The 55,953-nt window shown below is 64.0% G+C and carries 52 protein-coding genes and 1 pseudogene (1 of these 53 running past the window's edge); 21 read left to right on the top strand and 32 right to left on the bottom strand.

Annotated elements, in window-relative coordinates; genetic code table 11:
• Positions 1-954, top strand: partial view of a CaiB/BaiF CoA transferase family protein gene (locus tag SLT36_RS05730; protein ID WP_432286265.1) — the 3' portion only. 138 nt of this gene lie to the left of the window's left edge; 954 of the gene's 1,092 nt are visible here — the last part of the coding sequence; the start codon falls outside the window, past its left edge; the stop codon is at positions 952-954.
• A gap of 114 nt (positions 955-1,068) precedes the next feature.
• Here the strand turns inward: SLT36_RS05730 and SLT36_RS05725 are convergent, their stop codons facing one another.
• The 6 genes from SLT36_RS05725 to SLT36_RS05700 all read right to left on the bottom strand — a co-directional run bounded on the left by SLT36_RS05725 (position 1,069) and on the right by SLT36_RS05700 (position 6,810).
• Positions 1,069-1,467, bottom strand: a complete 399-nt coding sequence (locus SLT36_RS05725) for a F0F1 ATP synthase subunit epsilon (RefSeq protein ID WP_115730343.1) — start codon at positions 1,465-1,467, stop codon at positions 1,069-1,071.
• A gap of 106 nt (positions 1,468-1,573) precedes the next feature.
• Positions 1,574-3,121 (bottom strand): F0F1 ATP synthase subunit beta, encoded by a 1,548-nt coding sequence (gene atpD, locus SLT36_RS05720; RefSeq protein ID WP_432286264.1) that lies wholly within the window; start codon positions 3,119-3,121, stop codon positions 1,574-1,576.
• 64 nt (positions 3,122-3,185) lie between these two features.
• A complete protein-coding gene (locus SLT36_RS05715) occupies positions 3,186-4,070 on the bottom strand; it encodes a F0F1 ATP synthase subunit gamma (RefSeq protein WP_432286263.1) in 885 nt (294 codons plus the stop codon).
• A 16-nt stretch (positions 4,071-4,086) separates the two neighbouring features.
• Positions 4,087-5,616, bottom strand: coding sequence for a F0F1 ATP synthase subunit alpha (gene atpA / locus SLT36_RS05710; protein ID WP_067956554.1), 1,530 nt, complete (start codon positions 5,614-5,616; stop codon positions 4,087-4,089).
• A complete protein-coding gene (locus SLT36_RS05705; protein WP_067956552.1) occupies positions 5,616-6,176 on the bottom strand; it encodes a F0F1 ATP synthase subunit delta in 561 nt (186 codons plus the stop codon). Before SLT36_RS05705 ends, atpA begins: the two co-directional genes overlap by 1 nt.
• Positions 6,177-6,414: 238 nt before the next feature.
• Positions 6,415-6,810 (bottom strand): DUF4345 family protein, encoded by a 396-nt coding sequence (locus SLT36_RS05700; protein WP_432286262.1) that lies wholly within the window; start codon positions 6,808-6,810, stop codon positions 6,415-6,417.
• 128 nt (positions 6,811-6,938) lie between these two features.
• Between SLT36_RS05700 and SLT36_RS05695 the strand changes: the two genes are divergently transcribed.
• Positions 6,939-7,457, top strand: coding sequence for an SAM-dependent methyltransferase (locus tag SLT36_RS05695; protein ID WP_432286261.1), 519 nt, complete (start codon positions 6,939-6,941; stop codon positions 7,455-7,457).
• On the opposite strand, the gene SLT36_RS05690 is transcribed toward SLT36_RS05695, so the two are convergent.
• A complete protein-coding gene (locus tag SLT36_RS05690; RefSeq protein ID WP_432286260.1) occupies positions 7,458-9,641 on the bottom strand; it encodes a primosomal protein N' in 2,184 nt (727 codons plus the stop codon).
• Positions 9,642-9,731: 90 nt separating this feature from the next.
• Here SLT36_RS05690 and fsa point away from each other — a divergent pair, with 90 nt between their 5' ends.
• Entirely contained in the window at positions 9,732-10,385 is a 654-nt protein-coding gene (gene fsa, locus SLT36_RS05685; RefSeq protein ID WP_067956544.1) for a fructose-6-phosphate aldolase, read from the top strand.
• 60 nt (positions 10,386-10,445) lie between these two features.
• Here fsa and SLT36_RS05680 read toward each other — a convergent pair whose 3' ends face one another.
• Positions 10,446-10,883: an Lrp/AsnC family transcriptional regulator gene (locus SLT36_RS05680; protein WP_067956542.1), complete on the bottom strand. Its 438-nt coding sequence runs from the start codon at positions 10,881-10,883 to the stop codon at positions 10,446-10,448.
• 132 nt (positions 10,884-11,015) lie between these two features.
• On the opposite strand from SLT36_RS05680, the gene SLT36_RS05675 reads away from it, so the two are divergent.
• Positions 11,016-11,906: a DMT family transporter gene (locus SLT36_RS05675; protein WP_432286259.1), complete on the top strand. Its 891-nt coding sequence runs from the start codon at positions 11,016-11,018 to the stop codon at positions 11,904-11,906.
• 7 nt (positions 11,907-11,913) lie between these two features.
• On the opposite strand, the gene SLT36_RS05670 is transcribed toward SLT36_RS05675, so the two are convergent.
• From SLT36_RS05670 to leuS, 3 genes are read right to left on the bottom strand one after another with little or no spacing between them, the layout of a single operon-like run.
• On the bottom strand, positions 11,914-13,044 hold the full coding sequence (locus tag SLT36_RS05670; protein WP_432286258.1) for an AAA family ATPase: 1,131 nt from the start codon (positions 13,042-13,044) through the stop codon (positions 11,914-11,916).
• Between the two features lie 24 nt (positions 13,045-13,068).
• Positions 13,069-13,632 carry an LPS assembly lipoprotein LptE gene (gene lptE / locus SLT36_RS05665; RefSeq protein WP_432286257.1) on the bottom strand — a complete coding sequence of 188 codons (564 nt, stop codon included), beginning with the start codon at positions 13,630-13,632 and terminating at the stop codon, positions 13,069-13,071.
• A complete protein-coding gene (gene leuS / locus SLT36_RS05660) occupies positions 13,619-16,249 on the bottom strand; it encodes a leucine--tRNA ligase (RefSeq protein ID WP_432286256.1) in 2,631 nt (876 codons plus the stop codon). Before leuS ends, lptE begins: the two co-directional genes overlap by 14 nt.
• Before the next feature lie 142 nt (positions 16,250-16,391).
• Here leuS and SLT36_RS05655 point away from each other — a divergent pair, with 142 nt between their 5' ends.
• Complete coding sequence (locus tag SLT36_RS05655; RefSeq protein ID WP_432286255.1) at positions 16,392-17,054, top strand: YggS family pyridoxal phosphate-dependent enzyme; 663 nt, start codon at positions 16,392-16,394, stop codon at positions 17,052-17,054.
• 243 nt (positions 17,055-17,297) lie between these two features.
• Here SLT36_RS05655 and SLT36_RS05650 read toward each other — a convergent pair.
• The 3 genes and pseudogenes from SLT36_RS05650 to SLT36_RS05640 form a co-directional block, all read right to left on the bottom strand.
• Positions 17,298-18,684, bottom strand: a pseudogene (locus SLT36_RS05650) (IS1182 family transposase).
• Between the two features lie 97 nt (positions 18,685-18,781).
• On the bottom strand, positions 18,782-19,882 hold the full coding sequence (locus SLT36_RS05645; RefSeq protein ID WP_432288261.1) for a branched-chain amino acid ABC transporter substrate-binding protein: 1,101 nt from the start codon (positions 19,880-19,882) through the stop codon (positions 18,782-18,784).
• Positions 19,883-20,087: 205 nt separating this feature from the next.
• Positions 20,088-20,363 (bottom strand): usg protein, encoded by a 276-nt coding sequence (locus tag SLT36_RS05640; protein ID WP_432286254.1) that lies wholly within the window; start codon positions 20,361-20,363, stop codon positions 20,088-20,090.
• 308 nt (positions 20,364-20,671) lie between these two features.
• On the opposite strand from SLT36_RS05640, the gene acs reads away from it, so the two are divergent.
• The 4 genes from acs to SLT36_RS05620 all read left to right on the top strand — a co-directional run bounded on the left by acs (position 20,672) and on the right by SLT36_RS05620 (position 24,468).
• Positions 20,672-22,627 carry an acetate--CoA ligase gene (gene acs / locus SLT36_RS05635; protein ID WP_432286253.1) on the top strand — a complete coding sequence of 652 codons (1,956 nt, stop codon included), beginning with the start codon at positions 20,672-20,674 and terminating at the stop codon, positions 22,625-22,627.
• A gap of 153 nt (positions 22,628-22,780) precedes the next feature.
• On the top strand, positions 22,781-23,605 hold the full coding sequence (locus SLT36_RS05630; protein WP_432286252.1) for a creatininase family protein: 825 nt from the start codon (positions 22,781-22,783) through the stop codon (positions 23,603-23,605).
• Between the two features lie 103 nt (positions 23,606-23,708).
• Positions 23,709-24,125, top strand: coding sequence for a MerR family transcriptional regulator (locus SLT36_RS05625; protein WP_432288259.1), 417 nt, complete (start codon positions 23,709-23,711; stop codon positions 24,123-24,125).
• The gene (locus SLT36_RS05620) at positions 24,073-24,468 is read left to right on the top strand and encodes a carboxymuconolactone decarboxylase family protein (RefSeq protein ID WP_432286251.1); all 396 of its coding nucleotides are present in this window, start codon (positions 24,073-24,075) and stop codon (positions 24,466-24,468) included. The genes SLT36_RS05625 and SLT36_RS05620 overlap by 53 nt, the downstream gene beginning before the upstream one ends.
• A gap of 276 nt (positions 24,469-24,744) precedes the next feature.
• On the opposite strand, the gene SLT36_RS05615 is transcribed toward SLT36_RS05620, so the two are convergent.
• From SLT36_RS05615 to SLT36_RS05600, 4 genes are all read right to left on the bottom strand, one after another.
• Positions 24,745-26,109, bottom strand: coding sequence for a hypothetical protein (locus SLT36_RS05615; RefSeq protein ID WP_432286250.1), 1,365 nt, complete (start codon positions 26,107-26,109; stop codon positions 24,745-24,747).
• A 251-nt stretch (positions 26,110-26,360) separates the two neighbouring features.
• A complete protein-coding gene (locus tag SLT36_RS05610; protein ID WP_432286249.1) occupies positions 26,361-26,807 on the bottom strand; it encodes a thermonuclease family protein in 447 nt (148 codons plus the stop codon).
• A gap of 61 nt (positions 26,808-26,868) precedes the next feature.
• Entirely contained in the window at positions 26,869-27,135 is a 267-nt protein-coding gene (locus SLT36_RS05605; RefSeq protein ID WP_432286248.1) for a PepSY domain-containing protein, read from the bottom strand.
• A gap of 89 nt (positions 27,136-27,224) precedes the next feature.
• Complete coding sequence (locus SLT36_RS05600) at positions 27,225-27,437, bottom strand: DUF1674 domain-containing protein (RefSeq protein WP_263005762.1); 213 nt, start codon at positions 27,435-27,437, stop codon at positions 27,225-27,227.
• A gap of 106 nt (positions 27,438-27,543) precedes the next feature.
• Between SLT36_RS05600 and htpX the strand changes: the two genes are divergently transcribed.
• From htpX to purH, 4 genes are all read left to right on the top strand, one after another.
• Positions 27,544-28,560 (top strand): zinc metalloprotease HtpX, encoded by a 1,017-nt coding sequence (gene htpX, locus SLT36_RS05595; RefSeq protein ID WP_432286247.1) that lies wholly within the window; start codon positions 27,544-27,546, stop codon positions 28,558-28,560.
• Positions 28,557-29,960, top strand: a complete 1,404-nt coding sequence (locus tag SLT36_RS05590) for an RsmB/NOP family class I SAM-dependent RNA methyltransferase (protein ID WP_432286246.1) — start codon at positions 28,557-28,559, stop codon at positions 29,958-29,960. Before htpX ends, SLT36_RS05590 begins: the two co-directional genes overlap by 4 nt.
• 91 nt (positions 29,961-30,051) lie before the next feature.
• Positions 30,052-31,773, top strand: a complete 1,722-nt coding sequence (locus SLT36_RS05585) for a heparinase II/III family protein (protein ID WP_432286245.1) — start codon at positions 30,052-30,054, stop codon at positions 31,771-31,773.
• A 156-nt stretch (positions 31,774-31,929) separates the two neighbouring features.
• Complete coding sequence (gene purH, locus SLT36_RS05580) at positions 31,930-33,546, top strand: bifunctional phosphoribosylaminoimidazolecarboxamide formyltransferase/IMP cyclohydrolase (protein ID WP_432286244.1); 1,617 nt, start codon at positions 31,930-31,932, stop codon at positions 33,544-33,546.
• Between the two features lie 190 nt (positions 33,547-33,736).
• Here the strand turns inward: purH and SLT36_RS05575 are convergent, their stop codons facing one another.
• The 3 genes from SLT36_RS05575 to SLT36_RS05565 all read right to left on the bottom strand — a co-directional run bounded on the left by SLT36_RS05575 (position 33,737) and on the right by SLT36_RS05565 (position 40,822).
• Complete coding sequence (locus SLT36_RS05575) at positions 33,737-35,113, bottom strand: MFS transporter (RefSeq protein WP_376769282.1); 1,377 nt, start codon at positions 35,111-35,113, stop codon at positions 33,737-33,739.
• Positions 35,114-35,229: 116 nt separating this feature from the next.
• Complete coding sequence (locus tag SLT36_RS05570; protein ID WP_432286243.1) at positions 35,230-40,020, bottom strand: NAD-glutamate dehydrogenase; 4,791 nt, start codon at positions 40,018-40,020, stop codon at positions 35,230-35,232.
• A gap of 190 nt (positions 40,021-40,210) precedes the next feature.
• Complete coding sequence (locus SLT36_RS05565; RefSeq protein ID WP_067966014.1) at positions 40,211-40,822, bottom strand: LysE family translocator; 612 nt, start codon at positions 40,820-40,822, stop codon at positions 40,211-40,213.
• A 205-nt stretch (positions 40,823-41,027) separates the two neighbouring features.
• On the opposite strand from SLT36_RS05565, the gene SLT36_RS05560 reads away from it, so the two are divergent.
• Positions 41,028-41,342 (top strand): YciI family protein, encoded by a 315-nt coding sequence (locus SLT36_RS05560; protein ID WP_432286242.1) that lies wholly within the window; start codon positions 41,028-41,030, stop codon positions 41,340-41,342.
• Between the two features lie 75 nt (positions 41,343-41,417).
• On the opposite strand, the gene typA is transcribed toward SLT36_RS05560, so the two are convergent.
• The 3 genes from typA to SLT36_RS05545 all read right to left on the bottom strand — a co-directional run bounded on the left by typA (position 41,418) and on the right by SLT36_RS05545 (position 46,413).
• Positions 41,418-43,247: a translational GTPase TypA gene (gene typA, locus SLT36_RS05555; RefSeq protein ID WP_067956499.1), complete on the bottom strand. Its 1,830-nt coding sequence runs from the start codon at positions 43,245-43,247 to the stop codon at positions 41,418-41,420.
• 132 nt (positions 43,248-43,379) lie between these two features.
• Complete coding sequence (locus tag SLT36_RS05550; protein ID WP_432286241.1) at positions 43,380-44,339, bottom strand: small ribosomal subunit Rsm22 family protein; 960 nt, start codon at positions 44,337-44,339, stop codon at positions 43,380-43,382.
• A gap of 19 nt (positions 44,340-44,358) precedes the next feature.
• Complete coding sequence (locus SLT36_RS05545) at positions 44,359-46,413, bottom strand: M3 family metallopeptidase (protein ID WP_432286240.1); 2,055 nt, start codon at positions 46,411-46,413, stop codon at positions 44,359-44,361.
• Between the two features lie 130 nt (positions 46,414-46,543).
• Here SLT36_RS05545 and SLT36_RS05540 point away from each other — a divergent pair, with 130 nt between their 5' ends.
• Both SLT36_RS05540 and SLT36_RS05535 read left to right on the top strand, forming a co-directional pair.
• On the top strand, positions 46,544-47,020 hold the full coding sequence (locus tag SLT36_RS05540; protein WP_432286239.1) for a MarR family winged helix-turn-helix transcriptional regulator: 477 nt from the start codon (positions 46,544-46,546) through the stop codon (positions 47,018-47,020).
• On the top strand, positions 47,017-48,273 hold the full coding sequence (locus SLT36_RS05535) for a multidrug effflux MFS transporter (protein WP_432286238.1): 1,257 nt from the start codon (positions 47,017-47,019) through the stop codon (positions 48,271-48,273). Before SLT36_RS05540 ends, SLT36_RS05535 begins: the two co-directional genes overlap by 4 nt.
• On the opposite strand, the gene SLT36_RS05530 is transcribed toward SLT36_RS05535, so the two are convergent.
• The 5 genes from SLT36_RS05530 to SLT36_RS05510 are packed head-to-tail and all read right to left on the bottom strand — an operon-like array spanning position 48,270 to position 50,850.
• The gene (locus SLT36_RS05530; protein ID WP_432286237.1) at positions 48,270-48,674 is read right to left on the bottom strand and encodes a DUF4440 domain-containing protein; all 405 of its coding nucleotides are present in this window, start codon (positions 48,672-48,674) and stop codon (positions 48,270-48,272) included. The two genes, SLT36_RS05535 and SLT36_RS05530, sit on opposite strands and share 4 nt — an antisense overlap.
• Positions 48,675-48,717: 43 nt before the next feature.
• Positions 48,718-49,470, bottom strand: coding sequence for a DUF429 domain-containing protein (locus tag SLT36_RS05525; RefSeq protein WP_432286236.1), 753 nt, complete (start codon positions 49,468-49,470; stop codon positions 48,718-48,720).
• Complete coding sequence (gene pdxY / locus SLT36_RS05520; RefSeq protein ID WP_432286235.1) at positions 49,467-50,369, bottom strand: pyridoxal kinase PdxY; 903 nt, start codon at positions 50,367-50,369, stop codon at positions 49,467-49,469. Before pdxY ends, SLT36_RS05525 begins: the two co-directional genes overlap by 4 nt.
• The gene (locus SLT36_RS05515) at positions 50,369-50,590 is read right to left on the bottom strand and encodes a hypothetical protein (protein WP_432286234.1); all 222 of its coding nucleotides are present in this window, start codon (positions 50,588-50,590) and stop codon (positions 50,369-50,371) included. Before SLT36_RS05515 ends, pdxY begins: the two co-directional genes overlap by 1 nt.
• A 2-nt stretch (positions 50,591-50,592) precedes the next feature.
• Positions 50,593-50,850: a hypothetical protein gene (locus SLT36_RS05510; RefSeq protein WP_067956482.1), complete on the bottom strand. Its 258-nt coding sequence runs from the start codon at positions 50,848-50,850 to the stop codon at positions 50,593-50,595.
• Positions 50,851-50,951: 101 nt separating this feature from the next.
• Here SLT36_RS05510 and SLT36_RS05505 point away from each other — a divergent pair, with 101 nt between their 5' ends.
• The 5 genes from SLT36_RS05505 to ppa all read left to right on the top strand — a co-directional run bounded on the left by SLT36_RS05505 (position 50,952) and on the right by ppa (position 54,549).
• The gene (locus SLT36_RS05505; protein WP_432286233.1) at positions 50,952-51,587 is read left to right on the top strand and encodes a LemA family protein; all 636 of its coding nucleotides are present in this window, start codon (positions 50,952-50,954) and stop codon (positions 51,585-51,587) included.
• A gap of 180 nt (positions 51,588-51,767) precedes the next feature.
• A complete protein-coding gene (locus SLT36_RS05500) occupies positions 51,768-52,637 on the top strand; it encodes a TPM domain-containing protein (protein WP_432286232.1) in 870 nt (289 codons plus the stop codon).
• Positions 52,634-53,272 (top strand): TPM domain-containing protein, encoded by a 639-nt coding sequence (locus SLT36_RS05495; RefSeq protein ID WP_432286231.1) that lies wholly within the window; start codon positions 52,634-52,636, stop codon positions 53,270-53,272. The genes SLT36_RS05500 and SLT36_RS05495 overlap by 4 nt, the downstream gene beginning before the upstream one ends.
• Before the next feature lie 129 nt (positions 53,273-53,401).
• Entirely contained in the window at positions 53,402-53,908 is a 507-nt protein-coding gene (locus SLT36_RS05490) for a GNAT family N-acetyltransferase (protein WP_432286230.1), read from the top strand.
• 104 nt (positions 53,909-54,012) lie between these two features.
• Positions 54,013-54,549 (top strand): inorganic diphosphatase, encoded by a 537-nt coding sequence (ppa, locus tag SLT36_RS05485; RefSeq protein WP_067956472.1) that lies wholly within the window; start codon positions 54,013-54,015, stop codon positions 54,547-54,549.
• 57 nt (positions 54,550-54,606) lie between these two features.
• On the opposite strand, the gene SLT36_RS05480 is transcribed toward ppa, so the two are convergent.
• From SLT36_RS05480 to SLT36_RS05470, 3 genes are all read right to left on the bottom strand, one after another.
• On the bottom strand, positions 54,607-55,215 hold the full coding sequence (locus SLT36_RS05480; RefSeq protein WP_432286229.1) for a hypothetical protein: 609 nt from the start codon (positions 55,213-55,215) through the stop codon (positions 54,607-54,609).
• A 96-nt stretch (positions 55,216-55,311) separates the two neighbouring features.
• Entirely contained in the window at positions 55,312-55,623 is a 312-nt protein-coding gene (locus tag SLT36_RS05475) for a DUF167 family protein (protein WP_432286228.1), read from the bottom strand.
• A 9-nt stretch (positions 55,624-55,632) separates the two neighbouring features.
• The gene (locus SLT36_RS05470; RefSeq protein ID WP_067966013.1) at positions 55,633-55,923 is read right to left on the bottom strand and encodes a YggT family protein; all 291 of its coding nucleotides are present in this window, start codon (positions 55,921-55,923) and stop codon (positions 55,633-55,635) included.
• Positions 55,924-55,953 lie beyond the last annotated feature (30 nt).

The following is a 55,953-nucleotide window of genomic DNA, read 5'->3' as shown; positions in this document are numbered from 1 at the left end:
CCTAAAATTCCCGATCCGATTTCGGGACGCGGGCGTCCAACCGTGGAGGCCGATCTCAAGGATCCCGTCCAGGCCGAGATGGTCCGCACACTCTGCGACAGTGCCGACGCCCTTATCGAAGGGTTCCGGCCGGCTGTCATGGAACGGCTTGGGTTGGGACCTGATGTCCTGCTGGAACGCAACCCGCGTCTCGTCTATGGCCGCATGACGGGGTGGGGGCAGACAGGTCCGCTGGCAACCCATGCGGGCCACGACATCAACTATATTGCCATATCAGGCGCGCTCGCGGCGATAGGCCCCGCCGGCCATCCCGTGCCGCCGCTCAACCTCGTCGGCGACTTCGGCGGCGGCGCCATGTTCCTCGTCTCCGGCATGCTCGCGGCCCTGCTGTCGGCGCAGCGTACAGGCACCGGGCAAGTCGTCGATGCTGCCATTTGCGACGGCACCGTCCAACTGATGACCATGGCTCACGACCTTGCCTCCGCCGGCCAGTGGCAGCCCCAGCGCGCAGCCAATCTGCTCGACGGCGGCGCGCCCTACTACAGCACCTATGAATGCGCAGACGGCAGGCATATCGCCATCGGTCCGATCGAACCGCAGTTCTTCGAACTGTTCCGCCAGGCCATCGGACTGGACGACACGGCCAACGCCCTGCGCGCCGTCCGGCACAATTGGCCAGCACTGAAAGACGAGATCGCAGCGCTGATCATCAGACGCCCAAGCTCCGAATGGCTGGCTCTGCTGGAACACTCCGACGCCTGCGTTTCACCGGTGCTCGACCTTCACGAGGCGGCGCAACATCCTCATCTCATCGCCCGGAAAAGCTTTGTTCAACTGAACGGGCTGACACAACCAGCTCCGACCCCGCGCTTTTCCGGCACGCCGACCGAGGCGCGCGCCCGACCTCAAGATGTGCTGCCGCTGGCCGAGGCGGTCAGGGCGTGGAGCGGCTAACTCCAGCTCGCGAGCTCTCCACCCCAGCCGACAGACCCCAAAATGCAAAAAGCCGCCGGTGGAGCCGACGGCTTGAGCAATTTTGTCGAACGTGCCTGACCCGGCGAGAAAGCCTCAGATAGCGGCTTCCAGGGTCGACAGGTGGTTGAGATAGGCTTCCGCCTTGGTGCGGGCCTGATCTTCCTTGGCGTCGGCGACGTCTTCGCGCGCCTCCTGGATACGACGCAGCAGTTCGGCGCGGTCGATGTCCTTCACCGGCGTCGCCGATTCGGCGAGAAGTGTGCAGCCGGCCGGAACGATGTCGGCGAAACCGCCAAACACGACGTAGCGCTCTTCCTTGCCGCCGACGGCCTTAACCGTCACGACGCCCGGCTTGATGGTGGTCATGACGGGTGCATGGTTGGCCATGACAGTCATTTCACCTTCCGCGCCGGGAATGACGACGGACTCGACCTGCTCCGAAACGAGCAGACGCTCGGGCGAGACCAGTTCGAATTTGAATGCTTCAGCCATGGTGTCTCACAAATGCTTGGACGGAGTTCCGAGCAGACCTGCCCGCAACCGGACAGTCACCGGTGCAACAGCGCGGACCGAGGGGCCCGCGCTGCGGCTTTTATGATTATGCCGCTTCCGCAGCCAGGCGCTGGGCCTTCTCGATCGCCATGTCGATGCCGCCGACCATGTAGAAGGCAGCTTCCGGCAGGTGATCGTACTCGCCGTCAACCAGCCCCTTGAAGCTCTTGATGGTGTCTTCGAGCGGAACCAGCTGGCCGGGCGAACCGGTGAACACTTCGGCGACGAAGAACGGCTGCGACAGGAAGCGCTCGATCTTGCGGGCGCGGGCGACCGTGATCTTGTCCTCTTCCGACAGCTCGTCCATGCCCAGGATGGCGATGATGTCCTGCAGCGACTTGTAGCGCTGGAGGATTTCCTGGACGCGACGGGCGACCGAGTAGTGCTCTTCGCCGACGATCAGCGGGTCGAGCATGCGCGAGGTCGAGTCGAGCGGATCCACGGCCGGGTAGATGCCCTTTTCCGAGATCGCGCGGTTGAGAACCGTCGTCGCGTCAAGATGCGCGAACGAGGTTGCCGGCGCCGGATCGGTCAAGTCGTCGGCGGGCACGTAGATGGCCTGCACCGAGGTGATCGAACCCTTGTTGGTCGTGGTGATGCGCTCCTGCATCTGGCCCATGTCGGTCGACAGCGTCGGCTGATAGCCCACGGCCGACGGGATACGGCCGAGCAGAGCCGACACTTCCGAACCCGCCTGGGTGAAGCGGAAGATGTTGTCGACGAAGAACAGCACGTCCTGGCCCTGGTCGCGGAAATGCTCGGCGATGGTCAGGCCCGACAGGGCGACGCGGGCGCGCGCACCGGGCGGCTCGTTCATCTGGCCGAACACCAGCGCGCACTTCGAACCTTCGGTCGAGCCGTTGTTCTCGTGCGGGTCCTTGTTGACGCCCGACTCGATCATTTCGTGATAGAGATCGTTGCCTTCGCGGGTGCGCTCGCCGACGCCGGCGAACACCGAGTAACCGCCGTGCGCCTTGGCGACGTTGTTGATCAGTTCCTGGATCAGAACGGTCTTGCCGACGCCGGCGCCGCCGAACAGGCCGATCTTGCCGCCGCGGGCGTAAGGAGCCAGCAGATCGACGACCTTGATGCCGGTGACCAGGATCTGTGCTTCGGTCGACTGGTCGACATAGGCAGGCGCTTCCTGGTGGATGGCGCGCTTCGACTTGGTCTTGACCGGGCCGGCTTCGTCGACCGGCTCGCCGATGACATTCATGATGCGGCCGAGGGTCTCGTCGCCAACCGGAACCATAATCGGCGAACCGGTATCACGGACGGCCTGGCCACGAACGAGGCCTTCCGAAATGTCCATGGCGATGCAGCGGACGGTGTTTTCGCCGAGATGCTGTGCCACTTCGAGGATGAGGCGGTTGTCGCCGTTCATCGTCTCGAGCGCGTTCAGGATCGGCGGCAGTTCGCCGTCGAACTGCACGTCGACGACAGCGCCGATGACCTGCGAGACGCGGCCAGCGCCCGTGGCGACGACCGCGGACTTTTCGACCTTGGCAGCGGCCGCCTTGGCAGGCGCCGCCTTCTTTGCTGCGGGGGCCTTTTCCGCCGCCGGAGCGGCTTTCGGAGTAGCTGCTTTAGCCATCGTTTAACCTCTGTGTCCGTTCGTTGTTTCACGCGGACCCGCCTTGCGGCGAGCCATCACGTGGCTAGAGCGCTTCGGCGCCCGAAATAATCTCGATCAGTTCCTTGGTGATCTGGGCCTGACGCTGGCGGTTGTACGTGATCGTCAGCTTGTTGATCATGTCGCCTGCGTTGCGCGTGGCATTGTCCATCGCGCTCATCTTGGCACCCATCTCGCCGGCGGCGTTTTCCAGCAGCGCCCGGAAAATCTGCACCGAGATGTTGCGCGGAATGAGATCGCCGAGGATTTCGCCCGGCTCCGGTTCGTATTCGTAGACCGCACCGCCGCTGGTCGCGGCGTCAGTGCCGGCCGAAGGAGCGGCGGCAGGAATGACCTGCTGCGCGGTCGGAACCTGGCTGATCACCGACTTGAACTCGGAGTAGAACAGCGTGCAGACATCGAAGCCGCCCTGGTTGAACAGGGTGATCACCTTCTTGGCGATCATGTCGGCATGGACGAAGCCAACCTGCTTGGCGTCGCGCAGTTCGACGCGGTCGATGATCAGCGAGGCGAAGTCGCGACGCAGGACATCGTAGCCCTTCTTGCCGACGGTGATGATCTTGACCGTCTTGCCCTGGCCCTGGAGCTTGCGGACATGGTCGCGAGCCAGACGCGAAATCTGGCTGTTGAAGCCGCCGCACAGGCCGCGCTCGGCGGTGCAGACGACGAGCAGATGCACGTCGTCCTTGCCGGTGCCGGTCATCAGCGCCGGAGCATCGCCACCGCCGCCGACAGCCTGGGCGATGTTCGCGAGAACCGCACCCATGCGCTGCGAGTAGGGACGCGCGGCTTCCGCAGCTTCCTGGGCGCGACGCAGCTTCGCCGCGGCGACCATCTGCATCGCCTTGGTGATCTTCTGCGTCGCCTTGACCGAGGCGATACGGTTGCGGAGGTCTTTTAGCGAGGCCATGCCTTATCCGTCAGTGTCAGGCGAAGTTTTTCGCGAAAGCGTCGATGTGACCCTTGAGCTTGCCGCGGAGATCGTCGCTGAGCGCCTTCTCCGTACGGATGCCGTCGAGAACGTCTTTGCCTTCCGAGCGCATGTAAGCCAGCAGGCCCTGCTCGAACTTGCCGACCTGGTTGAGGGCCAGCTTGTCGAGGTAGCCGTTGACGCCGGCGAAGATCACCGCGACCTGCTCTTCGGTCTTGAGCGGCGAGAACTGCGGCTGCTTGAGCAGCTCGGTCAGGCGCGCACCGCGGTTGAGCAGACGCTGGGTGGCCGCGTCGAGGTCGGAACCGAACTGCGCGAAAGCAGCCATTTCGCGGTACTGCGCGAGCTCGCCCTTGATCGAGCCTGCAACCTGCTTCATCGCCTTGATCTGGGCCGACGAGCCGACGCGCGACACCGACAGACCGACGTTCACGGCAGGACGGATGCCCTGGAAGAACAGATTGGTCTCGAGGAAGATCTGGCCGTCGGTGATCGAGATCACGTTGGTCGGGATGTAGGCCGAGACGTCGTTGGCCTGCGTTTCGATGACCGGCAGAGCGGTCAGCGAGCCGGCGCCGTTTTCGTCGTTCAGCTTGGCCGAACGCTCGAGCAGGCGCGAGTGCAGGTAGAAGACGTCGCCCGGGTAAGCTTCACGGCCCGGCGGGCGGCGCAGCAGCAGCGACATCTGGCGATAGGCGACGGCCTGCTTGGACAAATCGTCATAAGCAATCAGGGCATGCTTGCCGTTGTCGCGGAAGTATTCGCCCATGGCGCAGCCGGCGAACGGAGCCAGGAACTGCATCGGGGCCGGATCGGACGCGGTCGCCGCGATGATGATCGAATATTCGAGCGCGCCGCGCTCTTCGAGCACCTTCACGAACTGCGCGACGGTCGAGCGCTTCTGGCCGACGGCGACGTAGACGCAGTAGAGCTTTTCCTTCTCCGGACCAGCGACGTGGATCGCCTTCTGGTTCAGGATGGTGTCGAGAATGATGGCGGTCTTGCCGGTCTGACGGTCACCGATGACCAGCTCGCGCTGACCGCGGCCGACGGGGATCAGGGCGTCGATGGCCTTGAGGCCGGTCGACATCGGCTCATGCACCGACTTGCGGGGGATGATGCCGGGCGCCTTGACGTCGACGCGGCGACGCTCCTTCGCCTTGATCGGGCCCTTGCCGTCGATCGGGTTGCCGAGCGCGTCGACGACGCGGCCGAGCAGTTCCGGACCGACCGGGACGTCGACGATCGCGCCGGTACGCTTGACGGTGTCGCCTTCCTTGATGTCGCGGTCGGCACCGAAGATGACGACGCCGACGTTGTCGCTTTCAAGGTTCAACGCCATGCCGCGGATGCCGCCCGGGAACTCGACCATTTCGCCCGCCTGGACGTTGTCGAGACCGTAGACGCGGGCGATACCGTCACCCACCGACAGAACCTGACCGACTTCGGTAACTTCGGCTTCCTTGCCGAAATTCTTGATCTGGTCTTTCAGAATTGCGGAAATTTCCGCGGCGCGGATGTCCATCAGCCGACCTCTTTCAGTGCAAGCTTGAGCGAATTGAGTTTGGTTTTGAGCGACGTATCGATCTGGCGCGAGCCCATCTTCACGATCAGGCCGCCGAGCAGCGAAGGATCGACCGCGACCGAGATCGCCACGTCCTTGCCGGCGACGCTCTTCAGCGCCGACTTGAGTTCCGTTTCCTGCGCCGCGGTCAGCGCATGCGCCGAAGTCACCTCTGCCGAGGTCTCGCCACGATGCTCGGCGGCGATCTGGCGGAACGCCTTGATCATGCCGGGCAGTGCGAACAGGCGGCGATTGCGCGCCACGAGGCGGAGGAAATTGCCGGTCAGGCCGGTGATCTTGGCCTTGTCGGCGATCGCCGAGATGGCCCTTTCCTGATCTTCGCCGGAGAACACCGGGCTCTTGATCAGGCGATCCAGATCAGCACTGCCGTCAAGCAGCACAGCGAAACGACCGAGGTCGGCTTCTACCTTTGCAACAGCGCCTGCTTCGAGCGCGAGATCGAACAACGATCCCGCATAGCGCTCAGCAACACCGGAGATTGGCGAGGAAGATTGGGTCACGGACCGTCTTTTCTCTTGTCTGACAGGCCGCAAGATTGTTGGCGCGAGTGTGAGACTCTAGCTAAATCTTTGACCTTACTGCGTTTTTTGACCCCGGAGCTCGCGACAGCCGCATCCCCCCGGCCGAAAGTCGATTGCCGTCTAGCACAGGCTTTTGAGGACCGCAACACGTCCTCTAACAGGCTTTTGAGGCACTATTGTCGCATCTTGCGCATCGAAGCTGTGGCTTGACGGCGATTCACGGCCAGAAGCCGAAAACAAACCCAAGGGGTAGGGCCGCCAGCGCCAGTTCGATAACGATCGCCACCCAATTGTATGGTGTGTTGGCACCGTCCGACATCATGGCGACGATCCGGCCGAAGGCAGTGAACAGCCACGACACGCCGAGCGCCATGTAAAGCAATGGCTGGGCTAGCAGAATCGCGCACAGCCCAACCCCGAGGAAGAAGCCGGCCATAGTGGCGCGACCCTGGGCGACGGCTTCCGGATTGTCCGGCCTTGCCTGCAGCCTGAGCAGGCGGAAGGCGATTCTCGGGGCAAAGAACAGGATGACGCCGAACAGCAGCGTGACCGCCGCCGAGCTCCACGCCAGCCACTCGCCCTGGCTCGCCGGCCACGGAAATGCGAACTCCATATTTCCCCCTCCGGTCAGGCCGCGAATCCACAGGGATCATATCCGACCGCGTGTCGAGCGCCAGAGCGCAACTGGTGTGAACGGCCGGAACAAGTATGCTGCGGCCGGCGGGCCTGATGGAGGGGACCATGGCCATACCGGCGCGAATAGTCTGGGCGATCAGTCACCTCGGCATTCAGCCAAGTGACAGGCTGCTGGAAATCGGCTGCGGGCGGGGCATCGCCATGGCTGAAATCACGCCCCTGCTGACCGATGGTCACATTATCGGGCTCGATCGCTCGGACAGCGCCGTAAGCTCCGCCGACGAGAGAAACCGCGCGGCGATATCGGCCGGCAAGGCAGCGTTGGCGCAGGGGGCACTCGCGGATTGGAGCGGTGGCGGGCGGCACTTCGACAAGGTCTTCGCCATCAACGTCAACCTGTTCTGGCTGGAGGCGGCGCGCGAACTCAAGCTGATCCGCTCGCTGCTCGCCCCGGAGGGCAAACTGTACCTGTTCTTCGAGCCGCCAAGCGCCGGCCAGATCTCTGCTATCGCGCACGCCATCGAGGTGCGCCTCAAGGCGGGCGGCTATGTGCTGGAAAAAACCATGTTCGGCCCTGCAGCGACGCCGCCGCTGCTCGGCATGGTCACCCGGCCCGTGGCCTGATCACAGGAAACTCTGCGGATCGATGTCGACCTGCACGCGCACCGATCCGCGCAGCTTGGGCCCGGCGGCAAGCAGCGCGCGGATGTAGCCCTGTATGTCGGCCTTCCTGTCGGCCTGGACCAGCAAACGGAAGCGATGGCGGCCGCCGATGAGCGCCAGCGGCGCCTCCGCTGGCCCGAGCACATGGACATCCTGCGCCACCTGGGCTGCGCGGCGCAGACCACGCGCATGGCTCTCGGCCTCGGGCCGCGTTGCCGCGCTGACGATGATGCCGGCGAGCCGGCCGTAGGGAGGCAGGGCGGAACGCTCGCGCTCGGCGATCTCACGATCGTAGAAGGCTTCCGAATCGCCCGAGACAATCGCCCGCATGACCGGATGGTCCGGCTGGAAGGTCTGCAGCAGGCCAAGGCTCTTCTTGCCAGTGCGCCCTGCCCGGCCGGTCACCTGCGACAACAGCTGATAGGTCCTCTCGGCGGCACGCGGGTCGCCATTCGCGAGGCCAAGATCGGCGTCGACCACACCGACAAGCGTCATGTTCGGAAAGTTGTGCCCCTTGGCGACGAGCTGGGTACCGATGACGATATCGGCTTCGCCATTGGCGATCGCCTCCAGTTCCAGCCTGAGCCGTTTCACGCCGCCCAGCATGTCCGAGGACAGCACGATGGTGCGTGCGTCGGGGAAATGCGAAACCACTTCCTCGGCAATGCGTTCGACGCCCGGCCCGCAGGCGACGAGATGATCGAAGGTGCCGCATTCCGGGCAGGCCTCGGGCCGCTTCTCGTTGTGGCCGCAATGGTGGCAGACCAACTGGCCACGAAAGCGATGCTCGACCAGCCAGGCCGAACAGACCGGGCAGCCGAAGCGGTGACCGCAGACCCGGCAGAGCGTCAGCGGCGCATAACCGCGCCGGTTGAGGAACAGCAGCGACTGCTCCTGCCGGCCAAGGGTTTCGCGCATCTTGCCGAGCAGCACCGGCGACAGGAAGCCGCCGCGCGCCGGTGGCGAGCGCCGCATGTCGACCGTCGCCAGCTGTGGCAGCGCCGCCTCGGCGAAACGGGCTGAAAGCACCGAACGCGCATACTTGCCCTGCTCGGCGTTGACCCGGCTCTCGACCGACGGCGTGGCTGACGCCAGCACGATGGGAAAGCCGCCGATATGGCCCCGCACCACGGCCATGTCGCGGGCATTGTAGAAGACGCGGTCCTCCTGCTTGTAGGCAGGGTCATGTTCTTCGTCGACCACGATCAGCCCGAGATTGTTGAACGGCAGGAACAGGGCCGAGCGGGCGCCAGCCACCACCCGCACGCCGCCTTCGGCGACCTGGCGCCAGACGCGCTCGCGCATCCGCGGCGGCAGGTCCGAATGCCACTCGGCGGGCTTGGCGCCAAATCGGTTCTGGAAGCGCTCGAGGAAGGCCTGCGTCAGCGCGATTTCAGGCAGCAGGATCAGCACCTGCTTGCCTTTGTCGAGTGCCGCCGCCACCGCTTCGAAATAGACTTCCGTCTTGCCCGAGCCGGTAACGCCGTCGATCAGCGTGACAGCGAACTTGTCGGCCTCGACCTGGGCGCGCAAGCTTGCCGCGGTCGCCTCCTGGTCGTTGGTGAGCTCTGCGCTGGCGTAGGACGTATCGGGCGGCGCCACCACCGGGCGCGGCGGGATCATCACCGTCTCGAATACGCCTTGCGCCCTCAGCCCGTCGATGACGGTGGAGGAAACGCCGGCGGCATGCGCCAGGCCCGAGCGCGTCCAGGCTATGCCGTCATTGGCCATTTCGAGCACACGGGCGCGCGCCGCAGTCATTCGGTCGGGCTCGCCGTCGCTGCGCTTGAGCCCTTCCGTCCAGGGCTCCGGATCGAAGGCCTCGGGCGCGCGCAGGATCATTCGCGCCACCATGCCGGGCGGCGACAGGGTGTAGTGGGCGATCCAGTCGACCAGCCGGCGCATCTCGTCATTGACGGGGGGACAATCGAAGACATGCGCAATCGGCCTGAGCTTCTTCGGATCGACCGCTTCGACCGGTCCGTCCCAGACGATGCCTGCCACCTCGCGCGGGCCGAGCGGCACGCGCACGATCGAGCCGGGCACCACCTGCATGCCGTCGGGAACGGCATAGGAGTAGGCGCGCTCGGCAGGCATCGGCACCAGCACGGGGGCGGCCCTGGTTCTTGGCGAATCGGCGGTCATGACGCGTGACCTTGCCCCGAACTTGGTTTAGAGCAAAGGCCGACATATCCGGTGCCCCAGGGGCACCCTTCCATTGCCAAGGAGACAGTTATGAAGTTTTTCGTCGACACCGCCGACGTGAAGGACATCCGTGAGCTCAACGAGCTCGGCCTTCTCGACGGCGTCACCACCAATCCGTCGCTGATCCTCAAGTCCGGCCGCAACATCGCCGAAGTGACCAAGGAAATCTGCGACATCGTCGAAGGCCCTGTTTCGGCTGAAGTCGCCGCCACCGAATATGCCGAGATGATGAAGGAAGCGGCGGTGCTGTCGAAGATCGCCGACAACATCTGCATCAAGGTGCCGCTGACGCTCGACGGCCTCAAGGCCTGCCGCGCGCTGACCTCGGAAGGCCGCATGGTCAACGTCACGCTGTGCTTCTCCGCCAACCAGGCCCTGCTCGCCGCCAAGGCCGGTGCCACCTTCATTTCGCCCTTCATCGGCCGTCTCGACGACATGGCCGTCGACGGCATGGAGCTGATCGCCGAGATCCGCCACATCTATGACAATTACGGCTTCGACACCGAGATCCTGGCCGCTTCGATCCGCTCGACGGAGCACGTCAAGCGCGCCGCCCTGATCGGCGCCGACGTCGCCACCATCCCGCCGGCAACGCTGAAGGCGCTGGTCAAGCACCCGCTGACCGACAAGGGCCTCGAGATGTTCCTGGCCGACTGGGCCAAGACCGGCCAGAAGATCGGCTGATCTTCCAGCCAGAACGACGAAAGCCGGCGCCATCAGCGCCGGCTTTTTTGTGTCTGCTGCTTAGAGAAGCGGCGGCAGCCTGCGCTTGACCGGCTGCGCCTTGACGATCGAGCTGCTGGTTTCCGCCTTGTCGGCGATGCGGTCAAGGATCGTGTCGAGCTCGTCGATGGAGCGGATGTGCAGCCGCCCGACGAAGCAGTCGTCGCCAGTCACCTTGTCGCATTCGGAGAATTGCGGGATCTGCTGGATCAGGTCCTGCACCACATGCAGCTTGCCCGGCAGCGGCCGGATGCGGACGATGGCCTGCAGCGTGTAGCCAAGCGCCGCCGGATCGACATCGACAGTGAAGCCGCGGATGACGCCACGCTCCTCCAGCCGCTTCAGCCGTTCCGATGCGCTCGGAGACGACAGCCCGACCCTCTGGGCCAGTTCCTTCAGGGAAATCCTGGCGTCCTCGACCAGGGTTTCGACCATGCGCCGGTCGATGTCATCAAGCATTTTTCACCTCAAAGGCAAAATCATTTATCAACCTTACATTATCAGGGAAATCCGAGAAAGCATCTCTTCAAAGCCATGTTTTTCCGCCCTGCTACCGCGCAGAATGTGCCCAGCCTAACAAGGAGCAGGGACATGTCGGACAAGATGCGCGGAACCGTCGAAATGACCGCCGCCATGGTGATTTCGGGAACGATCGGGCTGTTCGTCGTCCTGTCCGGCCAGCCGGTGATGGATGTGGTGTTCTGGCGCTGCGCCTTCGGCGCCATCACCCTGCTGATCGTCTGCGCCGCACTCGGCCTGTTCCGGCCCGAGGTGATGACGCGCCGCCAGATTGCCTGGGCCGCGGCCGGCGGTGTCGCTATAGTCTCCAACTGGATCCTGCTGTTCGCGGCCTTCCCACGCGCCTCGATCTCGATCGCGACCGCCGTCTACAACACCCAGCCCTTCATGCTGGTGGCGCTCGGGGCAACGTTGTTCGGCGAGCGGCTGACGCTGACCAAGCTGAGCTGGCTCGGCATCGCCTTTGGCGGCATGCTTTTGATCGTCCAGTCCAAGCCGGACGCCGGCGCCGTCGGCACCGACTATCTCTCCGGCATCCTGCTGGCGCTGGGTGCTGCCTTCTTCTACGCCATCGCCGCGATCATCACCAAGAAGCTCAAGGGTGTGCCGCCGCATCTGATCGCGTTGATCCAAGTGACCGTCGGTATCCTCATGCTCGCGCCCTTCGCCAACTTCGCCGCGCTTCCGGTCGACGCGAAGACCTGGACGCTGCTTGTCGCGGTCGGCGTCGTCCATACGGGCGTGATGTACATCCTGCTCTACGGCGCGATCCAGAAGCTGCCGACGAACCTCGTGGGGGCGCTGTCCTTCATCTATCCAGTCGTTGCGATCCTGGCCGACTTCCTGGCCTTTGGCCATCGTCTGCAGCCGCTGCAGCTGCTCGGCGCCGCAGCAATCCTGATCGCCGCCGCCGGGATGACGCTTGGCTGGACTTTGTTGAAGCGGCGCGTCGCGCGCGCCTGAGCCGGCATCAATCGTCATCGGGCATCAGCCCTGTCGCGCGCATGCCTTCGATCGTCGTCGCACCTTCATTGCGCACCACCGTCAGCGCTCGCGACCCGGTGCGGTCTCGGATCAGGTCGGCAAGCTCGCGCGAATGTGTCACCACCCACACCTGCGTACGCTCGGCGGCCCGCGCGACCATGTCGGCGAGTGCCGGCATCATGCGCGGATGCAGGCTCGACTCGGGCTCGTTGAGCGCAATGAGTTTCGGTAGCCTGTAGGACAAAAGCGCACCCGCCAGCGCCAGGAAGCGGGTCTGGCCGTCCGAGAGTTCCTGCGGCCTGAACACACGCTGCGGGAATTCGGGCAACACCAGCCCGAATGTCGCGGTTTCTCCCGGCACGGGCACGTCGAGTTGTGCACCGCCAAGCGCATCGGCGATACAGCGGTCGAGATCGACGGTGTCCTCGCGGATATGCCTCAGCGTTGCAAAGACGGCCGCCAGATTTGCGCCGTCCTCGTCGAGCATGGGCGACGTCGTTGCAAGTGCTGCCCGCCGCACCGGCGAATCTGCGTCCGTTCGGAAGCCGTGATAGAACCGCCAGCCGGCAACGGCGGCGCGCATGTCGCCAACCTCGGGATAGCGGCCAGCGCCGCCGAGCAGAGCCAGCGCGGTTTCTGAGTTCAGGACACGTTCGGGGTGCTCGACCCGGCGACCATCTCCGTCGCGGGCAAAAATGGCCTGCCCCTTGCGCGACATCATCTCGACCGGTCGACGTCCTGCCTCGATGGTCAGGCTCTCTTCCTTGACGTGCGGTTCAAAGGCGAAACCCGCCGACAGCGGCGGCGGCAGACCGATCTCGACCTTGTAGGCATAGCATACGGCCGTCTCGTCATCGACGAATTGAGCGTCGATGATCACGCGGGCCGGCTGCCCGATGCGGCGAGTGCCCGACCACAGGGCTGAGTTCATGCCGCCCTCGCCGGCGATCTCGCGCGCCAGTGTTCCCTCGGCGGACGCCTTGATGAGCTGCAGCGCCCGATAGAGATTGGACTTGCCGACACCGTTCTCGCCGACGAAAATCGAGACTTGGCCGATGTCGAGCCGGATCGATCGCAACGATCGATAGCCTGCGGCCGAAAAGGATGTCAGCCGCATCGACCCATCCCATTGAAGAGGGCGTCAGCCCTTGGACATGTCCTGGGCGATGGCCAGCCTGAGCAGTTCGGCCAGTTCGCGCGCCGCACGGTTTTCGGCATCACGCTGCGCCCGCAGCGTGGCGAACTCCTGGCGCGGCCGGTCGAACGACGCCGAGACGTTGCGCTTGCCCGAAGCGATGCGTTTGCCGGTCTTGATATCGGTGATGATATAGGTGCCGGTCAGGGTCATCGTGCCGGTGGTGGGCTCGTCGTCCTTGGTGGTCACGGCGGCGAGCAGCGCCGATTCGCTCAACGCTGTCACCGCCAGATCCATCGTGTATGGCGCCGCTGCCTGCTGGCCGGCACCGCCATTGAACATGAAGATCAGATGGTTGCGGACTTCCTGGCCGTAGCGGGTGTTGACCGGCTTGATGTTGATCGAGGCCAGTTGTGTCGCCGTGCCGGCCTCGACACCCGCCTGTGCCGGACCGTCCGAATAAAGCGGACGCACGGTGCAGGCAGATGCCAGTGCAAGCGTGGCAAGCAAAGCCAGACGCGCAGCAACACGCAACGAACGGGCAGAATTCCGCGCCTCAGGCAACGACATTGACGATCCTCTGCGGCACAACAATCACCTTGCGCGGCGACTTCCCATCCAGCGCCTTCTGCACTGCTTCGAGTGCCAGCGCCGCTTTTTCGACGGTCAATTGATCTGCGTCGCGGGCGATTGTCAAATCAGCTCTTTTCTTGCCGTTGATCTGGACCGGATAGGTGATTTCGTTGTCGACGACGAGTGCCGCATCGAACTTCGGCCACGGACGATCGGCAACCAGGCCCTCGCCCTGCAGCGCTGCCCAGCACTCTTCGGCCAGATGCGGCATCATCGGCGCGATCATCACGATCAGGATGTCGACAGCCTCGCGCAGTGCCGAGATCATCTCGGCCGAAGCCTTGCCGGTGGCAGCGTCGGCAAGCGGTCCCTGCAGCGTGTTGGTCAGCTCGTAGATGCGCGCAACCGCCTTGTTGAAGGCGAGCTTGCCGATGTCCTCGCCGACCGACTTCAGCGCTTTGTGCGCCGCCTTCGAGACGGCCGCCGCATCGCCTTCGCCGGCTGCCCTGGCTTCCGCCTTGGCCAACGCCTCGGCCGATTCGGACACCAGGCGCCAGACGCGTTGCACGAAACGATGCGCGCCCTCGACGCCGGCCTCGGTCCACACCACGTCACGTTCGGGCGGCGAATCGCTGAGCACGAACCAGCGCGCAGTGTCGGCGCCGTAGCTGGCGATGATATCGTCGGGGTCGACAACGTTCTTCTTCGACTTCGACATCTTCTCGATCGAACCGATCTCCACCGGCTCGCCGGTCGCAATCAGCGTCGCCCGCCGCTTGCCGTCGTTCTCCTCGATCCTGACGTCGCTCGGCGAAACCCACTCGCCGTTCGGGCCACTGCCGAGACGGTAGGTCTCGTGCACGACCATGCCTTGCGTGAACAGGCCCTTGAACGGTTCGGACAGGTCGAGGTGGCCGGCCTTGCTCATCGCGCGGGTGAAGAAGCGCGAATAGAGCAGGTGCAGGATCGCATGCTCGATGCCACCGATATACTGATCGACCGGCAGCCACTCATTGGCGGCCTTCGGATCGGTCGGTTCGTTTTCCCAAGGTGCGGTGAAGCGCGCGAAATACCATGACGAATCGACAAACGTGTCCATCGTGTCGGTCTCGCGGCGTGCCGCCTTGCCGCATTGCGGGCAGTTGACGTGGCGCCAGGTCGGGTGACGGTCGAGCGGATTGCCCGGACGGTCGAACTCGACGTCGTCGGGCAGCCTGACCGGCAGATCGGCCTTCGGCACCGGCACGACACCGCAATCCTCGCAGTGGATCATCGGGATCGGGCAGCCCCAGTAGCGCTGGCGCGAAATGCCCCAGTCGCGCAGGCGGAACTGCACCTTGCGCTCGCCCATCGGGCGATTGCCGATCGAGATCTGTTCGAGACGGGTGGCGACGTCGTTGAATGCCGCCTCCGGCTTCATGCCGTCGAGGAAGCGCGAATTGATCATCACGCCGTCGTCGGTATAGGCTTCCTCGGTGATCTGGAAGGTCGCGGCATCGCCGCCCTCCGGCATCACGACAGGAACCACCGGCAGGCCATACTTGTTGGCAAAATCGAGGTCGCGCTGGTCTCCCGACGGGCAGCCGAAGATGGCGCCCGTACCGTAGTCCATCAGCACGAAGTTGGCGACATAGACCGGCAGCGTCCAGCTCGGGTCGAACGGATGGACGACGCGGATGCCGGTGTCCATGCCCTTCTTCTCGGCCGTTTCCAGCGCTGCCACCGACGTGCCCATGCGGCGCACGTCGTCCATGAAGGCGGCGAGCTCGGGCTTGCTTTCTGCAGCCTTCCTGGCCAGCGGATGGTCGGCCGAGATCGCCATGAAGGAGGCGCCGAAGATCGTGTCCGGACGGGTCGTGTAGACCTCGAGTTCGCTCTCGCCGGAAGGTGCTGTGCCGGCCGCCAGCGGCCAGCGGATCAGCAGGCCTTCCGAACGGCCGATCCAGTTGCGCTGCATCAGCTTGACCTTCTCGGGCCACTCGTCGAGGCCATCGAGCGCGTCCGACAGGTCCTGTGCGAAATCGGTGATCTTGAAGAACCACTGCGTCAGCTCGCGCTGTTCGACCAGCGCACCGGAGCGCCAGCCGCGGCCGTCGATGACCTGCTCGTTGGCGAGCACCGTCATGTCCTCGGGATCCCAGTTGACCTTGGACGACTTGCGCGTCACCAGGCCCTTCTCGACGAAGTCGATGAACAGCATCTGCTGGCGATGGTAGTAGTCGACGTCGCAGGTGGCGAACTCACGGCTCCAGTCGAGCGACAGGCCCATCGACTTCAGCTGCGTGCGCATCGTTGCGATGTTCTGGTAGGTCCAGTCCTTGGGATGGACCTTGTTCTTCATCGCGGCGTTTTCCGCCGGCATGCCGAAGGCATCCCAGCCCATCGGATGCAGCACGTTGTAGCCCATGGCGCGGCGAAAACGCGCGACCACGTCGCCCATCGCATAGTTGCGGACGTGACCGACATGGATACGCCCCGACGGGTAGGGGAACATCTCCAGCACGTAATATTTCGGCCGGGGATCGTCGTTCTCGGTCTCGAACAGCTTTGCCTCGCCCCAGGCCTTCTGCCATTTGGGTTCGGACGCGCGCGGATTGTATCGTTCGGTTGCCATCGGATGTTTTTCACTTAAAAGCGTGCATGACCGGGGCGAAAACCCGCGGTCCAGGAAATCGTTGCCGGGTGTTCATCATGGATTCCCGGACCCGTCAACACCGGCAGGCTGGAGGCGGGCAAAAAGCAGCAGGGCCAGCGGCATGGAAAAGTCGGTCGAACAGCTCACTCTGGTGAAGCATAAGATAGGTGGGGCCGAGCGCGAGGCCAACAGGCCCGAGGGTTCGACGGTGCTCGTGGCGGTCTCCAAGACCTTCGAGGCCGAACACATCCGCCCGGTCATCGAGGCCGGCCAGCGCGTCTTCGGCGAAAACCGCGTCCAGGAAGCGCAAGGCAAATGGCCCCAGCTGAAGACGGAGTTTTCCGACATCGAGCTCCACCTGATCGGCCCGCTGCAATCCAACAAGGCGAAGGAAGCGGTCGCCCTGTTCGACGTCATCGAGACTGTCGACCGGGAGAAGATCGCCGCCGAGCTCGCCCGGGAAATCGAGAAGCAGGGCCGGTCGCCGAAACTCTACGTCCAGGTCAACACCGGCTCCGAGCCGCAAAAGGCTGGTATCGAGCCGCGCGAAGCGGTCGCCTTCGTCAAGCGCTGCCGCGCGGTCCACAACCTCGCCATCGAAGGCCTGATGTGCATCCCGCCGGCAGAAGAAAACCCCGGCCCCCATTTCGCCCTGCTGGAAAAACTGGCGCGCGAAGCCAGCTTGGAGAAGCTGTCGATGGGCATGTCGGGCGACTACGAACTGGCGGTTGCATTCGGCGCCACCAGCGTGCGCGTCGGCTCGGCGATCTTCGGTACCCGCTGAGTAGCCACCAAGCAGTCGTTGCCGATAGGCCGCAGCTCGCCACCGTCGCGCTCGGCCCGAAGTACAGGAAACTGCTGGTGGCCAAAGCAAAAGCAGCCGAACAAAAAAAGCCGGGATGCATCCCGGCCCAGACTGCTGACGAACCCCGTCGAATTTCGGCGGGGTTTTGTTTTGCGGGTTGATTGAGCTTTTGGATTGATTTCGGGGAGCAGATGCCAGGGCCGTTGCGAGCCCGCTTTGGCCTCATGCGAGGCTTGGTTTTGGCTTTGGCCAGAGGCTGATTGCGATCTTTTTCATGTTTTGGGCGGCGGCTGCGATCAGGCACTGGCAGGCGACGCGTGTTCGCCCTCGGAAGCGTGCATAGCGATGGCCGAAGAGCTGCTTGGCATCGGCGAAGGATCGCTCGACCGTCTCCTTGCGGCGTCGATAGATCGCCTTGCCCCATGCGGTTAAGCGGTTGGCATCGACCCGCTCGCGGACATCCTGCCAGACATGGCGCGTGATGGTGCGCTCGGCCTTGGCGTTTGATGTGCAAGACGCCAGCAGCGGACAGTTGCGGCAGATCGTCGGGTCGCTCCTGTAGTGGCGATAACCGCCGCGATCTGTGGTGGCGTAAGTGAGCAACTGGCCCTGCGGGCAACGATAGCCGTCAAGGTCCGGCTCATGGACGAAAGCGCCCTTCCTCATCTTGCCAGGCTTTGGCCGGGGCGGGTTGCGATAGCCGACGACACCCTGGATGTTCCTGTCCTCCAGGCCCTTGGCGATGCCTGGCGTGGCATAGCCGGCATCCAGCCCCGCCGCCGTGACGTCGAAGCCGAAACGCTCCACCTGGCGGTCGAGCCGGTCGAGATAGACGATCGAGTCATGCACGTTGGCCGGCGTGGCAAACGTGTCGGTGATGATGCCGAAGCCGCCATCCACCGTGCGGTGATCGAGATAAAAGAAGCCCTTCGGCTTGCCCTCGCGCACCATATAGCCTGCCTCAGGATCGGTGCGCGAGACCTTCGTCTCTTTCACCGCAGGCTGCCGCTCCTGCTCCTTCAGCGCCTTCTGGCCGTGCAGCGCCCGTTCGGCATCGATCGCCCGGTCGAGTTCGCCCCAGTAGTCGGCACGCGACTTGGCGACCATGGCAAGGTCGTACTTGCCCTTGTTGGCATTGGCCTTCAGGTGCGTGCTGTCGGTGTAGAGCACCGTGCCGTCGACCAAGCCTGCCCCGATCGCCTGCTCGACAATGCGGTCGAAGATCGCCTGCGCGATCGTCTCGTCCTGGTAGCGCCGGCGGCGGTTCTGCGACAATGTCGAGGCGTCGAACACCTTGTCCGTCAGCTTCAGCCGCAGGAACCACCGGTAGGCGACATTGACCTCGATCTCTCGCACCAATTGCCGCTCCGAGCGCACCCCGAACAGGTAGCCGATGAACAGCGCCTTGAACATCAAGGTCGGATCGAGTGGCGGGCGACCCGAGTGGCGGGCGACCATTGTCGGCGCAGTAAAGCGGCGCTGTCAGATCGTGGATGAACGAGAAATCGATAACACCATCGATCTTGCGCAGAAGGTGATCAACTGGAACCAGTTGATCAAGCGTGACGATCTCAAGTGCGGTTTGTTCAGGGCCAGCTCGCTTCAACATCACCCACTAAATCACAAACCCCCAACTCTCGCCAGGGGTTTGTCAGCAGTCTGAGCCGGGATGCATCCCGGCCTTTTGCTTTGGCTGATCGCGAAAATTACTCCGCGGCGACGATCTTGCCGCCTTCCCACTTGAACAGCGAGAAGCTCGGCGAGGTCAGGTCGCCGGTTTCGCCATAAGTCAGATTGCCGATGGCGGTGGAGATCGGCTCGCCCGACTTGAGCGCTGCGGCAACCGCTGCGGTATCGTCGGCCTTGCCGGCCTTCTCGATGCCGGCCTTGAGCACTTCGACAGCGGCATAGGCGTTGAGCGTGAACGCCTCGGCGGGAATGCCCTTGTCGGTCAGAACCTTGACCGCATCGGCCGAGGCCGGGTTCTTCAGCGCGTCGGTCGCATTGGTGAACAGCGTGCCGGCGGCGGCCTCGTTGCCGATCGCCCAGAACTCGGTGTTCGACAGGCCCTCACCGCCGATGATCACAGCATTGACGCCGCCATCCTTCAGCTGGCGCGCCAGCAAGCCGCCCTCGGGATGGTAGCCGCCGAAATAGATGACGTCGACATTGTCGGCCTTGAGGCGGGTGATGAGCGCCGACAAATCCTTCTCGCCCGGGTTGAGCGAGTTCTGCTGCACTTCGGTCAGGCCGCCGGCATTGATCGCCTTCTTGAAGGCTTCGGCCAGGCCCTTGCCGTAGGTGCCCTTGTCGTCGATCACGGCGACGCGCTTGTCCTTCATGTTCTTGAGCACATAGGCGGCAGCCACTTCGGCCTGCTGGTCGTCACGGCCGCAGGTGCGCAGAACGTTGGTCAGGCCGCGCGCGGTCAGGTCCGGCGCGGTTGCCGTCGGCGTCACCATCAGGATGCCGTTTTCGGCAAAGACGTCCGAAGCCGGAATCGCAACGCCCGAAGTCACCGGGCCAACGACATATTTCACGCCTTCGCCAACCAGCAGGTTGGCAGCCGAGACGCCCTGCTTTGGATCGCCGGCATCGTCGGCAAGCTTCAGCACGATCTTCTCGCCGAGGATGCCACCCTTTTCATTGATGACATCGACGGCAGCCTGGGCGCCGTTCTTGACCTGGTCGCCATAGGCGGCGACCGGACCGGTCAGCGGGGCGACGAGGCCGATGGTGATGTCGGCATGCGCGGTGGAGCCGAAGGCCATCAGCGCGGCGAGCGAGACGCCCGCAAGGATCTTCATGTTCATCGTAGTTCTCCCTTTTGCCCGCCGATCTCAAGGGATCGACGGGAACTCTGGAGGGCGGGATAGCGGCCCGGGGAGCGTCCTGCAATCGGCCCAGCGCCGCAAAAGCCGCAATTGATTTGTGCCAGAACCTTGCGCAGGCGATCGTCATCGCGCGAAAAATCGCTGTCGATCAATGATATAGGCGAACCGACACGAAGGCTCAGTGCAGCAGCACGAACTCGCCGTCGACCTTACGCCATTCGTTGGGCGCGATCAGCTTGCGGTGGGTGTAGTGCACCGAGTGCAGCGGGCCTTCGAGCTTTGTCCGCCAGAACTCGATGAAGCCGAACAGGACGGGAAATTTCGGCGCCAGGTCGTAGTCCTGCCAGATGAATGTCTGCAGCACATGTGGGTGGTCGGGCAGGTGATAGAGGATTTCGGCCGTGGTCAGGCCGTAGCCCCTGAGCATCAGTTCCAGTTCAGAAGCGTCGCGCATGCTGGCCTTCCGTATCGAACAGCTCCTCCACGGCCAAAGTCTGCGCCGCGATGGTTAACTGTCTGCTAAAACAACGGAATGCGCATATGATAGTTCCAAGAAATCAGCACTTTAGCACTCGACCTCAGCCATTGCTGATCGCTATATAGCGGCGGCGATTTGCCGCTGCGGAAAGACCGCAGCCAAATCCAAGGTCTAATATTGTGAGGCGGCGCGAATTGCTAATAATGCGCGCCAACGCGGCGACAACGCCGCCGCCCGCCGGCCAGCAGGGGCCGCCGGGTCGTTGCCGGGAGGAAGGGAAAGAAATGTCCGAAGTCCGTGTCCACCGCGTCCAGCCGGCGTGGAAGAAGAATGCGCTGATCGACAACGACACCTACCTGAAATGGTACGGCGAGAGCGTCAAGAACCCCGACAAGTTCTGGGGCAAGCACGGCAAGCGCATCGACTGGTTCAAGCCCTACACCAAGGTCAAGAACACCTCCTTCGACGGCAAGGTCGCGATCAAGTGGTTCGAGGACGGGCTGACCAACGTCTCCTACAATTGCATCGACCGCCACCTGAAGAAGCGCGGCAACCAGACCGCCATCATCTGGGAAGGCGACAACCCTTACGACGACAAGAAGATCACCTACAACGAGCTCTACGAGCATGTCTGCCGCCTCGCCAACGTGATGAAGAAGCGCGGCGTCAAGAAGGGCGACCGCGTCACCATCTACATGCCGATGATCCCCGAGGCTGCCTATGCGATGCTGGCCTGCACCCGCATCGGCGCCATCCATTCGATCGTCTTCGGCGGCTTCTCGCCCGATGCGCTGGCCGGTCGCATCGTCGACTGCGAATCTACCTTCGTCATCACCGCGGACGAAGGCCTGCGCGGCGGCAAGGCCATCCCGCTCAAGGAAAACACCGACAAGGCGATCGATATTGCCGCCAAACATCATGTCATGGTCAAGGACGTGCTGGTGGTGCGCCGCACCGGCGGCAAGGTCGGCTGGGCGCCCGGCCGCGACCACTGGTACCACGACGAGGTCCGCTCGGTGAAAGCCGAATGCAAGCCCGAGAAGATGAAGGCCGAGGATCCGTTGTTCATCCTCTACACCTCGGGTTCGACCGGCAAGCCCAAGGGCGTGCTGCACACCACCGGCGGCTATCTCGTCTACGCCTCGATGACCCACCAATATGTCTTCGACTACCATGACGGCGATATCTACTGGTGCACGGCCGATGTCGGCTGGGTCACCGGCCACAGCTACATCGTCTATGGCCCGCTCGCCAACGGCGCCACCACGCTGATGTTCGAGGGTGTGCCCAATTACCCCAGCGCCTCGCGCTTCTGGGACGTCGTCGACAAGCACAAGGTCAACATCTTCTACACCGCCCCCACCGCCATCCGCGCTTTGATGGGCGCCGGCGACGAGCATGTGAAGAAGACTTCGCGCAAGAGCCTGCGCGTTCTGGGTTCGGTCGGCGAGCCGATCAATCCGGAAGCCTGGGAGTGGTATTACAACGTCGTCGGCGACAAGAAGGTGCCGATCGTCGACACCTGGTGGCAGACCGAGACCGGCGGCATCCTGATCACGCCGCTGCCTGGTGCAACCGACCTCAAGCCGGGCTCGGCGACGCGGCCGTTCTTCGGCGTCAAGCCGGAGCTCGTCGACAACGAAGGCAATGTGCTCGAGGGTGCCGCCGACGGCAATCTCTGCATCACCGATTCCTGGCCGGGGCAGATGCGCACCGTCTATGGCGACCACGAACGCTTCATCCAGACCTATTTCGCCACCTACAAGGGCAAGTATTTCACCGGTGACGGCTGCCGCCGTGACGCCGACGGCTACTACTGGATCACCGGTCGCGTAGACGACGTCATCAACGTCTCGGGTCACCGCATGGGTACCGCAGAGGTCGAGTCGGCGCTGGTCAGCCACGACAAGGTCTCGGAAGCCGCCGTCGTCGGTTACCCGCACGACATCAAGGGCCAGGGCATCTACAGCTATGTCACGCTGATGTCGGGCGTCGAGGCGACCGAGGACCTGCGCAAGGAGCTCGTCGCCCATGTCCGCAAGGAGATCGGCGCCATCGCTTCGCCCGACAAGATCCAGTTCGCGCCGGGCCTGCCCAAGACCCGCTCGGGCAAGATCATGCGCCGCATCCTGCGCAAGATCGCCGAGGACGATTTCGGTGCGCTCGGCGACACCTCGACGCTGGCCGATCCCGCCGTGGTTGACGACCTCGTCGCCAACCGCCAGAACAAGCGGGCCTGATGAACCTCCAACCCCCGCATCACCGATGCGGGGGTTTTTGCTTCGGCGATGCACGGACCGCTGGTCCAATGACTGCTCGAAGTCACCTATTGACAACTCCTCACATCGGAAAAAGAATTTTCCTATACGAAAATTCCTGAGAGGAGCTGCCAGATGGCACGAGAAGTTGAGTGGGCGCGCATGACCGCGCCGGACCTGCGCGAGATCGCCGCGCGCGGCAACGCCATGGCGATCCTCCCGGTCGGCTCACTGGAGCAGCATGGCCCGCATCTGCCTGTCATTACCGACACGGCCAGCGCCGAGGCCGCCGCCCGGCGCGGCGCGCGCCTGGTCGCCGATGAGGTGCCTCTCGCCGTGCTGCCCGGCCTCTGGCTTGGCATGAGCGAACACCATCTGCCGTTCGGCGGCACGATCAGCCTCGACTACACCGCCTATTTCCATGTGCTGAAATCGATCGTCCGGTCGCTGAAGGCTATCGGCTTTACCCGCTTGCTGATCGTCAACGGCCATGGCGGCAACATCGACCCGCTGGCGATGTCGACACGCGAGCTTGCCGTCGAGTTCGCCATGCCGATCGTCTACACCACGCCCTGGATGCTGGCGCCGGCGGAGACAGCAGCACTGTTCGAGACCGACAACGGCCCCAAGCATGCCTGCGAGGGCGAGGCGTCGGTGATGCTGGCGATCTCGCCCGACACGGTGAAACCGGACAAATTCGAAGAGGCCTTCACGTCGGAGGCCGGCAAAAACGAGGCGCCGCATGGTGCCCATCGCTTCTACTCGTTTTCCGAGCGCGCGCCCACTACCGGCACATGGGGCGTTCCGGCCAAGGGCACGGCCGAGAAGGGTGAGCGCTTCCTTGATCTGCAGGCGCGCGAACTCGCCAAGCTGATCGTCGACCCCGTGCTTTGGACGAAGCCTGACGCGGTCTGGCGGACGGGACGCGGGCTCGACACGCGCGCCGGACGCGCTGACTGAGCAGGCAAAGCGCCCGCGCCCGGCAGGCATGAAGAACAGGCCTTGACTTAGAGTGCGCTCGAACACCTAGCATTGCGAGCGTCGTAACGAGACAAGGTTGATCATGAAGATCGGTGAGCTTGCCAGGCGCAGCGGTTTGACCGCTTACACGATCCGCTACTACGAGCAGATCGGGCTGTTGCCCGTGGCCGACAAGGACGCCTCGGGGCAACGTGACTATGACGCCTCGATCCTCACCTGGATCGAGTTTCTCGGCCGGCTCAAGTCCACCGGCATGCCGATCCGCGAGATGCTGCGTTATGCCCGGCTTCGCCAGCAGGGCGAGGCTAGCGAAGCCGAGCGTCGCCTCCTGCTGGAAAGGCACCGCGACAAGGTCCGCGCCGACGTCGCCGATCTTCAGGCCAACCTCCTCGTTCTCGACGCCAAGATATCGGGCTACGCCGATGCAGAACAAAGGATCGAGACCAATGGACAACAACATCGAAAGCCGCTTCGAGCGCGGCACGCGCGCACTCTTTGACATCGACGGCGAAGGCGGCCGGAAGGTCGTCGATTCTCTCGCCGACATTGCCCCCGATTTCGCCCGCTACATCATCGAGTTTCCGTTCGGCGACATCTATTCACGCCCCGGCCTCGACTTGAGGTCGCGCGAGATCGCAACGATCGCCGCCCTGACCGCGCTCGGCAATGCTGCGCCGCAGCTCAAGGTGCATATCCAGGCGGGACTGAATGTCGGTTTGAGCCGCGACGAGATCGTCGAGACCATCATGCAGATGGCGGTCTATGCCGGCTTTCCAGCGGCCCTCAACGGCCTGTTCGCCGCACGAGAGGTGTTCCAGGAAAAGCACAGTCTCGCAGCATGATGTCGTACCAAGGGCCTAGTGCCATGGTCGCACTTGCCAAATCGATGGAAAGACCCCACCTTCTTGAAGTGTTCAACGAACTGAAAGGAGGTGATCCGATGTCGAGTGATTTCGTTTTCCAGAACGTGGCCTCAGCGGATTGCCCTTTCGGGAAGCAGTCTTCCCGTTAAGGCGCGAGATGCGCGGCTGGTAACAGCCTGAGCCGCGCCATGGACGGAAACACGGAAAGGCCGCCTCTTCGCAAGAAGGGCGGCCTTTTTCCTTGGCACCAGCGACTTACTTGGTCAGCGCAAGTCGCTCGATGTTGCGCGCGATGGTCTGGAAGGCGTCATCGAGCTCCTTGCCGTTCGAGGTCTCGTAGTAGCGCTTCACCACACCGTCTGGCGAAGCGCAGTCCTTCATCGTCTGCTTGGCGGCGGCGGTATCGAGCTTGAAGCCGATGGTGAAAATCTCGATGCCTTTCTTTCGCATTTCCTCGCACAACGTCTTGGCTGCGGTGCGGGTGGCGGTCTTGCCGCTCGCATTGTAGGCATCCTGCCATTTGGAGGCATCCGCGTACGACAGGTTGAATTCGCCGTCGGTCATCAGGATTGCGAACTTTGCGACCTTCTCGGGATCGGCTTTTTCGGGCCGTTCCGACTTCTGGAACACGCCCGCCCAATTCTCGGACAAGGTGTACCAGGCCCACTGAATGCCGATATGCCCAGCGGTGCCGCCATTGGCAACGAAAGCCTCGATCTCGGACTTGAGCTTCTTGCCGTCATCTGTGAGCGGCACCACCTTCGCGCCAGGGCAGGCGGGGGTGTCGTAGTTTTCGGAATAGGCGTCGATCAGAAAATCGCGATTGACCATCGCCAAGTCAGGCCCGGCATCGGTGTACTGGTAAAACCCCTTGCGCTCGGTGGCGCAGTTGTCGGGACGCGTCGAGCTCGAAACCGCCTTCGCGTCGGTATTGGCAGGCGCTTGTTTGCGGTCCGCCTTACTACGCTCCACGAAGACAGAGCTTGACGCCAGATCGCCTGTGTTGACGGAATTTGCGTAGGGGACCAGCGACATGCGCACGCGCGGGTCGCCTGACGGTGTCTTCTCCCCCTTCAGGAAGCTGTCGACCGCGTTCTTTGCGGCCGTCTTCAGATCCTTGATCTTCTGACCGTCCATCGACTTGGTGACATCGAGCATCATCGCCACTTCGATGCGCTTGTCGGAATAGAGTGACGCCGTCGACGCCGCGACACGCTGACGGTTGGATGTACCGAACAACGGGAAGAACACATTGACGTCGATGTAGGCCGACGCCTCCACCGTGCCGGCGAGCTTGTCGACTGTCACCTTGTTCAACACGACCTTTTCGCCCGGCGCCAGCAGACGGCCAGCATTGGCCTCGAGAAAGGCCCGGACTGTGGCGTCCGCATCCTCGAGCTTGATCTTGCCGGTCGTCAGATCGCGGGCGGTCGACGTCACCGCGGCATCAACCGCCTGCGACAGACCCGACTTCACGTTGAACAACTGCGCGGTGTTGATGCCGTAGCCGGCTGCCATGGCGAGAATGGAAATGGTGATGCCGCCAAGAATGGCAAAGTTGCCGCTGCTGTCTCCGGTGAAACGCCTTGCCACCCGTGCCAGTGCCTGAAATTTCCGCATGTCCTGCCCCGCCGCCTGTGTGCCTCTGGCAAGGGCAAAGCAGGAAATCGGCCGCGGCCGCCCATTCAGCCGGGCACGGCGGCATCACCGCATCAAGTCATTGATTTTCATTGAGATCACTGATCCACATGGTGAATTTGGGGTAAACCCGCTTGCAAGCCGGCGGGCTTGTTTACCGCTCGTTCACCATGGTGACGGCAGCACCGCTGGCGCCGCCTCACTTCGGCACACAAAGCCTGTGCCAGATCGGGTCACCTACACCAGCTGTCCCGCTTGCCGCCGCCATAGGCGCGCACCAGCCCGTCTTCGAGCATTGCCTTGGCGACCACCTCACCGTCTCCGGTGCTGACGTCGGCAAGCACACGGCCGTAATATTTGGCGCCACCGATATTGGAGAGACTTATCGGACCCTCAGCGACAAGCCGGGCAAGGGCTGCTCGTGCCGCCAGTGCCGCGGTTCGTTCGTCCACGCACCGGCTTTTCATCTCCGGTGCGTCGATGCCACGAATGCGGATGTTCACCCGCAGCGTCTGCCCGGGCCAGATCTCGGCCTCGGCCAGGAACGTATCGCCGTCGATCACCTCGACGACGCGCGCGCTGACCGGCCCGGCGAAATTGTCCCGCCGTTTGGCTTCTACGGGAGAGGCAAGGCCGACACAAACCAGCACCGACATAACCTTGAGCGGATTCGAATCCATTCAAGGTATTTATTCCTATGTCGTCGATTGAGCAATACGCCCGAGAGCAGGCGTTGCGAAACTACAACCTCGGCTCGCCGCTGACAGGATCGACCTTGATCTCCACCTTGGCCTTGTCGGATGTGTAGTAGGTCACGTCGTAATAGCCTTCGCTCTCCCAATCGATCTCGGAGATGTAGTGGAACTGGTCGCGCTGCTCGATCTTGGCGATGATCTCGGACAGCTTGAGCGAATTCTGCGGCGGCACCGCCGGTTCCTTGGTCTGCGCCTGCGCGGGCACCGCACCCAGCAGCACAGCAAGTGCGAGTCCCGAAATCATCCTGGTCATGGCAGCTCCTTGCACGGTCCCTTGGAGAACGAGCGGCTCGCGATTTCGGTTCCATCGCAGTCGCGCAAGGAAGACCCGACCCAACCGCGTCAGAAGTCGCTGGTCAGGCCCTTGATTTCCCAGTCGCCATAGCGCCCGGGCTCCTTGCCGCCACGGCCGCCGATCTCGCGCGGCAGCTTGGCTTCTTCGGCCTTGTAGGCCTCGCGGCGCGCTTCCGCTTCGGCGAGCGCACGCTTGGCCGCAGGCGAAAGCTGCCTTGGCGCAGGCGTTTCCAGATCGGTCTGCGGCTTGGCGTCGTCCATGGGATTCCTCGGAAATGATTGAAACGCACCCTCGTCTCTCCCATCATATAGCGAAGCGTACAGCCGTGATCGACCCTGGCGCGCGCGGAAAAGGACGGAGTGACCGATGAACATGATGCGGACGGCGATGCTTCTGGCGACCATGACGGCGCTGTTCATGGGCGTCGGCTATCTGATCGGCGGCTCCGGCGGCATGACCATCGCCTTCCTGATCGCGGCAGGCATGAACCTGTTCAGCTACTGGAACTCCGACAAGATGGTCCTGCGCATGAACAATGCCATCGAGGTCGACGAGCGCAACGCACCTGAATATTACGCCATCGTGCGCGGCCTTGCCGCCAATGCCGGCCTGCCGATGCCGAGGGTCTATCTGATCGACAGCCCGCAGCCCAACGCATTCGCCACCGGCCGGAATCCCGAAAATGCCGCCGTCGCCGCTTCCACCGGCCTGTTGCAGCGCCTCAGCCATGAGGAAGTCGCCGCCGTGATGGCCCACGAACTCGCCCATATCGAAAACCGCGACACGCTGATCATGACTGTCACCGCGACCCTTGCCGGCGCGATCTCGATGCTCGGCAACTTCGCCTTCTTCTTCGGTGGCAACCGCGACAACAACAATCCGCTCGGCTTCGTCGGCGTGCTGGTGGCGATGATCGTGGCGCCTTTTGCCGCCATGCTGGTGCAGATGGCAATCAGCCGTACGCGTGAATATTCGGCTGACAGGCGCGGCGCCGAAATCTGCGGCAATCCACTCTGGCTCGCCTCGGCCCTTGACAAGATCGCCCGCAACGTCGAACGCATCCACAACCCCGAAGCCGAGCGCAATCCTGCCATGGCTCCCCTCTTCATTATCAATCCTCTATCCGGCGAGCGCATGGACAATCTTTTCTCGACCCACCCCAACACCGAAAACCGCATCGCCGCCCTGCAGGCGATGGCGAACGAGGGTGTCGGTCGTCCAGCCCAGCGTACGGCACCCCAGCCGACGGCGCAGTCCTCGGCACCTTCCGGCCAGCAGGGTCCGTGGGGCGGTCGCCCTGCCGAGCAGGCGGTGCCCGAACAGCCACGTCCGTCCGGCCCCTGGGGCCGCAATCCGACCGGGCCGAAAGGCCCGAGGTCGTGAGCGGCGGTCAGCGCGACGACAAGCGAAACCGCGCACGCTCAGGCAATGCCAAGGGCAGTCGCCCGTCCACCGTTCCCGATGTCCCCGGCATCGTTGCGCGCATGGCGGCCGCCCGCCTGCTTGCCGCGACGATCGACGCCAGGACCCCACTCGACGGCCTGACCGATCACGAACACGGCCACCCGCAGTTCCGCGCGCTCGACATGCGTGACCGCGGGTTGGTCCGCGCCATCCTGGCCACCGCGCTTCGTCATCGAGTCACCATCGCCAAATTGCTGGCGCGCCGGCTGGAAAAGCCGTTGCCGGCCAACGCGACTGTTCTCACCCATATCCTTCATGTCGCGGCGGCCCAGATTCTGTTCCTCGACATTCCCGACAGCGCCGCCGTCGACCTTGCCGTCACCCACGCCAAGGCCGACCCGCGCACCGTGCGCTTCTCCGGCCTGGTCAATGGCGTGCTGCGCACCCTGGCGCGTGCCAAGGACGCCGAACTGCCCGAAATGCTGGCAACGACAAGTGACGCGCCGGACTGGTTCGTCGAGCGCTTGACGGCGGCCTACGGCCCCGAACAGGCAAAGCTGATCCTCGCCGCGCATCGCATCGAGGCGCCGGTCGATTTCACCGCCAAGGCGGATCCAGCCAAATGGGCGGAACAACTGGGCGGCACCGTGCTGCCCACCGGAACGATCCGCATCGAACGCCTCTCCGGCCCCGTCGCCGAACTCCCGGGCTTCGCCGAAGGCGCCTGGTGGGTCCAGGACGCCGCTGCCGCATTGCCGGCAAAGTTGTTCGGCGACGTCACCGGCCAGCGCGTCGCCGACCTCTGCGCTGCCCCCGGCGGCAAGACGGCACAGCTCGTGCTCACCGGCGCCAGGGTCACGGCGGTCGAAGCCTCGAAGAACCGCCTCGCCCGTCTTGCCGGCAATCTCGAGCGCCTTGGCCTCGACGCCGACAAGGTCAATGCCGACATTCACACTTACGAGCCGGCCGAACTGTTCGATGCCGTCCTGCTCGACGCGCCCTGCTCGTCCACCGGCACGGTGCGCCGCCATCCCGACGTGTTGTGGACCAAGTCGCCTGCCGACATCACCAAGCTCGCCGGCGTCCAGCGCGCTTTGCTCGACCGCGCCGTCAAGCTGGTGAGACCTGGCGGCAGGATTGTCTTTTCCAACTGCTCGCTTGATCCCGAGGAAGGCGAAGCGCTCGTTGCCGGCTTCCTCGCCGATCACAAGGCCAAGGTCGAACTCGACCCGATTCGGACAGGCGAGGTCGCAGGCATCGACGATTTCGTCACCGCCACCGGCTTTTTGCGCACCACGCCCGCTGGCCTCGACATCGGCAATCCCGCCATCTCCGGCCTGGATGGCTTCTTTGCAGCAAGGTTCCGACGCATCGCCTGATCAACACGGCGTTTACGAAAAATTCACCCTCGCGCCCGCCATTGAAACAACCTAATTTGTGTGACGACGTGGGGTTGCGTCAGGAGGGGTATTGTCGATCGCGGCGGACAACACGACGCGTCTTTGGGCTCTCGTTGCCAAGGAGTTCTGGCGTAAGACGCGCCGGCGCCTGCGCGCCGGGCCGGCCTACAGCTGGCGCTACTCCGGGCGCACGCCCGAACGCGTACTTATCGCGCCGCCGGATCTGCGCCTGGCCGATCCCCAGATCGCGCTCGAAATCTACTATGGCCGCTTTCCGCTGTCGGGCCATCTTGTCGAGACAGGCGGCCAGTCGCCCTTCCTGATCGACGTGCCCAATCGCGGCTGGCAGCGCAGCCTGCATGGCTTCCGCTGGCTGCGCCACATGCGCGCCGCCGGCACCGAGCTGGCCGCCGCCAACGCCCGCGCCCTGGTGTCAGACTGGATCGCGCTGCATGGCACCCGGATTTCCGGCATCGCCTGGGAACCGGCAACCACCGCCAAGCGCGTCATCGCCTGGCTGCAGCACTCCTCGGTCGTGCTGCAGGGCGCCGAGTTCGCCTTCTACCGGTCTTTCCTGCGTTCGCTGGCAATGCAGATCCGTTACCTCCGGTCGATGTCACCCGACATGCCCGACGGCAAGGACAGGCTCCGCGCCCGTGTTGCGCTCGCCTTCGCCGCATTGTCGCTGCCGGCGCCTGTCTCGGCGCTGCGCTCGGCCACGCGTTACCTCGCCGAGGAGCTCGACCGCCAGATCCTGCCCGACGGCGGGCACATCTCGCGCAACCCGATGGCGGTTCTCGAAATCCTCGCCGACCTTTTGCCGCTGCGCCACACCTACGCCAACCAGGCCGAGCAGCCGCCGCTGGCGCTGATCAATGCCGTCGAGCGCATGCTGCCGGCACTGCGCTTCTTCCGCCACCAGGACGGCAGCCTCGCCCGCTTCAACGGCATGGGCGCCACCATCCATGACCGCATCGTGGCGATCCTGCGCCATGACGACACCGCCGGCTCGCCGCCGCTGCACGCCACCCATTCCGGCTACGAGCGCCTCGCCATGGGCGGCACGACTGTGATTGCCGACACCGGCACGGCACCGCCGATCGACGTGTCGAACCAGGCCCATGCCGGTTGCCTTGCCTTCGAGATGTCGTCGGGCCGCCAGCACTACATCGTCAATGCCGGCATCGACACTTATGGCGCAGCCGATCTCAGGCCGCTGGCGCGCGCCACCGCGGCTCACTCCACCGTCACCATCAACGACACCTCGTCGGCCAGCTTCGCCCATTCGCAACGCGTCAGCGGCGTGCTCGGCAGCCCGCTTTTTGGCGGACCGAAATCGGTGCCGACCCAGCGCTTGGACAAACCCGGCATCCATGGCTTCGTCGCCCGACATGACGGCTACGCCCAGCGCTTCGGCCTCCATCACGAGCGCGAGTTGAGCCTGTCGGCCGGCGGCAGCATCCTGTCAGGCTGCGACCGCATCCTTCGTGCAGGCAAGACGCCCATCAAGAATGATGGCCGCGATCTCGTCACCATCCGCTTCCACGTCCATCCCGACGTCCAACTGTTCCGTGACCAGAAGGAGCGACTGGTGTTGACGGGGCCTGACATCGACACCTGGGTCTTCACCTCGCCTGATGTTGGGTCCGAGGTCGAGGAATCGATCTACTTCGCCGGTCTCGGCGGTCCCCGCCGCTCGCGCCAGATCGTGCTGTCGTTCAAGGCCTCCGACATCTCCGAGGTGCATTGGCAGTTCTCGCGCACGCGCATCATCAGCCGCCTCGACGGCTAGAGCCGTCCAGGATTGCGGAGGCACCTTGAGCGCCTGATCGGCATCACCTCGGGAAATAGGCCGCATGCGCGGCTGCGCGCCTTGATTTCCGAGCCTCATGTGCTAGGCCGCCCGCAAGCAAAGTTTCCGCTCCCAACTTTGAAGGGCCCGCCACCCATGGCCGTCGTCTCCAAGAAGATCCCCGCACCCGACCTCGTGCCGATCCGGCGCGCTTTGCTGTCGGTTTCCGACAAGACCGGGCTGATCGAATTCGCCAAGTGCCTGACCAATGTCGGTGTCGAGCTGGTCTCCACCGGCGGTACCGCCAAGAGTATTTCGGCCGAAGGCATCGCCGTCCGCGACGTTTCCGAGCTCACCAAGTTCCCCGAGATCATGGACGGCCGCGTCAAGACGCTGCATCCCTCGGTGCATGGCGCATTGCTCGGCGTCCGCGACGACCCCGCGCATGTCGCTGCCATGGCCGAGCACGGCATCGAGCCGATCGACCTCGTGGTGGTCAATCTTTACCCCTTCGAAGAGGTCCGCGATTCCGGCGCTCACTACGCCTCGATCGTCGAGAACATCGACATTGGCGGCCCGGCCATGGTCCGCGCCTCGGCCAAGAACCACGCTTATGTCGCCATTGTCACCGACCCGGCCGACTACAAGGACGTGCTCGATTCGATCGTCGCCAACAATGGCTGCCTGACCTACGAGTTCCGCAAGAAGCTGGCGGCCAAGGCCTTTGCCCGCACGGCAGCCTATGACGCGGCGATCTCCGGCTGGTTCGCCGAGGCGCTCGAGATCGAGACGCCCGACTGGCGCGCTTTCGGCGGCAAGCTGCAGAGCGTCATGCGCTATGGCGAGAACCCGCATCAGTCGGCCGGCTTCTACCTGACCGGCGACAAGCGTCCCGGCGTCGCCACCGCGACCCAGCTCCAGGGCAAGCAACTGTCCTACAACAACATCAACGATACCGACGCCGCCTTCGAGCTGGCCGGCGAGTTCGACCCCGTCCGCACCGCCGCCGTCGCCATCATCAAGCACGCCAATCCGTGCGGTGTCGCCGAGGGCGCAACGCTGAGCGAGGCCTATGCCCGGGCGCTCGCCTGTGACCCCGTCTCGGCTTTCGGCGGCATCGTTGCGCTCAACCGCATTCTCGATGCCGAGGCGGCCGAGGAGATCGTCAAGATCTTCACCGAAGTCATCATTGCACCGCACGCTACGCCTGAGGCCCAGGCCATCGTCGCTGCCAAGAAGAACCTGCGTCTGCTGGTGACAGGCGGCCTGCCCGATCCGGACCGCGCCGGGCTTTCGGTCAAGTCGGTCGCCGGCGGCCTGCTTGTCCAATCGCGCGACAACGCCGTCGTCGATACGCTCGACCTCAATGTCGTGACCAGGCGCCAACCGACCCAGCGCGAGATCGAAGACCTGAAATTCGCCTTCCGTGTTGCCAAGCACGTCAAGTCGAACGCCATCGTCTACGCAAAGGATCTTGCCACGGTGGGTATCGGCGCCGGCCAGATGAGCCGGGTCGATTCATCGCGCATCGCCGCCCGCAAGGCGCTGGATGCCGCGGAAGCCGCCGGCCTCGCCGAACCGCTGACCAAGGGGTCGGTGGTTGCCTCCGATGCCTTCTTCCCCTTCGCCGACGGCCTGCTGTCTGCCGTCGAGGCGGGCGCCACCGCTGTCATCCAGCCGGGCGGCTCGATGCGCGACGACGACGTCATCGCCGCGGCAGATGCCCATGGTATCGCCATGATCTTCACCGGCGTGAGACACTTCAGGCACTGAGGGGCAGATACCTTCTCCTGTTGCGGGAGAAGGTAGTGAGCGGAGCAAAGCCGGACGAGGGGTTCTGGACGGAGTGAGGTGTTGCCAGAAAAGCGGCGAACGCCGAAACCTTGAGACGCACCGCCTCGTCCAGCACCGCTATCCGTCGTCTTCGGTGACAGCTTCTCCCACAGGGGGAAGATAATATCCGCTATTTCACCTCGTCAGCCGGATAGGGCGTGCGCAACAACACTGCCAGCCCGACGACGAAGAATATGATGATCATCGCCATGCCAAGGCGTGGCGAGCCGCTCAGGGCGGTGACTGTCGCGACCACGAACGGCGCGACGAAGCTGGTCGCCCGGCCCGACAGCGCATACAGACCGAAATAGCGCCCTGCCTCATCGGCCGAGACACTGCGCGCCATATAGGAGCGCGACGACGCCTGCACCGGGCCGAAGGCAATGCCGACCAGCAGGCCGAAGGCAATGTAGGCCTTCTCGGCGGGCGTGCCGAACAGCCCGTTGGTATCGGCACCAGGCATCTGCCACAGGCCGAACAGCGTGTAGCCCGGTCCGGTGGAGACGATGCCGATGGTGGCGATCGTCAGCAGCACCAGCGAAAACACCACCACGACCTTGGAACCGAAGCTGGTGTCGAGACGGCTGGCAACCAGGCAGCCAAAGATGGCGACGACATTGAGAATGATGCCGTAGATTCCGATTTCAGTGATTGTCCAACCGAACATCGCAGCCGCGAACGCGCCACCAAGACCGAGCAAGGCGTTGACGCCGTCCTGGTAAATCATGCGGGCGACGAGGAAACGGAAGATGCCGGTGCGCTGGCGCACCTCGCCGATCGTCGACTTGAGCTCGGAAAGCCCCAGCCGCACGGCCGGCCGGATGGCGATGCCCTTGCCGCTGTCGGGTGTAAAGAAAAACATCGGCAGGATGAAGACGAGGTACCACAATGCTGAAATCGGGCCTGTGGCGCGAGCATCCTCGCCTGCCACCGGGTCCAGCCCGAACAGCGGGGCCGCACCGATGATGGTCTTGCCGCTCTCGGGCGATGCAGCCAGGAAACCGACGACGAAGATCAGCACGATCATGCCGCCGAGATAACCAAGGCCCCAGGCAATGTTGGAAATCTTGCCGATCTCCTCCTTCGAGACAAGGCGAGGCATCATCGAATCGTTGAAGACGATCGAGAACTCCGCCGCCACCGAAGCGAGCGAAAACAGCAGAACGATCGGCACCAGCGGCGATCCGGGCTCGGCATACCAGAGCAGGCACAGGCTGATGATCTTGATCGCGGCAAAGAATGCGATCCATGGCTTGCGCGGGCCGGTCTGGTCGGCGATCGAGCCAAGCACCGGCGACAGGATGGCGATGACGAAACCGGCTGCAGCAATGCCGTAACCCCAGGCTGCCTGGCCCATGGCCGGATCGGTCGCCATGCGCGAGACGAAATAGGGACCGAAGATGAAGGTGGTGACCACGGTGAAGAACGGCTGCGCCGCCCAGTCGAAGAACATCCATCCCCAGACGCCACGCCGAGGCGTGCGTTGAACCACCATCGTGTCAGCCATCATCCCTCCGCGCGCGCCGCATCAGCGCGTTGTCTGGAGCTATAGCGTAGTTCGCTTGCGTGGTCCTTGAGGAAAATGCCTGCCACGGTTGCCGTGGCAGGCGCCGTTGCAAGGGCTCAGCGTCCCGACAGGTCGCTCATCAGCCCGGCCGCCACCGTCAGGCGCGACACGGTGATGTCGCCACCCTCCGTCAGGGCCTGCAGCCTGTCGCGGGTACGGTTGGTCCTGTCGCCGCCGGCGTCGAGCCATGCAGCGACCGGATCGGCAGCGGTGCCGAAACCGGTCAATGCCGCAACCGCGATGCCGCGTCGCGCCGCACCGATGGTGTCGGATGCGCGCGACAGCGCCAGCCCCTCATAATAGTCGGAGGTGGCGATCGCATGCGTTGCATCCTCGATCCGCGGAATGCGGAACGCCTCGCTGACGCCGAAAAACGCCTTCGCCGCTGCCAGGATGTCCGCCTTGGCGGTCTTGGCCACCAGGGCGATGTCCGGCACCAGTTCGCCTGCCTCGAGCAGCGACAGCCGCTCGGCCAGTTTCTCCGGCGCACCGGCGGCGGCAAAGCCGGCCTTGCGGTTTTCGATGCGCTCGCGGGTGAAGGCAGGCAGCATGCCGGAGAACTTCGGCTCCAGTGCTGCGCGTGCTTCCTGCAGCTCGGCGATGCGGCTCGCCAGCGACGCATCGCTGTGCTCATTGCGCAGATACCAGCCGCTGGTGCCGAAGATCAGCCGGCTCACCGCCTGGTACAGGTCGAGCTGCAGCGTGCCGTCGACGACATTGTCGAGCGCGTCGATCTCGCGATAGAGCGCCGGCAGGGCAAAGCCATCGCGCACGACGGCAAAAGCCCGCACCACATCGGCCGCCGAACGGCCGCTGGCCTCCTGCAGCCGGTTGACGAAGGATGGCCCACCACGATTGACGAGATCGTTGGCGACGACCCGCGCGATGATCTCGCGGCGCAGCCGGTGACCACCGATCTCGGCGGCATATTTCTTGGCCATGCGCTCGGGGAAGTAGCCGAGCAGATCGCGTTCGAAATGGGCTTCGTCGGGCACGTCGCTGGCGACGATGTCGGAGAACAGCACGATCTTGGCATAGGCGAGCAGCACGCCGAGCTCGGCCCGGGTCAGCGGCTCGCCACGCGTCTGGCGTTCGGCCAAAGCAGGCGGCCATGGAAGGTTCTCGACGGCCCGGTCGAGCAGTCCGCGCGCCTCGAGCGCGCTCATGAAACGGCCCTGATGCGCGATGTCCTGAATACCGCGCTTGGCCGCAACCGACAGCGCCAGCGTCTGCTCGTAGTTGTTGGCCAGCACCAGCCCGGCAACCTCCTCGGTCATTTCGGCGAGGAACTTGTTGCGTGCCGGCCGCTGCAGCGTGCCCTTGCGCATCGCCGAAGCCAGCGCGATCTTGATGTTGACCTCGACGTCGGATGAATTGACGCCGCCCGAGTTGTCGATGGCGTCCGAGTTGCAGCGTCCGCCCTTGAGGCCGAACTCGATGCGCGCCCGTTGGGTTGCACCGAGATTGGCGCCCTCGCCGATCACCTTGACCCTGAGGTCGGTGGCGGTGACGCGGATCGCGTCATTGGCGCGGTCGCCGACTTCCTGGTTGGTTTCGCCGGTCGCGCGGACATAGGTGCCGATGCCGCCGAACCACAACAGGTCGACTTGTGCGCGCAGGATGGCGTTCATGATCTCGGTCGGCGATGCCGTCGTCTTGGCGAGCCCGATCGCCGTCGCCGCCGCCTGCGGCAGCGTCACCGACTTCTGGGCCCGCGAAACGATCACGCCGCCTGCCGACAGTTTCGACTTGTCATAGTCCTGCCAGCTCGAACGCGGCAGGTCGAACATCCGCTTGCGCTCGGCAAAGGACGCGGCCATGTCGGGCGTGGGATCGATGAAGATGTCGCGGTGGTCGAAGGCGGCGATCAGCCTCGTCTGCTCGGACAACAGCATGCCGTTGCCGAAGACGTCGCCGGACATGTCGCCAACGCCGACGACGGTGAACGGCGTCGTCTGGATGTCGCGGTTCATCTCGCGGAAGTGCCGCTTGACCGCTTCCCAGGCGCCGCGCGCGGTGATGCCCATCTTCTTGTGGTCGTAGCCGGCCGAGCCGCCCGAGGCGAAGGCGTCGTCGAGCCAGAAGCCGTGCTTCTCGCTGATGCCGTTGGCCGTGTCGGAGAAGGTCGCCGTGCCCTTGTCGGCGGCAACGACGAAGTAGGGATCGTCGATATCGCGGCGGACAACGCCCGCCGGCGGCACCACCTTGTCGCCGTCGAGATTGTCGGTGATCGACAGCAGGCTGGAGACGAAATTGACGTAAGCAGCCTTGCCGGCCTCGAACACCGCGTCGCGGCTGCCGCCCGCGGGCAGGCGCTTGGGGAAGAAGCCGCCCTTGGCGCCGACAGGCACGATGACGGCATTCTTGACCTGCTGCGCCTTGACCAGGCCAAGCACCTCGGTGCGATAGTCCTGGGCACGGTCAGACCAGCGCAGGCCGCCGCGCGCCACCGCGCCGAAGCGCAGGTGCAGCCCCTCGACCTCCGAACCATAAACGAAGATCTCGCGCCACGGCCGCGGCTCTGGCAGGCCTTCGACGCTGCGCGAGTCGAGCTTGATCGCCAGCGATTGGCCACGTTCCTTCTTACCCGCCACGAAATGGTTGGTCCTGAGCGACGCCTCGATCAGGTTGACGTAGCGCCGGATAATGGTGTCGTCGTCAATGTTGGGGACCGCCTCGAGCGCGTCCTTGATCTTGGCCTTAAGGTGCTTGGCGGTGACCAGGCCGTCCTGTTCCTGTGCCGGATCGAGCCGGGCGAGGAAAAGCGCGTGCAGGCCGCGCGCGATATCGGGATAGCGGTTCAGCGCTGCCGCGATGAAATCCTGGCTCTGCGGGATACCTGCCTGCTGCAGGTAGCGGCCATAGGCGCGCAGGATCAGGATCTCGTTGGAGCCGAGACCTGCCGTCTGCGCCAGGGCGTTGTAGCCGTCATTGTCGGCATCGCCCTTCCAGACCGACAGGAACACCTCCTCGAACAGCAGACCGTCGTCGGCCAGGTCGATCGGCTGGCCATAGGCGTTCTCCAGCTCCATGTCATGGATGAAGATCTGATCCTCGCCCTTCTCGCCCAGTTCGAAGGTGCGCTCGCTGATGACACGGAAGCCCATGTTCTCGAGCAATGGCACTCGCCGCGACAACGCCACCGGTGCGCCATGGTGGTAGATTTTCAGCGAGGCCTGCGCGGGCGCCTGGCCGGTGTCGCGATAGCAGTCGATGACGATCGGGTTGGATGCGCCGATCGAGGCGATGCGCTCGGCATCGACAAGGGCTGCCGCCGGCGAGAAGCTGTTCTGGTAGTCCTGCGGGAAGTGGCTGGCGAGCTTCACGAACGATGCGGATGAGCCCGCCTCGGCGGATGCATCGCGCAAGCCATCCTCCCAGGTCCGCACCATGTCGCGGATCGCCGCCTCGATGGCCGATTGCTCGACCTTGGGCGTCTTGCCGCCGGAGCGGCCGATGATGAAATGGACACGCGCCAGCCCGCCTTCGGGGAATGCCGGGTAATAGGCCGACAGCCGCCCTTCGAAGACCGTCCTGAGATAGGCGCCGATCTTCTCGCGCACCACCGAATCGTAGCGGTCACGCGGCACGAAGACGAGGATCGAGACAAAGCGGTCGAACTGGTCGACCCGCACCAGCGCACGCACGCGCGGCCGCTCGATCAGGCCGAGGATCGCCTCGGAATGCTTGCGCAGCGTCGGCACAGCGACCTGGAACAACTCGTCGCGCGGATAGGATTCAAGCACGTTGATCAGCGCCTTGCCGGAATGGTCGGCAGGGTCGAAACCCGACTTCTGCACCACGGTTTCGGCCTTGGAGCGCAGATAGGGGATCTTCATCACCGAGCGCGTGTAGGCGGTCGAGGTGAAAAGGCCGACGATCCGCAGTTCGCCCGACAGCTGGCCCTTGGCGTCGTAGGTCTTGATACCGATGTAGTCGAGATAGGCACGGCGGTGCACTGCCGACTTGGCATTGGCCTTGGTGACGATCAGCGGGTCCGGGCCATGCAGGAAGGCGCGGATTTCGGGCGTCGTCGACGTCACGTCGATGGTGTCGCGACGCAGCACCAGAACGTCGGGATCGGCGAGGATGCCGAGGCCCGGCTTGTCGGAGCGTTCCAGCGTGCCGCTCTTTTCGCCGCCCGAATATTTGAACTCGCGCATGCCGAGGAAGGTGAAATTGTCGTCGCGCAGCCATTCGAGGAAGGCGATTGCTTCGGTCACCGCATTCTTGTCGAGCGGGATCGGCGCATAGCGGAATTCGGAAATCGCCTGGTCGAGCCTGGCCAGCATCGGCTTCCAGTCGGTGACAGCGGCGCGCACCTGTCCAAGCAGCTTCTTCAGCCGCTCGCGCAACGCTTCGGCGGCACCCTTGCCGAGCGGCGGGATGTGGACGTGAATGACGCTGACCTTGTCGGCCGCCTCCTCGCCCTTGTGGCCGCCATCGCTCAGAATCTCGTCGACGCCGGTGCGGCCATGGCGGACGTGGATGACCGGGTGCGTGACAAGCACCGGCTCGCCGGCGGCTTCGGTGATCTCGCCGAGCACCGAATCGAACAGGAACGGCATGTTGTCGTTGACGACCGTGACAACGGCGACCGGCCGGTCATGACGGACGACGCTGCCGTCGGTCTCGATGTCGATGACCGACGAACCCTTGCGGTGCTTGAGCACGGCCTGCTCGGCGAGCTGTGCTGCGCGCTCCAGCATGCCCGGCTCATAATCGGCCACATCCTCGGCCGGCGCTCGGGCGAGCAGCAATTCGTGCAGTTGGGGAGGTCTGTTGGAGGATTTGGAGGCGGATGCAGTCTTGGCGGATTTCGCCTTAGACTTCACAGATGCGGCCATGACGCTAGTTTCTCCCGTCCCGTCACATGCTTTTGCGACTATCGTAGCAGATGGCCTGCCTTTAGCGACAAAGGTTTGACGGAAGGTAGGCAAAAACGCCTATCGGGCAGGCAGAAATTGCCTGCAAAATAGGCTGACGCAGCGTCCCCAAGGCTCACTGCGTACCCGGCCTGACAAAACTTTGGCCTTTTCACCTCGCGGCAATCGCCGCGGCCGCACCCGCCATGGTCGTGGCGCTCACCCGATTCGCAATCTGCATCGCCCGCTTGCTCCGCAAAAGCTTGCGCGCCTGTGCTGCTGCGAACACCCAGGCGAGGTCGATGGCGATCAACACCGCCGCCATCGTCAGCGTCAGTTCCAGCCAGCCGACGACGCTCACCGAAGCCAGGTCGATGATCGTCGGCAACAGCGCCAGATAGAACATCATGATCTTGGGATTGCCGAGCGTCACGGCCATGCCGGCAGCGAAAAGCTTGAGCGGAGAATCCTGGCTCGGCATCTCGCCTTCGCGCGTGTCGACGGGGGCCGTCCACATTTTCCAGGCAAGGTAGACGAGATAGGCGACGCCAGCCCATTTCACCACAACGAAGGCCATGTGAAAGGACTGCGCCACGAAGGCGAGGCCAAACACCGCCAGCGAAAGCCAGATCGCCTCGCCGATCCACATCGCCGCCAGGAACGGCAACACGTCACGAAAGCCCTTCGATATGACCCGTGCCACCAGTGCTGCAATGGAAGGCCCGGGCGAACCGGCGGCAACAAGCAGAGCACCGGCAAAGATCAGAAGCGAAGTCGGTTCCATCGTCATCCCCGAATGGCTGGTCGCGGAACCTTACGGCATGCGCCGCAACTTGCAACCGCCAGACGAACCAGGCGCCTATGCCATCAACTTTGCGAGATCGGACAGGAAAGCAGGTTGTCCAGGACAGCCTACAGGCAAATGAATAGCTCGCGCGCCGGCACGATGTCGGGTGGCCGGCACCTCGGCACGCCACGGAGGAGATGTCATGGCCAAGTTTCTCTTCGTCTATCACGGCGGCGCCATGCCGCAATCGGAGGAAGAAGGCGCCAAGGTGATGAAGTCCTGGATGGACTGGTTTGCCTCGCTGGGCGCTGCCGTCGTCGATGGCGGCAATCCGGTCGGCAAGTCGCAGACGGTTGCCGCCAACGGCGCTGTTACCAATGACGGCGGCGCCAATCCGGTCAGCGGCTATTCGGTGTTCGACGCCAAGGACCCCGCCGACGCCGCGCGCATTGCCAAGGGCTGCCCTATCCTCCACGCCGGTGGTTCGGTGGAAGTCGCACCCATAATCGAGATGTAGTCGGGGTCGCACCCACGCCCCAAAGCAAAAAGGGCGCCTCCAATGGAGACGCCCTTTTGATTTGTGCCGCGTGGCTTATGCCGCGCCGGCGGTCTTCGACGACTTCTCGAAGCGCTTGCGCTCGTTCGGGTCGAGATAGAGCTTGCGCAGGCGGATGGTCTTCGGCGTCACTTCGACCAGCTCGTCGTCCTGGATCCAGGCGAGCGCGCGCTCCAGCGTCATGCGGATCGGCGGCGTCAGGCGCACTGCTTCATCCTTGCCGGCGGCGCGGATGTTGGTCAGCTTCTTGCCCTTCAGCACGTTGACCTCGAGGTCGTTGTCGCGGCTGTGGATACCGATGATCATGCCCTGGTAGACCTTCACGCCGGCGTCGATGACCATCGGGCCGCGGTCTTCCAGGTTCCACATGGCGAATGCAACCGACTCACCCTGATCATTGGAGATCAGAACGCCGTTGGTGCGACCGGGCAGCTCGCCCTTGTAGCCCTGGTAGGAGTGGAACAGGCGGTTCATGACAGCCGTGCCACGCGTATCGGTGAGCAGTTCCGACTGGTAGCCGATCAGGCCGCGCGTCGGCGCATGGAACACCAGACGCTGGCGGTTGCCGCCTGAAGGACGCAGCTCGACCATCTCGGCCTTGCGCTCCGACATCTTCTGGACGACGACGCCGGCATGCTCTTCATCAACGTCGATGACGACTTCTTCGACGGGCTCGAGCAGGTCGCCGTTCTCGTCCTTCTGCATGACGACACGCGGACGCGACACGGCAAGCTCGAAGCCCTCGCGGCGCATCGTTTCGATCAGCACGGCCAGCTGCAATTCGCCACGGCCGGAGACGTAGAACGAATCCTTGTCGGCCGATTCCTCGATCTTGAGGGCGACGTTGCCTTCGGCTTCCTTGAGCAGACGGTCGCGGATGACGCGGCTGGTGACCTTGTCACCTTCGGTGCCGGCCAGCGGCGAGTCGTTGACGATGAAGGACATGGTGACGGTCGGCGGATCGATCGGCTGCGCATGCAGCGGCTCGGTCACAGCCGGGTCGCAGAAGGTGTCGGCGACGGTTCCCTTGGAAAGGCCGGCGATGGCAACGATGTCGCCTGCCTGCGCTTCTTCGATCGGCTGACGCTCGAGACCACGAAAGGCGAGGATCTTGGAGACGCGGCCGGTTTCCAGCAGCGAACCGTCATGGTGCAGCACCTTGACCGGCTGGTTGGACTTCAGCGTGCCGGATTCGATGCGGCCGGTGATGATGCGACCGAGGAACGGGTTCGCCTCGAGAATGGTGCCGATCATGCGGAACGGGCCGGGGTGAACCGTCGGTGCCGGTACGTGCTTGAGCACGAGGTCGAACAGCGGCGCCAGGCCCTGGTCCTTCGGGCCTTCCGGATTCTCGGAAACCCAGCCATCGCGGCCCGAACCGTAGAGGATCGGGAAGTCGAGCTGTTCGTCGGTGGCGTCGAGGGCTGCGAACAGGTCGAACACCTCGTTGATGACTTCCTGATGGCGGCCATCGGGGCGGTCGATCTTGTTGATGACGACGATCGGCTTGAGGCCGACCTTAAGCGCCTTGCCGACGACGAACTTGGTCTGCGGCATCGGGCCTTCGGCGGCGTCGACCAGCACGATCGCGCTGTCGACCATCGACAGGATGCGCTCGACCTCGCCGCCGAAATCGGCGTGGCCAGGGGTGTCGACGATGTTGATGCGGGTGTCCTTCCAGTCGACCGAAGTCGCCTTGGCCAGGATGGTGATGCCGCGTTCCTTTTCGAGATCGTTCGAATCCATCGCGCGCTCGGCGACGCGCTGGTTTTCACGGAACGAGCCGGATTGCTTGAGAAGCTGGTCGACGAGCGTGGTCTTGCCATGGTCGACGTGCGCGATGATCGCGATATTGCGGAGGTTCATATGTCTACTCGGGAGCGTTGCGGGCACTGCCTGTCGACGCGCCGCGTTTCGTGTGGCCGGGCTCATACAGCTTTTTTCGCAAATGCGAAAGGGGGGCGGGCAAATCGGCCAATTTTCTGCCCGCCGGCAAGCCTACAAGAAGTCGCCCCAGTCGGCCCGTCGTGCCGACCTGAACAGCTCGCCATCGCGCTTGGTCAAGAGCTTTTCCTCGATCGAGTCATTTTCCAGGCACAGTTTGAGCTGGACCTTGCCCGATCCGCCGCGCGCCGGCGCCAAGACCCGGGCGCGGAATGGTTCAGCCGGCATGCGCGACGCGGCCAGGAAAATGTATTTCTCGTCTTCCCACGGCACCTCGCCACGCTTGGTCAGCCGATGCAGCCGCGAGCGCGCCACGCGACGTGAAAAATGACACCAGTCGGGTTCGACGATCGGACAGACCTGGCTGTGCGGACAAGGGGCGGCCAGATGCGCACCAAGCTCGATGAGGCGCGAGCGCACCGCCATCATGCGTCGCCAGCCGGCCGGCGTGCCGGGCTCGACAACCACCAGCAAGCCATTGGTGGCGCCCCACAGACGTTCGACCAGCGCGAGCCCTTCGGTCGGCGACAGTTCGTCCAGCACATAGGCCAGTGTCACCAAGTCGGCCTTGTCGGCCTCGAAGCTTTGGGCGGCATCCGCCGCGCGCCAATCGACATGCGCGACGCCGGAATGCGCCGAAAGTGCCAGGCCGACCTTGCGGATCGCCTGGCTTGCCTCGAGCATCGTCGCGGAATCGATGCTCGGCCAGCAGTCCGAAGCCGCCCAAAGAACCGTGCCTGGACCGGCACCGACGTCGAGCAGGCTTTTCGGCTCGAAGTCAGGCATCAGCTCGGCGGCACTTTCGAGACTTGCCCTGACGGCCGCAAATGTCGCCGGCAGCCGCGTCGCCAGATAGGCGTTGGCGAACATCTCGTCCGACAGATGCAGTTTTCCATCGCGCAACTCGGCGCGATAGCGGCTCGACAAGGTGTCGGCAGCCCGCTGCAACTCGCCAAGCGGCACGCCTTCCAGCGCCCGGTCGACCGCCGCCCGCAATGCTGCCGGTAGTTCCATTGGCCTGCCCGTCCGCGGCCTAGACGAGGCCGCGCTTTTCCATCATCGCCTCCGGCGACGGCAACTTGCCGCGGAAGGCCTTGTAGAGTTCTTCCGGATCGGCCGAACCGCCTGCCGCATAGATGTGCTTGCGCAGCTTCTCGGCCATGCCGGGATTGAAGGCGTCGCCGGTTTCCTCGAAGGCGGCGAAGGCGTCGGCGTCGAGCACTTCCGACCACATGTAGGAGTAGTAGCCGGCCGAATAGCCCTCGCCCGAGAACACATGCAGGAAATGCGGCGTACGGTGACGCATGACGATCGCATCCGGCATGCCGAGCTTTTCCAGTGTCTCGGCTTCGAAGGCGGCGGGCTCCGTCGGTGCGTCCGGCCGGGCATGATAGGCCATGTCGACAAGCGCCGACGAGGCGAACTCGACGGTGGCAAAGCCGGCGCCGAAAGTCTTGGCAGCCAGCATCTTGTCGAGCAGAGCCTTGGGCATCGGCTTGCCGGTCTTGTAATGCAGCGCATGCTTTTCCAGCACCGACGGCACCGTCAGCCAGTGTTCGTAGAGTTGCGACGGCAATTCGACGAAGTCGCGGCTGACCGAGGTGCCCGCCACTGACGGCCAGGTGACATCGGTCAGCATGCCATGCAAAGCGTGGCCAAATTCATGGAACAGCGTCTTGGCCTCGTCGAGCGACAGCAGCGCCGGCTCGCCGGCCTTCGGCTTGGCGGAGTTCATGATGTTGTAGATGATCGGCGTCGAGCCCTTGCCTAGCCTGTAGCCCGACTGCAGGGCACTCATCCAGGCACCCGAACGCTTCGACTGGCGGGCAAAATAATCGGCGAGGAAGAGCCCGCGCGTGCTGCCGTCGGCGTTGAACACCTCGAACACCCTGGCATCGGGATGCCAGGCGGCAACATCGGGCACTTCCTTGAAGGTGATGCCGAACAACCGCGTCGCGACATCGAAGCAGGCATTGATGACGTTCTCGAGCTGGAGGTAGGGCTTCAACTCGGCCTCGTCGAAGGCGTATTTCTCCGCCCGCAGCTTCTCCTGATAGAAGCGCCAGTCCCAGGCGGCGAGCTTGTCGTTGCTGCCGGCGGCCGCTGCAAGGCGCTGCAGTTCGGTCTCGTCGGCGGCAGCCTTCTCGCGCGCCTTGTTCCACACCGGCTCGAGCAGCTCCATCACCGCCTTGGGGGTCTTTGCCATGGTGTCATCGAGCTTCAGCGCCGCATAGCTGTCATAGCCGAGCAGCCTGGCCTTTTCGGCGCGCAGGCTGAGCGTATCGCGCACAATGCTGGCATTGTCGGTCTCGCCACCTGTTTCGCCGCGTCCCGCAAAGGCCTTGAATGCCTTTTCGCGCAGGTCACGCCGCTCAGAGAACGTCGTGAACGGCTCATAGATCGAGCGTGACAAGGTGACGGCGTACTTACCCGTCTCGCCGCGCGCCTCGGCAGCCTGGCCCATCGCACCACGGACAAATTCCGGCAGGCCGTCGAGATCGCCTTCGTCGAGAAACAGCACCCATTCCCTCTCGTCGGCCAGAACGTTCTGGCCGAATTTGGCGCCAAGCGAGGCAAGCTCTTCCTGGATTGCGGCAAGCCGCTTCTTGCCCACCGGGTCGAGCTTGGCACCCGAACGGACGAAGCCTTTCCAGGTTTTTTCCAGCACCCTCAGCGTCTCAGGGTCTAGGCCGAGCGAAGCGCGGCGGGAGTAGAGATCGTCTATGCGTGCAAACAGCCTCTCGTTCATCGAGATCGCCGAGAAATGGCGAGCCATCTTCGGCGAGATCTCACGCTCCATCGCCTGGATCGCGTCATTGGTGTGGGCACCGGCGCGGCACCAGAAGATCGAGGACACGCGGTCGAGCGCATCACCTGCGAGCTCGATTGCTTCAAGCGTGTTGGCGACCGTCGCTTGTTCCGCATTGGCGGCAATCGCGTCGATCTCGGCGGCGTGCGCGGCAAGCGCTGCGTCAAACACCGGCCCGAAATCGCTGTCCTCGATCCTGGTGAAATCCGGCAGGCCGAGTGGCCCGGCCCAATGGGTCAGCGGATGACGCGCGAGATCGATGTTCTGGCTGGCGGACATGAATGGCTTCCTCGATTGGCATTCGGTTCGGACAGCCTCGATGTAGGGCCGGACCGGTAACTGCGCAACCGCATTGACTCGTCGCCTCACGTAAACTAAGTAACCCATATAATAAGGATTACTTACTAAAATGCCTGCCAGTCCGGAAACCGACACCTTCGGCTTCATCGTCAACGATCTCTCGCGCATCATCCGCGCCGAGATGGACCGCCGCACCACTGAAGCCGGCCTCGGCCTGACCACCGGCGAGGGCCGGGCGCTGCTCAATGTCAGCCGCACCGGCCCAATCAGGCAGACGACATTGGCCGAGCGGCTGGGTGTCGAAGCGATGACCCTGAGCGGTCTTGTCGACCGGCTCGAAGCCAAGGGTTTCGTCGAGCGCCAGCCCGATCCGGCCGATCGCCGTGCCAAGCTGGTCACCCTCACCGAAGCCGGGTCCACCGTCGTCAGGCAGATCGAGCCGATCGCCGCCGCGATCCGAAGCGAGGCAGCGCTTGGCATCGATCCGGACGACTGGCAGCGCCTTCTCGTTTCACTGCGGGCAGCCCGCGCCAACCTGCTCGCCACGCGCACCGAAGCGCTTTCGGGCGAGGACACGGCGGCATGAACATGCGCACCGACATCAGCCAGGCGCTGGACCTTGTGGAAACCGCGCCGATCATGAGCGAGCGCCGGGTGTCGCTGATCGGCGGCCTGATGGTTGCCATCGGCCCGATCTCGCTGGCGCTGTTCACGCCCGCCATGCCCGAGATCGTCCAGGCCTTCGGCACCACCGAAGCCGCGGTCAAGATGACGCTGTCGCTCTATTTCGGCGGCTTTGCCTTTGCCCAGCTCGTCTGTGGCCCGCTCTCCGACGGTTTTGGCCGCCGCCCGATCACGCTCGCCTTCATGGCGATCTATCTTGCCGCAAGCGTTCTGGCGCTGATGGCGCCGAACATCGAAACGCTCGTCGTCGCGCGCTTTCTGCAGGGCGTCGGCGCCGCCGTCGGTGTTTCGGTGGCGCGTGCCGTCGTCCGCGACGTCTTCACCCACGAGCGCTCCGCCCGCATCATGAACATGATCGGCATCCTTCTGGCCCTCGGCCCGGCCATCGCGCCAACCCTCGGCGGCCTGACCATGGAGTTGTTCGGCTGGCATGCCATCTTCGTGGTGATGGTGCTGCTCGGCGTCGTCGTCATGCTGGTGGCGATCTTTGCCCTGCGTGAAACGGTGACGCGCGACCTCAGCCGCATCCGGCCGAAAGCCCTCGTCGCCTCCTACGGCTCGCTCTTCCGCAGCCCCTATTTCGTGCTCTGCTGCCTGGTCATCGCCGGCACGACCGGCGCGATCTACACCCAGGCGACCGTGCTGGCCTTCATTCTGATGGAGCGTGTCGGCCTCACGCCCACCCAGTTCGGCGTCGGCATGCTGATGCAGACCGCCAATTTCATGGCCGGCGCGATCGTCATGCGCATCTTCATGAAGCGCTTCGGCGCAGCAAGGATGGTGCCCGTCGGCCTGGTTTTCGTTGCCATCGGATCGATCGCCATGGCCATCCTGCTCAGGACCTACGAGCCCAGCTTCCTGCTGGTCATGGTTCCGGTCGGCATCTACGCCTTCGGCATCGCCATGATCTCGCCGGCGATGATGACGGCGGCGATGGCGCCCTTCCCCGAAAATGCCGGGGCGGCATCCGCCATGATGGGTTTCTTCCAGATGGGCGCAGGCATGGTCGGCGGCGCTGCCGCAGCGTTGATGGGCGATCCGGTCAACGCGCTCGCCACCGTCATCCCGATCATGGGCCTGATCGCCATCCTGTCGTGGCTGATCTGGCGCCGGTTGCCGGAGCCGTCGCTGATGTCACGCCTCAAACAGAGCTAGAAGCCGTCACAGTTCTCACCGATCGTCATCTGCGTGTTGGCGACGATGAGGCCACCCCTGGTGACAAATGTCTCGCGCGTCGTCATGTCATTGTTGGGAAAGTCGTAGCAGGTGCGCACCACGACAGTGTCGCCCATTTCCGCTTCGATCTTGTGGCGGATATTGGCGCCCTTCACCGCAGTCTGCCATTCTTCCATCGAGGCAATGAACTCCGCCTTGCTCTGGGTCACGCCAATATCGTCGAGCCGTATCGTCGCATTGTCGGCCAACAGTTGCGACAGGGTCTGACCATCCGCCTTGAGCAGCGCCTGATACCAACGGTCGACGATGCTCTCCTGCGCCACGGCGCCGGCGGCCACCAACAGCGCCAGGACTGCTGCAATCGTACGAACGGGCAACATCGCACGCCTCCCTGTCGGACAGGAACATTGTCGGACGAAAGCATTAAACCCAGATCGCGACCGGAATGCCATTGATATCGCGCCCTGGCGGCGACGGAAAGCTCATGGTCTCGCCGCGCCCGTGCCGCTCGGCGATCAGCATCATCGCGCAGGCATCGAGGAAGTCGTCAGCAGCCGCACCGCGCGGCGGAGGCTGGTCGAGAAAGCCGCGGCCATGGCCGACACGCGCCAGCAGCGTTTTCCGCTCCGCCATGCCGTCGGGATTGACGCGACCCTTGATCTTCTTCGGCAGTCTCATCGCCTGCCCGCTATTCAGCCGCCAGAACGCCACTTCGGGATGGGATTCGATCACGCGCTCACGCAGCTCCGGCCTCGAGATCATCAGCGCGTCGATCTCCCGTATCTTGGCAAATATGCCGAAGGCCTGGATCGAGACGCCGCGTGGCGGCTCAGAGGTCCGCATAGCGATCTCGCTCGACCGGCGATGCGCGGCGTACCAGGCCTCGAGATCGGTGAACTCGGCCGCCTCAGCATGGACTGCCGCGCGCGACGGGATCGAAAACACGCTCGATTGCCGCTGGCCGAGCAATGGCCGCACCAGCATCTCGGGACCACGACCACCCTTGGTGGTGAAGTCAGGCAGACCAATCGGCATGTCGACCGCCACCACCGCGTCGTCTGGAATTGCCGCCAACAGCGCGTCGAAGCTGCCGAACACCTGCGCTCTCGTTCCGGCGTCGTCGCGGATCACCGCGACCCATCCGGCCTTGCAGCCGTCGACGCCGGCAACCGTCACGCCCCAGAATCCTTGCCGGGTTTCCGGCTCCGCGAGGGATGGATGAGCGTGCGCAGCTCGACCATCGCCATCGGATGCGACAGGCTTTGCGCATCGGTTTCGAGCTGCAGCTCGTCGCCGCCGCGCTTCGACGTGCGCGCCAGGATCTCGTAGACGGCAGCGGTGGTCGACTGCAGCGCCTTGGATGGCGTGTGCCCGGCCAGCAGTCGCGCCAGAAAGACGGCAGCACTCAGGTCGCCGAGCCCGTTCGGCGGGCGCTCGACCGTGCGGTGCTCGGCCAGCAGCGCCTGCGTCTGGGTGACCAGCAAATTGCCCGTGCCGTTGGCCATCATCGCCGGCGCCGAGGTGACCAGCATCGTTGCCGGCCCGAGCCCGAGGGCAGTCGCCATTGTCGAACGCATGTCGTCGGCCTTGGCACCCGCCAGCCATTCCAGCTCATAGCGATTGGGCGTGGCGATATCGGCCAAGGGCAGCAACCTGTCGCGAATGCCCGCGGCCAGCGTCTCGGCGACATAGAGCCCGCCCTTGTCGCCGATGACGGGATCGCAAACATAGAGCGCCTTCGGATTTCTCACCTTCACCGTTTCGACCAGCGAGGCCACAGCTTCCACCTGGCCTGGCTCGCCGAGATAACCCGACAGCACCGCAGCGACTTCGCCGAGCCATGGCGCCCGCTCAAGATCGGCCATGAAGGCGGCGAATTGTTCTGTCGGCGGCACGATGCGCGTCGCGCGGCCATGGCCCGGGTGCCACGGCAAGATCACCGTCGGTACGGCCCAGACCGGGTGGCCGAGCGTCTCCAGCGCAAACACCGCCGCGCGGTTGCCCACCGATCCGCGCGCGACATGGCTCGACACGACGATGACCGCGTGTGGCGCTCCGGACTGTTCAGTGCTCATCAGATTTTCACCAGTGCAATGCAAGACAACAACCAGAGAAAAAGCGCGATGGCAAACACGGCACCCAGCAGCATGTAGAGGCCATTGGGCGTCTCGCCTTTTTCTTTCGCAGCATATCTGTGGCGTGCGACAAACGAACGTCCGCCATGGTCGCTCTCACGCGACAGCCGTTTGAGGATGCGGCGAGACTCCGCCGGCCCCTCGTCCTCACTGCCTGTCACCACTATCCGCCTCGAACCAGATAATTGATCAGCCACAGAACGAGGCCGATGGTCAGGAGAAAACCGAGGATGCGGCCGATGCGCGTGCCGATGTGCTCGATCGGATCGGCCTTGTCGACGTCGGCGGCGCCGAGATGATTGCGCATTTCGCTGGCCTTGCGCGCCACGAACGACGCGCCGCCGGGGTCGCTCTCGCGTGCTATGCGGTCGAGGATGCGGCGCGATTCCTTCTCGCCGTCGCTGTCTCTCGGTGACGCCATCGTCAAAAACTCCTGGCATCATCGCCAAATCGAACGCCGGTTTTCTCCAGGCGCGTTTGTGATAATGCTGTCGGATCAGTTGCTTTGTCGAGGACAAACAGATGCGCATGCAAGCTTCGCCGGCACTTCCTGCTTTCCGTCTGCTTCCGGCTTTCGTTGTTCTGGCGATCGTCATGCCGTTGCTGTCGGCCTGTGGCTACAACACCATCCCGACCCAGGAAGAGCAGGCGAAGGCAGCATGGAGCGAAGTGCTGAACCAGTACCAGCGCCGCGCCGACCTCATCCCCAACCTGGTCGAGACGGTGAAGGGTTATGCCTCGCATGAGAAGGACACGCTCGAAGGCGTCGTCGAGGCCCGCGCCAAGGCAACCCAGGTGACGGTGACGCCGGAAACGCTGACCGACCCCAACGCCTTCAAGGCTTTCCAGGACAACCAGGCCGGCCTGACCAGCGCGCTGTCACGCCTGCTCGCGGTCGTCGAGAACTACCCCGACCTCAAGGCCAACCAGAACTTCCTCGCTTTGCAGGCCCAGCTCGAAGGCACCGAAAACCGCATCGCCGTCGCCCGCCGCGACTATATCGAGACCGTTCGCGTCTACAACACCTCGCTCAAGACCTTCCCCGCCATGATCTGGAACACGCTCTGGTTCCGCAACCAACCGTTCCAGAACTTCACCGTCGCCGAAGATAAGCTCGAGGCGCCCAAGGTGAATTTCGGCACCGGCCAGGGCGGATAATGTCGGCGTCACGCGCCCAATGAAGTGGCGGAAATGACCTTGAGCGCAGGCGCCTGCACACGCCCCTCTGGCCTGCCGGCCATCTCCCCCGCAAGGGGGGAGATCAGCTGGCCGCGCAGGCTGCGCTCATTGCACACATCGAAAGTCCAGCATGCCGGCCGACGCTGCCAATCTCCCCCCTTGCGGGGGAGATGGCCGGCAGGCCAGAGGCGGGTGCTCAAGCACGTCCCTGCCCTTCTCGCATTGCTTCTGCTGTTGTTTGCGGCTCCCGTCCTCGCCGCCGAACTGCCCACTCTCACCGGCCGTGTCGTCGACGACGCCGGCATCATCGATCCCGCCACCGAAGCCGAGCTGGTCCAGAAACTCGCGGCCTTCGAGCAGAAATCCTCCGACCAGATCGTCGTCGCCACCATCCCCAGCCTCGATGGCGAGGAGATCGAGCCCTATGCCAACCGCCTGTTCCGCGCCTGGAAGCTCGGCCAGGCCGGCGAGGACAATGGCGTGCTGCTGATCGTGGCGCCCAACGACCGGCGCATGCGCATCGAGGTGGGTTACGGCCTGGAAGGCGTGCTCACCGACCTGCACACCAAGCTGATCATCGAGAACACCATGGTGCCGGCCTTCCGCGCCGGCGATTTTTCGGGCGGCATTTCCAAAGCGGTCGACGACATCGTCATGGTCGTCGAGGGCGATGGCGCCGAACTCGAGGCACGCGCCAAGCGCAATGAGCAGACCGGCGTTGCCGGCTGGAGCGAAGACGACATCATCTTTTTCGTCTTCATAGCGCTTTGGGCGACTCTTTTCTTTGGCGGCATGGCCATGGCCATCCTGCCGCGCATGTATGGCCGCAAGCTCGGACCCGGCCGCTACGAGTGGCTCGGCATGACCTTCAATTACAACCAGCGCTCCGGCTCGTCGTCATCAGGCGGCGGCTGGTCCTCGGGTGGCGGCGGCGGAGGCTGGTCGTCGGGCGGCGGTGGCGGCGGATTTTCCGGCGGGGGCGGGTCCTCCGGCGGCGGCGGTTCATCGGGAGCTGGTAGGACGACATGACCCAGACCACGCTTCCCCCCAGCGATCACGGACGCATCGCCGCGGCCATCCGCGCCGCCGAAGCCCAGACCTCGGGCGAGATCTACTGCGTCGTCGCCCACCGCAGCGATGGCTACTTCTTTGCCGCGGCCTTCGCCGTCATCACGGGCATCCTGCTGGTCAGCCTCGCCGCCGGCTTCGCGCTCGAATACTGGTGGGTCGCCGTCCGGCTGCCGCATTTCGTCATCGTCCAGCTGCTGGCGGCGGCGGCTGCCTGCGCGCTGTTGTGGTGGCTGCCCGGCCTGCGCATCCGGCTCGTCCCGCGCGGCCTGCTCTACCGCGCCGCCCACGCCAACGCGCTGAGGCAGTTCTTTGCCCGCAACGTGCATCTCACCACCGCACGCACCGGCGTGCTGATCTTCGTGTCGCTGGCCGAACGTTATGCCGAGGTCGTCGCCGACGCCGGCATCCACGCCAAGGTTCCGCAGGACGTCTGGGACGGCATCGTGCGCGACCTCACCGCAGAAGCGCGTGCCAACCGTCTCGCCGACGGTTTCGTTGCGGCCATCGCCACGGTCGGCACCCTGCTAGCGCGGCATTTCCCAGTGTCCTCAGCCGACGTCAACGAACTCGACGACCACCTCGTCGAGATCTGACCGCATAGCCCTGGTGAGTCCATTTGGACACACCTGCACCTGATCCTCGATCCGGATCACATGAAACGCCATTCCGGCTGCGTGCGGACTCTTTGCAACCGTCGCGACGCGGTTTATGGTTAAGAAACTATGAACACGCTGACGATCGACATCAGGAAAGCCGAGCCCCGCGACGCGGATGCCATCGCCGAGGTGCATCACGAGGCCTGGCGCGGCGCTTATTCCGGCATCATCCCGCATCGTGCGCTGAACACCATGATCAACCGCCGCGGCGGCGAATGGTGGGCCAACGCCATCCGCCGCGCCGCAACCGTTCTGGTGATCGAGATCGGCGGCAAGATTGCCGGTTACGCCACGCTCGGCCGCAACCGCGCCCGTGAACTCAAGCAGCAGGGCGAGATCTACGAACTCTACCTCCGCCCCGAATGCCAAGGCATCGGCCTCGGCAGCCGTCTTTTCGCCGCCGCCCGCCAGCGCCTCGCCGACCATGGCCTCAAGGGCATGGTGGTCTGGGCGCTCGAGGAGAACGACAACGCGCTCGCCTTCTATTCCGGTGCCGGCGGCCGCGACATCGCCGAGGGCGTCGAGGTTTTCGACCACAAGGCGCTGAAGAAAGTCGCTTTCGTCTGGGAGTGATCCGGAAAGCAAGCCTTTCGTCGCAGTCTCCCGACATCAATATTGCATTGCACACGCGGCCCAAGGCGTTTATCGGGAGGCACCTTTAATTCTGGAGCTTCCCCATGCGCATCGATGCGATTTCGATCGGCAAGAATCCGCCTGAAGACGTCAACGTGATCGTCGAAGTGCCTGTCGGCGGCCAGCCGATCAAGTACGAGATGGACAAGGAAGCCGGCACGCTCGTCGTCGACCGCTTCCTCTACACCCCGATGCACTATCCGGGTAACTACGGCTTCGTGCCGCACACCCTTTCCGGCGACGGCGACCCGATCGACGTGCTGGTCTGCAACACCCGCCAGCTCATTCCCGGCTGCGTCATCAACGTGCGCCCGATCGGCGTGCTGGTCATGGAAGACAACGCCGGCCAGGACGAAAAGGTTATCGCCGTTCCGTCGCCCAAGCTGACCCGCCGCTACGAAAACGTCTTCAACCACACCGACCTGCCCGAGATCACGTTGCAGCAGATCGAGCACTTCTTCGGCCATTACAAGGATCTCGAGCCCGGCAAGTGGGTCAAGATCGGCGGCTGGCACGATGCGGCCTACGCCAAGAAGATGATCGTCGAAGCGATCGAACGCGCCAAGGCGCTGAAGGCCTGAGGCTCCTGTTTCAAGGTCAGTGAATACCGGGCGCGGTTCGGCAGTGCCGGCCGCGCCTCAATTCTTTGTCTTGCCTTCAGAATAGAACACCGGCATCGGATCGCCGACGAGCACCCTCTCGTCCGAGCCGCAGGCAAAATCGCGTGCCTGTTCGTCGGCGATCTTGCGCGCCAGCTCATTGGCCTTGGGTTCACCGGTCGCCAACACCAGCCCAACGACGCAGCCATCGGCCTTGCCCGGCTGCCCGACCTTCGCCACCACCAGCACCTCGATTTCCTTGTCGCCCTCGGCAGGTTCCGCCTGGACGTACCAGCGGCGGATGGTGGCGAATGGGATCGTCTTGCCGTCATGGCTCGAAATGCGCCATTCGGCCTTGGCCGCAGTTCTGTTGAACGTCTCGAAGCTCTGCCAGGGCACATCGATGAAATCGGCGGGCGGAAAACCGTAGAACACCGATTCCCTGAGATCGGCTGAAAACACCAGCACCGGATAGCCGCGATATCCCGGACAAACCATGTTGGCATAGTCGCCGTCATCTGTGCCGGCCTTGTCGAAGACCACGCAGTCCGCCTCGGTGTTGGTCTCGACATAGGCGCTCGAGATCTCTTCCGCCACTGCCTGATGCAACGGCATGGCAAGCGCCAGTGCTAGGACGAGCTTCCGCATTCCGCGCCTCCCCGAGCCTGAGATGCACGCAACATCCTGCGCGCATGCAACCGGAGTATGTCGCGCCGGAGCCGCGTTATCCAGAGCGCGGGCTCATCACCTAGCGAGCTCCATCATGAGCTTGGCCAGTTCGCCTGTGTTGCCTGCCACGCGAATGGTCTTCAGTCGCGAGGTGGCGCCGGCGACCACTTTTATGGAGTTTCTCGGAATGCCCAACCAGGCTGCGAGCAGCTTCTCAAGCGCTGCGTTGGCCTTGCCTTTTTCTGGCACGGCGCGCACCCGCGCCGCGAGACGGCAGCGTTCGTCGGCCGCCTGCTCAACACCTTCGACAGCATCCTTCGAGGAACGCGGCGTCAGCCTGACATAAAGCTCGACGCCGTCATCACGCTCCTTGAAGAAGCTGGCCACCACCAAAGGTCAGATGACGAGCGGAGCCACCGTGGTGAGGATGAACTGCCTGACGAAGAACAGCGCAAGCAGAAGCACGATCGGCGAAATGTCGATGCCGCCAAGGTCTGGCATCAGGCGACGGATCGGCCGTAGCGCCGGCTCGGTCAGCCGGAACAGCATGTTGCCGATGGTGCCGACCACCTGGTTGCGCGGGTTGACCACGTTGAAAGCATAGAGCCAGGAGAAGATCGCCGAGGCGATGATGATCCACCAGTAGAGGTCGAGGGCCAGAACGATGGTCTGAATGAGGGCGAGCATGCCGATCTCCAATGAATTGCCGACATTTAG

Origin of the sequence: Aminobacter sp. BA135 (assembly GCF_050859125.1) — a bacterium.
Taxonomy (GTDB): Bacteria; Pseudomonadota; Alphaproteobacteria; order Rhizobiales; family Rhizobiaceae; genus Aminobacter; species Aminobacter ciceronei.
Note: the sequence above shows the minus strand (reverse complement) of the source record. Positions and strands in the feature narration are given on the sequence as shown.

What these genes read in the sequence shown, in the direction of transcription:
- pdxY (WP_432286235.1), bottom strand. Translation starts at nt 50,369, where the DNA reads ATGAGCACTGAACAGTCCGGAGCGCCACACGCGGTCATCGTCGTGTCG.
- SLT36_RS05645 (WP_432288261.1), bottom strand. Translation starts at nt 19,882, where the DNA reads ATGAAGATCCTTGCGGGCGTCTCGCTCGCCGCGCTGATGGCCTTCGGC.
- SLT36_RS05545 (WP_432286240.1), bottom strand. Translation starts at nt 46,413, where the DNA reads ATGTCCGCCAGCCAGAACATCGATCTCGCGCGTCATCCGCTGACCCAT.
- SLT36_RS05675 (WP_432286259.1), top strand. Translation starts at nt 11,016, where the DNA reads ATGTCGGACAAGATGCGCGGAACCGTCGAAATGACCGCCGCCATGGTG.
- acs (WP_432286253.1), top strand. Translation starts at nt 20,672, where the DNA reads ATGTCCGAAGTCCGTGTCCACCGCGTCCAGCCGGCGTGGAAGAAGAAT.
- SLT36_RS05540 (WP_432286239.1), top strand. Translation starts at nt 46,544, where the DNA reads ATGCCTGCCAGTCCGGAAACCGACACCTTCGGCTTCATCGTCAACGAT.
- SLT36_RS05495 (WP_432286231.1), top strand. Translation starts at nt 52,634, where the DNA reads ATGACCCAGACCACGCTTCCCCCCAGCGATCACGGACGCATCGCCGCG.
- SLT36_RS05565 (WP_067966014.1), bottom strand. Translation starts at nt 40,822, where the DNA reads ATGGAACCGACTTCGCTTCTGATCTTTGCCGGTGCTCTGCTTGTTGCC.
- SLT36_RS05640 (WP_432286254.1), bottom strand. Translation starts at nt 20,363, where the DNA reads ATGCGCGACGCTTCTGAACTGGAACTGATGCTCAGGGGCTACGGCCTG.
- SLT36_RS05560 (WP_432286242.1), top strand. Translation starts at nt 41,028, where the DNA reads ATGGCCAAGTTTCTCTTCGTCTATCACGGCGGCGCCATGCCGCAATCG.
- SLT36_RS05505 (WP_432286233.1), top strand. Translation starts at nt 50,952, where the DNA reads ATGCGCATGCAAGCTTCGCCGGCACTTCCTGCTTTCCGTCTGCTTCCG.
- purH (WP_432286244.1), top strand. Translation starts at nt 31,930, where the DNA reads ATGGCCGTCGTCTCCAAGAAGATCCCCGCACCCGACCTCGTGCCGATC.
- SLT36_RS05620 (WP_432286251.1), top strand. Translation starts at nt 24,073, where the DNA reads ATGGACAACAACATCGAAAGCCGCTTCGAGCGCGGCACGCGCGCACTC.
- SLT36_RS05715 (WP_432286263.1), bottom strand. Translation starts at nt 4,070, where the DNA reads ATGGCCTCGCTAAAAGACCTCCGCAACCGTATCGCCTCGGTCAAGGCG.
- atpD (WP_432286264.1), bottom strand. Translation starts at nt 3,121, where the DNA reads ATGGCTAAAGCAGCTACTCCGAAAGCCGCTCCGGCGGCGGAAAAGGCC.
- SLT36_RS05600 (WP_263005762.1), bottom strand. Translation starts at nt 27,437, where the DNA reads ATGGACGACGCCAAGCCGCAGACCGATCTGGAAACGCCTGCGCCAAGG.
- SLT36_RS05615 (WP_432286250.1), bottom strand. Translation starts at nt 26,109, where the DNA reads ATGCGGAAATTTCAGGCACTGGCACGGGTGGCAAGGCGTTTCACCGGA.
- SLT36_RS05510 (WP_067956482.1), bottom strand. Translation starts at nt 50,850, where the DNA reads ATGGCGTCACCGAGAGACAGCGACGGCGAGAAGGAATCGCGCCGCATC.
- SLT36_RS05690 (WP_432286260.1), bottom strand. Translation starts at nt 9,641, where the DNA reads ATGACCGCCGATTCGCCAAGAACCAGGGCCGCCCCCGTGCTGGTGCCG.
- SLT36_RS05630 (WP_432286252.1), top strand. Translation starts at nt 22,781, where the DNA reads ATGGCACGAGAAGTTGAGTGGGCGCGCATGACCGCGCCGGACCTGCGC.
- ppa (WP_067956472.1), top strand. Translation starts at nt 54,013, where the DNA reads ATGCGCATCGATGCGATTTCGATCGGCAAGAATCCGCCTGAAGACGTC.
- SLT36_RS05490 (WP_432286230.1), top strand. Translation starts at nt 53,402, where the DNA reads ATGAACACGCTGACGATCGACATCAGGAAAGCCGAGCCCCGCGACGCG.
- leuS (WP_432286256.1), bottom strand. Translation starts at nt 16,249, where the DNA reads ATGGCAACCGAACGATACAATCCGCGCGCGTCCGAACCCAAATGGCAG.
- SLT36_RS05535 (WP_432286238.1), top strand. Translation starts at nt 47,017, where the DNA reads ATGAACATGCGCACCGACATCAGCCAGGCGCTGGACCTTGTGGAAACC.
- SLT36_RS05470 (WP_067966013.1), bottom strand. Translation starts at nt 55,923, where the DNA reads ATGCTCGCCCTCATTCAGACCATCGTTCTGGCCCTCGACCTCTACTGG.
- SLT36_RS05610 (WP_432286249.1), bottom strand. Translation starts at nt 26,807, where the DNA reads ATGGATTCGAATCCGCTCAAGGTTATGTCGGTGCTGGTTTGTGTCGGC.
- atpA (WP_067956554.1), bottom strand. Translation starts at nt 5,616, where the DNA reads ATGGACATCCGCGCCGCGGAAATTTCCGCAATTCTGAAAGACCAGATC.
- SLT36_RS05680 (WP_067956542.1), bottom strand. Translation starts at nt 10,883, where the DNA reads ATGCTTGATGACATCGACCGGCGCATGGTCGAAACCCTGGTCGAGGAC.
- SLT36_RS05695 (WP_432286261.1), top strand. Translation starts at nt 6,939, where the DNA reads ATGGCCATACCGGCGCGAATAGTCTGGGCGATCAGTCACCTCGGCATT.
- typA (WP_067956499.1), bottom strand. Translation starts at nt 43,247, where the DNA reads ATGAACCTCCGCAATATCGCGATCATCGCGCACGTCGACCATGGCAAG.
- SLT36_RS05480 (WP_432286229.1), bottom strand. Translation starts at nt 55,215, where the DNA reads ATGCGGAAGCTCGTCCTAGCACTGGCGCTTGCCATGCCGTTGCATCAG.
- SLT36_RS05570 (WP_432286243.1), bottom strand. Translation starts at nt 40,020, where the DNA reads ATGGCCGCATCTGTGAAGTCTAAGGCGAAATCCGCCAAGACTGCATCC.
- SLT36_RS05625 (WP_432288259.1), top strand. Translation starts at nt 23,709, where the DNA reads ATGAAGATCGGTGAGCTTGCCAGGCGCAGCGGTTTGACCGCTTACACG.
- SLT36_RS05655 (WP_432286255.1), top strand. Translation starts at nt 16,392, where the DNA reads ATGGAAAAGTCGGTCGAACAGCTCACTCTGGTGAAGCATAAGATAGGT.
- SLT36_RS05575 (WP_376769282.1), bottom strand. Translation starts at nt 35,113, where the DNA reads ATGGCTGACACGATGGTGGTTCAACGCACGCCTCGGCGTGGCGTCTGG.
- fsa (WP_067956544.1), top strand. Translation starts at nt 9,732, where the DNA reads ATGAAGTTTTTCGTCGACACCGCCGACGTGAAGGACATCCGTGAGCTC.
- SLT36_RS05725 (WP_115730343.1), bottom strand. Translation starts at nt 1,467, where the DNA reads ATGGCTGAAGCATTCAAATTCGAACTGGTCTCGCCCGAGCGTCTGCTC.
- lptE (WP_432286257.1), bottom strand. Translation starts at nt 13,632, where the DNA reads ATGTCGTTGCCTGAGGCGCGGAATTCTGCCCGTTCGTTGCGTGTTGCT.
- SLT36_RS05700 (WP_432286262.1), bottom strand. Translation starts at nt 6,810, where the DNA reads ATGGAGTTCGCATTTCCGTGGCCGGCGAGCCAGGGCGAGTGGCTGGCG.
- SLT36_RS05530 (WP_432286237.1), bottom strand. Translation starts at nt 48,674, where the DNA reads ATGTTGCCCGTTCGTACGATTGCAGCAGTCCTGGCGCTGTTGGTGGCC.
- SLT36_RS05550 (WP_432286241.1), bottom strand. Translation starts at nt 44,339, where the DNA reads ATGGAACTACCGGCAGCATTGCGGGCGGCGGTCGACCGGGCGCTGGAA.
- htpX (WP_432286247.1), top strand. Translation starts at nt 27,544, where the DNA reads ATGAACATGATGCGGACGGCGATGCTTCTGGCGACCATGACGGCGCTG.
- SLT36_RS05670 (WP_432286258.1), bottom strand. Translation starts at nt 13,044, where the DNA reads ATGCGGCTGACATCCTTTTCGGCCGCAGGCTATCGATCGTTGCGATCG.
- SLT36_RS05605 (WP_432286248.1), bottom strand. Translation starts at nt 27,135, where the DNA reads ATGACCAGGATGATTTCGGGACTCGCACTTGCTGTGCTGCTGGGTGCG.